57 protein-coding genes and 2 pseudogenes (1 of these 59 cut by a window edge) are annotated in these 55600 nt (G+C 61.0%); 34 read left to right on the top strand and 25 right to left on the bottom strand.

Features of this window, described 5'->3' with window-relative positions:
- Positions 1 to 374: the 3' portion of an HAD family hydrolase gene (locus AC1DE4_RS23100; protein ID WP_025661116.1), read on the top strand. It extends 316 nt beyond the left edge of the window; only the last 374 of its 690 coding nucleotides appear in the window; the start codon falls outside the window, past its left edge; its stop codon occupies positions 372 to 374.
- A 190-nt stretch (positions 375 to 564) separates the two neighbouring features.
- Complete coding sequence (locus AC1DE4_RS23095) at positions 565 to 1446, top strand: MBL fold metallo-hydrolase (RefSeq protein ID WP_025661115.1); 882 nt, start codon at positions 565 to 567, stop codon at positions 1444 to 1446.
- Positions 1447 to 1489: 43 nt separating this feature from the next.
- Here the strand turns inward: AC1DE4_RS23095 and AC1DE4_RS23090 are convergent, their stop codons facing one another.
- Positions 1490 to 2410, bottom strand: coding sequence for a diacylglycerol/lipid kinase family protein (locus AC1DE4_RS23090; protein ID WP_113263123.1), 921 nt, complete (start codon positions 2408 to 2410; stop codon positions 1490 to 1492).
- A 49-nt stretch (positions 2411 to 2459) separates the two neighbouring features.
- Positions 2460 to 3104, bottom strand: a complete 645-nt coding sequence (locus AC1DE4_RS23085) for a hypothetical protein (RefSeq protein ID WP_025661113.1) — start codon at positions 3102 to 3104, stop codon at positions 2460 to 2462.
- A 228-nt stretch (positions 3105 to 3332) separates the two neighbouring features.
- On the opposite strand from AC1DE4_RS23085, the pseudogene thrC reads away from it, so the two are divergent.
- The 4 genes and pseudogenes from thrC to AC1DE4_RS23065 all read left to right on the top strand — a co-directional run bounded on the left by thrC (position 3333) and on the right by AC1DE4_RS23065 (position 9611).
- Positions 3333 to 4756, top strand: a pseudogene (gene thrC, locus AC1DE4_RS23080) (threonine synthase).
- Positions 4757 to 4759: 3 nt separating this feature from the next.
- Positions 4760 to 6058, top strand: coding sequence for a M16 family metallopeptidase (locus AC1DE4_RS23075; protein WP_025661111.1), 1299 nt, complete (start codon positions 4760 to 4762; stop codon positions 6056 to 6058).
- 29 nt (positions 6059 to 6087) lie between these two features.
- Positions 6088 to 6702 carry a GNAT family N-acetyltransferase gene (locus AC1DE4_RS23070; RefSeq protein ID WP_062370482.1) on the top strand — a complete coding sequence of 205 codons (615 nt, stop codon included), beginning with the start codon at positions 6088 to 6090 and terminating at the stop codon, positions 6700 to 6702.
- Complete coding sequence (locus tag AC1DE4_RS23065; RefSeq protein WP_477883287.1) at positions 6699 to 9611, top strand: EAL domain-containing protein; 2913 nt, start codon at positions 6699 to 6701, stop codon at positions 9609 to 9611. Before AC1DE4_RS23070 ends, AC1DE4_RS23065 begins: the two co-directional genes overlap by 4 nt.
- A 29-nt stretch (positions 9612 to 9640) precedes the next feature.
- Here the strand turns inward: AC1DE4_RS23065 and AC1DE4_RS23060 are convergent, their stop codons facing one another.
- Positions 9641 to 10708, bottom strand: coding sequence for a zinc-binding metallopeptidase family protein (locus AC1DE4_RS23060; protein ID WP_025661108.1), 1068 nt, complete (start codon positions 10706 to 10708; stop codon positions 9641 to 9643).
- 155 nt (positions 10709 to 10863) lie between these two features.
- Positions 10864 to 11463: a YqgE/AlgH family protein gene (locus AC1DE4_RS23055; protein WP_018859013.1), complete on the bottom strand. Its 600-nt coding sequence runs from the start codon at positions 11461 to 11463 to the stop codon at positions 10864 to 10866.
- 140 nt (positions 11464 to 11603) lie between these two features.
- On the opposite strand from AC1DE4_RS23055, the gene AC1DE4_RS23050 reads away from it, so the two are divergent.
- The 6 genes from AC1DE4_RS23050 to AC1DE4_RS23025 all read left to right on the top strand — a co-directional run bounded on the left by AC1DE4_RS23050 (position 11604) and on the right by AC1DE4_RS23025 (position 15773).
- Positions 11604 to 12440, top strand: a complete 837-nt coding sequence (locus tag AC1DE4_RS23050) for a protein-disulfide reductase DsbD domain-containing protein (protein WP_025661107.1) — start codon at positions 11604 to 11606, stop codon at positions 12438 to 12440.
- Between the two features lie 62 nt (positions 12441 to 12502).
- Entirely contained in the window at positions 12503 to 12988 is a 486-nt protein-coding gene (locus AC1DE4_RS23045; protein ID WP_018859011.1) for a peroxiredoxin, read from the top strand.
- A 135-nt stretch (positions 12989 to 13123) separates the two neighbouring features.
- Entirely contained in the window at positions 13124 to 13252 is a 129-nt protein-coding gene (locus AC1DE4_RS23040; RefSeq protein ID WP_272481253.1) for a hypothetical protein, read from the top strand.
- Positions 13249 to 13989, top strand: coding sequence for a metal ABC transporter ATP-binding protein (locus tag AC1DE4_RS23035; protein ID WP_477883284.1), 741 nt, complete (start codon positions 13249 to 13251; stop codon positions 13987 to 13989). The genes AC1DE4_RS23040 and AC1DE4_RS23035 overlap by 4 nt, the downstream gene beginning before the upstream one ends.
- Positions 13986 to 14858, top strand: coding sequence for a metal ABC transporter permease (locus AC1DE4_RS23030; protein WP_025661105.1), 873 nt, complete (start codon positions 13986 to 13988; stop codon positions 14856 to 14858). Before AC1DE4_RS23035 ends, AC1DE4_RS23030 begins: the two co-directional genes overlap by 4 nt.
- A gap of 15 nt (positions 14859 to 14873) precedes the next feature.
- Positions 14874 to 15773: a metal ABC transporter solute-binding protein, Zn/Mn family gene (locus AC1DE4_RS23025; RefSeq protein WP_025661104.1), complete on the top strand. Its 900-nt coding sequence runs from the start codon at positions 14874 to 14876 to the stop codon at positions 15771 to 15773.
- Positions 15774 to 15810: 37 nt separating this feature from the next.
- On the opposite strand, the gene AC1DE4_RS23020 is transcribed toward AC1DE4_RS23025, so the two are convergent.
- Complete coding sequence (locus tag AC1DE4_RS23020; RefSeq protein WP_062370487.1) at positions 15811 to 16119, bottom strand: Dabb family protein; 309 nt, start codon at positions 16117 to 16119, stop codon at positions 15811 to 15813.
- A gap of 257 nt (positions 16120 to 16376) precedes the next feature.
- On the opposite strand from AC1DE4_RS23020, the gene fdhA reads away from it, so the two are divergent.
- Positions 16377 to 17567, top strand: a complete 1191-nt coding sequence (gene fdhA, locus AC1DE4_RS23015; RefSeq protein WP_162745685.1) for a formaldehyde dehydrogenase, glutathione-independent — start codon at positions 16377 to 16379, stop codon at positions 17565 to 17567.
- A gap of 66 nt (positions 17568 to 17633) precedes the next feature.
- Here the strand turns inward: fdhA and AC1DE4_RS23010 are convergent, their stop codons facing one another.
- The 6 genes from AC1DE4_RS23010 to AC1DE4_RS22985 form a co-directional block, all read right to left on the bottom strand.
- Positions 17634 to 18437 (bottom strand): endonuclease/exonuclease/phosphatase family protein, encoded by an 804-nt coding sequence (locus AC1DE4_RS23010; RefSeq protein ID WP_477883281.1) that lies wholly within the window; start codon positions 18435 to 18437, stop codon positions 17634 to 17636.
- Positions 18438 to 18526: 89 nt separating this feature from the next.
- On the bottom strand, positions 18527 to 18967 hold the full coding sequence (gene rnhA, locus AC1DE4_RS23005) for a ribonuclease HI (protein WP_018859003.1): 441 nt from the start codon (positions 18965 to 18967) through the stop codon (positions 18527 to 18529).
- A complete protein-coding gene (locus AC1DE4_RS23000) occupies positions 18964 to 19929 on the bottom strand; it encodes a homoserine kinase (RefSeq protein WP_477883279.1) in 966 nt (321 codons plus the stop codon). The genes rnhA and AC1DE4_RS23000 overlap by 4 nt, the downstream gene beginning before the upstream one ends.
- Positions 19930 to 20036: 107 nt before the next feature.
- Entirely contained in the window at positions 20037 to 21038 is a 1002-nt protein-coding gene (ispH, locus tag AC1DE4_RS22995; RefSeq protein WP_477883277.1) for a 4-hydroxy-3-methylbut-2-enyl diphosphate reductase, read from the bottom strand.
- Positions 21039 to 21100: 62 nt separating this feature from the next.
- Positions 21101 to 21850: an SURF1 family protein gene (locus AC1DE4_RS22990; RefSeq protein WP_477883275.1), complete on the bottom strand. Its 750-nt coding sequence runs from the start codon at positions 21848 to 21850 to the stop codon at positions 21101 to 21103.
- Positions 21843 to 22226, bottom strand: a complete 384-nt coding sequence (locus AC1DE4_RS22985; RefSeq protein ID WP_477883273.1) for a DUF983 domain-containing protein — start codon at positions 22224 to 22226, stop codon at positions 21843 to 21845. The genes AC1DE4_RS22990 and AC1DE4_RS22985 overlap by 8 nt, the downstream gene beginning before the upstream one ends.
- A gap of 131 nt (positions 22227 to 22357) precedes the next feature.
- Between AC1DE4_RS22985 and AC1DE4_RS22980 the strand changes: the two genes are divergently transcribed.
- Positions 22358 to 22999, top strand: a complete 642-nt coding sequence (locus AC1DE4_RS22980; protein ID WP_025661098.1) for a chloramphenicol phosphotransferase CPT family protein — start codon at positions 22358 to 22360, stop codon at positions 22997 to 22999.
- 62 nt (positions 23000 to 23061) lie between these two features.
- Here the strand turns inward: AC1DE4_RS22980 and AC1DE4_RS22975 are convergent, their stop codons facing one another.
- The 6 genes from AC1DE4_RS22975 to coxB form a co-directional block, all read right to left on the bottom strand.
- Positions 23062 to 23940 (bottom strand): cytochrome c oxidase subunit 3, encoded by an 879-nt coding sequence (locus tag AC1DE4_RS22975; RefSeq protein WP_018858997.1) that lies wholly within the window; start codon positions 23938 to 23940, stop codon positions 23062 to 23064.
- A gap of 58 nt (positions 23941 to 23998) precedes the next feature.
- Positions 23999 to 24604 carry a cytochrome c oxidase assembly protein gene (locus tag AC1DE4_RS22970; protein ID WP_477883271.1) on the bottom strand — a complete coding sequence of 202 codons (606 nt, stop codon included), beginning with the start codon at positions 24602 to 24604 and terminating at the stop codon, positions 23999 to 24001.
- A gap of 1 nt (position 24605) precedes the next feature.
- A complete protein-coding gene (locus AC1DE4_RS22965; RefSeq protein ID WP_018858995.1) occupies positions 24606 to 24743 on the bottom strand; it encodes a hypothetical protein in 138 nt (45 codons plus the stop codon).
- Positions 24743 to 25699, bottom strand: a complete 957-nt coding sequence (locus AC1DE4_RS22960; RefSeq protein ID WP_477883269.1) for a heme o synthase — start codon at positions 25697 to 25699, stop codon at positions 24743 to 24745. The genes AC1DE4_RS22965 and AC1DE4_RS22960 overlap by 1 nt, the downstream gene beginning before the upstream one ends.
- Before the next feature lie 69 nt (positions 25700 to 25768).
- Positions 25769 to 27466, bottom strand: coding sequence for a cytochrome c oxidase subunit I (gene ctaD / locus AC1DE4_RS22955; protein WP_018858993.1), 1698 nt, complete (start codon positions 27464 to 27466; stop codon positions 25769 to 25771).
- Between the two features lie 18 nt (positions 27467 to 27484).
- Positions 27485 to 28378: a cytochrome c oxidase subunit II gene (coxB, locus tag AC1DE4_RS22950; protein WP_025661096.1), complete on the bottom strand. Its 894-nt coding sequence runs from the start codon at positions 28376 to 28378 to the stop codon at positions 27485 to 27487.
- Between the two features lie 337 nt (positions 28379 to 28715).
- Between coxB and AC1DE4_RS22945 the strand changes: the two genes are divergently transcribed.
- From AC1DE4_RS22945 to AC1DE4_RS22935, 3 genes are all read left to right on the top strand, one after another.
- On the top strand, positions 28716 to 29303 hold the full coding sequence (locus AC1DE4_RS22945; protein WP_007793136.1) for an invasion associated locus B family protein: 588 nt from the start codon (positions 28716 to 28718) through the stop codon (positions 29301 to 29303).
- Positions 29304 to 29387: 84 nt separating this feature from the next.
- Positions 29388 to 30803, top strand: a complete 1416-nt coding sequence (gene tldD, locus AC1DE4_RS22940) for a metalloprotease TldD (RefSeq protein WP_062370502.1) — start codon at positions 29388 to 29390, stop codon at positions 30801 to 30803.
- A 19-nt stretch (positions 30804 to 30822) separates the two neighbouring features.
- Complete coding sequence (locus AC1DE4_RS22935) at positions 30823 to 31320, top strand: GNAT family N-acetyltransferase (protein ID WP_018858990.1); 498 nt, start codon at positions 30823 to 30825, stop codon at positions 31318 to 31320.
- Here the strand turns inward: AC1DE4_RS22935 and AC1DE4_RS22930 are convergent.
- Together AC1DE4_RS22930 and AC1DE4_RS22925 are read right to left on the bottom strand one after the other, a co-directional pair.
- Positions 31317 to 31625, bottom strand: a complete 309-nt coding sequence (locus AC1DE4_RS22930; RefSeq protein ID WP_477883301.1) for a pyrophosphatase — start codon at positions 31623 to 31625, stop codon at positions 31317 to 31319. The two genes, AC1DE4_RS22935 and AC1DE4_RS22930, sit on opposite strands and share 4 nt — an antisense overlap.
- A gap of 22 nt (positions 31626 to 31647) precedes the next feature.
- The gene (locus AC1DE4_RS22925) at positions 31648 to 32925 is read right to left on the bottom strand and encodes a D-alanyl-D-alanine carboxypeptidase family protein (protein ID WP_025661095.1); all 1278 of its coding nucleotides are present in this window, start codon (positions 32923 to 32925) and stop codon (positions 31648 to 31650) included.
- Between the two features lie 226 nt (positions 32926 to 33151).
- Here AC1DE4_RS22925 and AC1DE4_RS22920 point away from each other — a divergent pair, with 226 nt between their 5' ends.
- Positions 33152 to 34204, top strand: coding sequence for a polysaccharide deacetylase family protein (locus AC1DE4_RS22920; protein WP_477883266.1), 1053 nt, complete (start codon positions 33152 to 33154; stop codon positions 34202 to 34204).
- Positions 34205 to 34209: 5 nt separating this feature from the next.
- On the opposite strand, the gene pdxH is transcribed toward AC1DE4_RS22920, so the two are convergent.
- Positions 34210 to 34830 carry a pyridoxamine 5'-phosphate oxidase gene (gene pdxH / locus AC1DE4_RS22915; RefSeq protein WP_062370510.1) on the bottom strand — a complete coding sequence of 207 codons (621 nt, stop codon included), beginning with the start codon at positions 34828 to 34830 and terminating at the stop codon, positions 34210 to 34212.
- A gap of 66 nt (positions 34831 to 34896) precedes the next feature.
- On the opposite strand from pdxH, the gene AC1DE4_RS22910 reads away from it, so the two are divergent.
- The 4 genes from AC1DE4_RS22910 (at position 34897) to AC1DE4_RS22895 (ending at position 38393) form a co-directional block, all read left to right on the top strand.
- Positions 34897 to 35355 (top strand): RT0821/Lpp0805 family surface protein, encoded by a 459-nt coding sequence (locus AC1DE4_RS22910; protein WP_018858985.1) that lies wholly within the window; start codon positions 34897 to 34899, stop codon positions 35353 to 35355.
- A gap of 251 nt (positions 35356 to 35606) precedes the next feature.
- On the top strand, positions 35607 to 36776 hold the full coding sequence (locus AC1DE4_RS22905) for a DnaJ C-terminal domain-containing protein (protein WP_477883264.1): 1170 nt from the start codon (positions 35607 to 35609) through the stop codon (positions 36774 to 36776).
- A gap of 123 nt (positions 36777 to 36899) precedes the next feature.
- A complete protein-coding gene (fabI, locus tag AC1DE4_RS22900) occupies positions 36900 to 37718 on the top strand; it encodes an enoyl-ACP reductase FabI (protein ID WP_025661091.1) in 819 nt (272 codons plus the stop codon).
- An 84-nt stretch (positions 37719 to 37802) separates the two neighbouring features.
- Positions 37803 to 38393, top strand: a complete 591-nt coding sequence (locus AC1DE4_RS22895) for a histidine phosphatase family protein (protein ID WP_018858982.1) — start codon at positions 37803 to 37805, stop codon at positions 38391 to 38393.
- Positions 38394 to 38399: 6 nt separating this feature from the next.
- Here AC1DE4_RS22895 and AC1DE4_RS22890 read toward each other — a convergent pair whose 3' ends face one another.
- On the bottom strand, positions 38400 to 38660 hold the full coding sequence (locus tag AC1DE4_RS22890) for a DUF1344 domain-containing protein (protein ID WP_477883262.1): 261 nt from the start codon (positions 38658 to 38660) through the stop codon (positions 38400 to 38402).
- 246 nt (positions 38661 to 38906) lie between these two features.
- Here AC1DE4_RS22890 and AC1DE4_RS22885 point away from each other — a divergent pair, with 246 nt between their 5' ends.
- From AC1DE4_RS22885 to ribB, 3 genes are all read left to right on the top strand, one after another.
- Positions 38907 to 42074: a bifunctional diguanylate cyclase/phosphodiesterase gene (locus tag AC1DE4_RS22885; protein ID WP_477883260.1), complete on the top strand. Its 3168-nt coding sequence runs from the start codon at positions 38907 to 38909 to the stop codon at positions 42072 to 42074.
- Positions 42075 to 42235: 161 nt separating this feature from the next.
- Positions 42236 to 43333, top strand: coding sequence for a chorismate synthase (gene aroC, locus AC1DE4_RS22880; RefSeq protein ID WP_477883258.1), 1098 nt, complete (start codon positions 42236 to 42238; stop codon positions 43331 to 43333).
- A gap of 11 nt (positions 43334 to 43344) precedes the next feature.
- On the top strand, positions 43345 to 44448 hold the full coding sequence (gene ribB, locus AC1DE4_RS22875) for a 3,4-dihydroxy-2-butanone-4-phosphate synthase (protein ID WP_477883256.1): 1104 nt from the start codon (positions 43345 to 43347) through the stop codon (positions 44446 to 44448).
- On the opposite strand, the pseudogene AC1DE4_RS22870 reads toward ribB, so the two are convergent.
- The 3 genes and pseudogenes from AC1DE4_RS22870 to AC1DE4_RS22860 all read right to left on the bottom strand — a co-directional run.
- Positions 44445 to 44716: pseudogene (locus AC1DE4_RS22870) on the bottom strand (DNA glycosylase AlkZ-like family protein); the annotation flags it as partial. The gene ribB and the pseudogene AC1DE4_RS22870 sit on opposite strands and share 4 nt — an antisense overlap.
- Before the next feature lie 13 nt (positions 44717 to 44729).
- Positions 44730 to 45074: a KTSC domain-containing protein gene (locus tag AC1DE4_RS22865; RefSeq protein ID WP_477883254.1), complete on the bottom strand. Its 345-nt coding sequence runs from the start codon at positions 45072 to 45074 to the stop codon at positions 44730 to 44732.
- A 123-nt stretch (positions 45075 to 45197) separates the two neighbouring features.
- Entirely contained in the window at positions 45198 to 46388 is a 1191-nt protein-coding gene (locus AC1DE4_RS22860; RefSeq protein WP_018858975.1) for a winged helix-turn-helix domain-containing protein, read from the bottom strand.
- A gap of 148 nt (positions 46389 to 46536) precedes the next feature.
- Here AC1DE4_RS22860 and AC1DE4_RS22855 point away from each other — a divergent pair, with 148 nt between their 5' ends.
- From AC1DE4_RS22855 to AC1DE4_RS22845, 3 genes are read left to right on the top strand one after another with little or no spacing between them, the layout of a single operon-like run.
- A complete protein-coding gene (locus tag AC1DE4_RS22855; RefSeq protein WP_477883252.1) occupies positions 46537 to 47214 on the top strand; it encodes an energy-coupling factor ABC transporter ATP-binding protein in 678 nt (225 codons plus the stop codon).
- On the top strand, positions 47211 to 47819 hold the full coding sequence (locus AC1DE4_RS22850) for a CbiQ family ECF transporter T component (RefSeq protein WP_477883250.1): 609 nt from the start codon (positions 47211 to 47213) through the stop codon (positions 47817 to 47819). Before AC1DE4_RS22855 ends, AC1DE4_RS22850 begins: the two co-directional genes overlap by 4 nt.
- Positions 47820 to 47842: 23 nt before the next feature.
- Complete coding sequence (locus AC1DE4_RS22845) at positions 47843 to 48406, top strand: biotin transporter BioY (protein WP_018858972.1); 564 nt, start codon at positions 47843 to 47845, stop codon at positions 48404 to 48406.
- On the opposite strand, the gene AC1DE4_RS22840 is transcribed toward AC1DE4_RS22845, so the two are convergent.
- Positions 48403 to 48798: an acyl-CoA thioesterase gene (locus AC1DE4_RS22840; RefSeq protein WP_018858971.1), complete on the bottom strand. Its 396-nt coding sequence runs from the start codon at positions 48796 to 48798 to the stop codon at positions 48403 to 48405. The genes AC1DE4_RS22845 and AC1DE4_RS22840 overlap by 4 nt on opposite strands.
- Before the next feature lie 160 nt (positions 48799 to 48958).
- On the opposite strand from AC1DE4_RS22840, the gene AC1DE4_RS22835 reads away from it, so the two are divergent.
- The 6 genes from AC1DE4_RS22835 to AC1DE4_RS22810 all read left to right on the top strand — a co-directional run bounded on the left by AC1DE4_RS22835 (position 48959) and on the right by AC1DE4_RS22810 (position 55382).
- On the top strand, positions 48959 to 49894 hold the full coding sequence (locus AC1DE4_RS22835) for a histone deacetylase family protein (RefSeq protein ID WP_018858970.1): 936 nt from the start codon (positions 48959 to 48961) through the stop codon (positions 49892 to 49894).
- Between the two features lie 2 nt (positions 49895 to 49896).
- Positions 49897 to 50148 carry an exodeoxyribonuclease VII small subunit gene (locus AC1DE4_RS22830; RefSeq protein WP_025582353.1) on the top strand — a complete coding sequence of 84 codons (252 nt, stop codon included), beginning with the start codon at positions 49897 to 49899 and terminating at the stop codon, positions 50146 to 50148.
- Positions 50149 to 50270: 122 nt separating this feature from the next.
- A complete protein-coding gene (locus AC1DE4_RS22825) occupies positions 50271 to 51194 on the top strand; it encodes a pirin family protein (protein ID WP_192305348.1) in 924 nt (307 codons plus the stop codon).
- Between the two features lie 106 nt (positions 51195 to 51300).
- Positions 51301 to 53223: a 1-deoxy-D-xylulose-5-phosphate synthase gene (gene dxs / locus AC1DE4_RS22820; RefSeq protein ID WP_477883247.1), complete on the top strand. Its 1923-nt coding sequence runs from the start codon at positions 51301 to 51303 to the stop codon at positions 53221 to 53223.
- A 165-nt stretch (positions 53224 to 53388) separates the two neighbouring features.
- Positions 53389 to 54135, top strand: a complete 747-nt coding sequence (locus tag AC1DE4_RS22815; protein ID WP_018858965.1) for a TlyA family RNA methyltransferase — start codon at positions 53389 to 53391, stop codon at positions 54133 to 54135.
- Positions 54132 to 55382: a class I SAM-dependent RNA methyltransferase gene (locus tag AC1DE4_RS22810; protein ID WP_477883245.1), complete on the top strand. Its 1251-nt coding sequence runs from the start codon at positions 54132 to 54134 to the stop codon at positions 55380 to 55382. Before AC1DE4_RS22815 ends, AC1DE4_RS22810 begins: the two co-directional genes overlap by 4 nt.
- The last annotated feature ends 218 nt before the right edge of the window (positions 55383 to 55600 follow it).

Raw genomic sequence — 55600 nt, 5'->3', positions numbered from 1 at the left:
GCTCCAACTCCAGCACCGCGCGCCTCGACATGATGCTTGGCAAAGTTGGCCTGAAGCGCCTCTTCGCGCCCCACATCTTCTCGGCAAAGGATCTCGGGGCCGATCGCGTGAAGCCGAAGCCGGATATCTTCCTGCACGGCGCCGAGCAGATGGGCGTTTCGACCGAGCGTGTTGTCGTGGTCGAAGACTCCGTTCACGGCATCCACGCCGCACGCGCAGCAGGCATGCGAGTCATCGGCTTTACCGGTGCCTCGCACACCTATCCGTCACATGCCGACAAGCTGACCGATGCCGGCGCTGAAACCGTCATCTCCCGCATGAACGATCTGCCCGGCGTCGTCGCCGCGCTCGCCGAGTGGGAAGGCGCAGTGTAACTCCGGTTACTCTCGAGCAGCAGCCGCCGGAACAGTCCCCATTTGAAGTTCAGCTACAAGATCGGTCGCAGAGTCGAAACTCTGCGACCGATCTTGCTATGGGGACCGGGGTCCCCGCATAGCATCGCGACAGAACGAACTCATTCAGCTATCAAAGTAACTGTCTGTGTCTGAATGCTGGTTGTCTCGCATGACTATTTCCGTGGAATTGTGCACCCATCCCGAACTCGACGATCGGATTTCCATCCTCAGGGCGGGAGAAGAGGTTGACGCCGTCTTCGTCCGCACAGAGAGATTCAACGTCCTCGTCGACACTCTCGGAACGCCTGAGTTATGCCGGATGGCATTGGAGTTGCTTGACGAGGACATGCGCGCTCGTCCTCTCATCGTTGTCAATTCCCACATGGACTGGGATCACTTCTGGGGCAACGCCGCGATTGCCGGCAAGGCCCCGATCATTGCCCACACGGCTGCGCGTGCACGTCTGAGCGACACTTCCTGCCGTCAAGTTCTGGACGAGAAGATGCGTGAGGAGCCGCGGTTCCGAAACGTCGAACTCATCGCGCCCGATATCACCTTTTCAGATTCGATGGCCCTTCATGGCGGCGACCTCACTCTGGAGCTCATCCACACACCGGGGCACACGCCTGACCATGTTGCCATCTGGTTTCCGGAGATCCGTGTCTGCCTGGCTGCCGACGCCGTCGAGACGCCCATTCCGGAGGTCTGGAGTAAAAGCTCCAACGACCTTCGGCTGATCTGTTCATCGCTCGAACGGATCCGCGACTTGCACCCCAAGTTCGTCATCCCCGCACATGGACGGACGATCTCGCCGTCCACTGTTGACGACAACCTGTCTTATTTCCGAGCACTGGCGGCCCGGGTCGAAAACCTAAGCGCGACTGAACTCGCAAACCCGGAATTGGGAAAATTGGTGAGCCTTCGACTTCAGGATTTCGTGGCCATCCCGGCCGACATGTCGCCGGAAGCGGTGGCATTCTACGAGACGTTTCACGAAACCAATCTCGGGGCGACGATTCAAGCACGCCTGGAAGGGTTGAACGTCGCATGAGAGCCACGGCCTTGCCGATCGTCCCTTTGTTATCCTGCAATTGCTAGATTTTCAGGCTTAGCGCACCGACCATAATCTCGAAGCGCGCCGGAAGCTGCCCAGGGGCTTCGCCGTCGCTGTCGATCGGCACCGGCTCCCTGCCGATCGGCCAAGCCTCGACGAGCCTTGCGCGATGGATGCTGACGAGCGGGCTTTTCAGATGGCCGCCGCTGTAGATGCTGTTCATCAGCGTCAGGACCTTCAGCCTGCCGGCGCCGCGGATGATGACTACGTCGAACAGGCCATCGGCAACATCGGCATCCGGAGCGACCTTCATGCCGCCGCCGAACCATGCGCCGTTGGCAACGGCAACCGCGGTGATCGGCCCTTCATAGATATCCTCGCCGTCCAGCCTGAGACGGATGTCGCGTGACGTGTAACGCAGGATTTGAAGCAGGCTGTGGAAGAAGAAGACCATCGGTCCCGGCAGACGCCTGCCCTTGGGCGCCTCGTTGACGGCCTGCACGATGTGACCGGAAACGCCGAAGCTCGCGATGTTGGCGAAGTGGCGGCTGACGGTGTCCCCATCCTCGTCGTCGCAGGTGAGCAATCCGGCATCGATCTGCCGTACCGTTGGAGAGGTCAGGCGGTTGGCGATCGTAGCAGGATCGCGTGACACCGGAAAATTGCGTGCGAAGTCGCATCCGGTGCCGGTCGCAATAAAGGAGAAGGCCGTGCCCGGCCGATGCGACTTCAAAATGCCGCCGGCCACTTCGCCGATCGTCCCGTCGCCACCGACGGCGATCACCAGATCGGCGCCGTCATCCGCCAGTTCGCGCCCGAACCGTTCGGCATCGCCGTGCCCCTTGGTTTCACGCAGGCTGAGATTGGTAAATCTCGCCTCTATCGCGCGCCGCAGCGCCGACCAGAACAGCTTCTTTCCGCGTCGACCCGACGCCGGATTCAATACGATGCCGATTTTCAAGCGATCTGCTCTCCCCGCGCCGATCAGCTTAGCGATACGGAAACGTTCCTCAGGCCTTCTTCTTTTTCGTCGAAACCGGCCCCTGGTCGAAACCGATGTTCACGCGCACCATTGAGCCGGAACCGACCGGAAGCTTGATACCGTCCTTGCGGAACAGCGCCTGGGTGGCTCCGGAGCCGACCTCGACCGGGAAATTCGTTACTTCGGAATAAAGCGCATCCTCGCCGTCAAAGACCGTGATGCGAACCGGGAGCGTGACCTTACCGGGCGAACCGTTCGGGCCGGCGAGAACCCGAAGCTGGGCGACAACAGTCATCGTCAGGTTTGCATCGTTCAGGCTGCACTGGCGCGTATAGTCACCGATCGATGCCTGGAAGGCGAGTTTGTCCGCATCGCCGGTCTTGGCGCCGCCGGCATAGGTGCGGAAGATCGCGTCCTTGTCCTTCATGAAGATCTGCGGGCATGCTCCCTGGACGACAGGGGCAGTGTTGCCCGACGCGGTCTTGGCGGTGCCGATCGATGCGTTATTGGACGAGGGATTGGCCGGCGCCATCGGCATGATCTGCGCATTGCCATTCGGCTGGGCCGGTGCTGTTGCGCTGTCTCCCCCGCCCACACCGAGCGAGTTGCAGCCGGCAAGAATTGCCGCAAAAGAAGCCGAAACGATGAGACGCGAGACCTTGCCAAGCACGATTATTCCACCCTCTTCACAAAGTTTTTTGGCAGGCCCAATCACTTGATGGCAGGCCTTTCGTGACAGTTTGCGATGGTCTATATCAGCGGCGCAAACAAAAATCGATTGGGTAAGAACCGTTTTGATGCACATTTCGGGATCGCGGGCCACGGCCGGCAGGGCAAGCGAGATGCGGCAACAGGCAGACTTCCCCTCCAACCCGGATTTCCTCCGGCCGGCACATCAAGGATGACGACAGTGGATTATATCTCGACCCGCGGCGAAGCCCCTGCCCTCGGTTTTTGTGATGCTTTGCTGGCCGGCCTGGCGCGCGACGGCGGTCTCTACGTGCCGCGTAAGTGGCCGCATTTCACGAAAAAGGAAATCCGCGCGCTTCGGGGCAAGAGCTACCAGGAGGTCGCCTTTACGATCCTTTCGCCTTTCACCAACGGCGAGATTCCCGACGAGACGTTCCGCTCCATGATCGACGAGGCTTATGGTACCTTCCGTCACCCTGCGATCGCCCCGCTCGTCCAGACCGGCCCGAACAGCTTCGTCATGGAGCTGTTCCACGGCACGACGCTGGCGTTCAAGGATGTCGCGATGCAGCTGCTCGCCCGGCTGATGGACTATGCCCTGGAGAAGCGTGGCGAGCGCGCGACCATTGTCGGCGCCACCTCCGGCGACACTGGCGGCGCGGCGATCGACGCATTTGCCGGTCGCGAACGCACCGACATCTTCATCCTCTTCCCGAACGGCAAGGTCTCGCCGGTGCAGCAGCGCCAGATGACGACCTCCACGGCCTCCAACGTTCACGCGCTTGCCGTCGAAGGCAATTTCGACGACTGCCAGAACCTCGTCAAAGCAATGTTCAACGATGCACCTTTCCGCGACCGCGTTAAACTCTCCGGCGTCAACTCGATCAACTGGGCCCGCATCATGGCCCAGATCGTCTACTACTTCACGACGTCGATCGCGCTTGGCGGACCGGACCGTAAGATTTCGTTTACCGTGCCGACGGGCAATTTCGGCGACATCTTTGCCGGTTACTGCGCCAAGCGCATGGGCCTGCCGATCGGCAAGCTGGTGGTCGCCACCAACGAGAATGATATCCTCGACCGCACGCTCAAGACCGGCCGCTACGAGATGAAAACCGTGAAAGCGACGACTTCGCCGTCGATGGACATCCAGATCTCCTCGAACTTCGAGCGGCTTCTGTTCGAGGCCTATGATCGCGACGCATCGAAGGTTCGCGCGGCGATGAACAGCCTCAAGCAGTCCAACGGCTTCGAGATTGCAAAGGACGCCCTCGCCTTCATCAAAAAGGACTTCCGCGCCGGGCGCGCCAGCGAAAAGCAGGTCGCCCTGACGATCAAGAAAACCCATGCCGACACCGGCTATCTTCTCGATCCGCATTCGGCAATCGGCGTCTTCGTTGCTGGTAAACACGAGAAGCCGAACGCGCCGATGGTGACGCTTGCCACCGCACACCCGGCAAAATTCCCCGCCGCCGTAAAATCGGCCTCCGGTATTGACCCCGCGCTTCCGACGTGGCTTGCTGATCTGATGCACAAGGAGGAGCGCTTTCAGATTGTGAAGCCTGAGCTCAAAGCCATTGAGACCTTCATCGGCGAGCATACTCGGGCCTAAGTAACGCAGGCGCAGAAAGATAGCCAATGACAGTTGAGTGCACCCGGCTCAAATCCGGGCTGACAGTAGTCACACAGACCATGCCGCATCTGGAAAGCGTTGCGCTGGGAGTTTGGATCAAATCAGGATCGCGCAACGAGACGACAGACGAGCATGGCATCGCTCACCTGCTCGAGCACATGGCCTTCAAGGGCACGGCACGCCGCAGCGCGCGCGAAATCGCTGAAGAAATCGAGGATGTCGGCGGCGAGGTCAATGCCGCAACATCCACCGAAACGACCTCCTACTATGCCCGCGTGCTTAAGGATCATGTCCCGCTCGCTGTCGACATCCTGGCCGATATCCTGACGGAGTCCGCCTTCGAGGAGGAAGAACTCGAGCGTGAGAAGCAGGTCATCCTGCAGGAAATCAACGCGGCAAACGACACGCCTGACGACGTCGTTTTCGACAAGTTTTCCGAGACCGCCTATCGCGACCAGACCCTCGGCCGGGCGATCCTCGGCACGCCGCAGACCGTGGTGTCGTTCACGCCGCAGCAGATCCGCGGCTATCTCAGCCGCAATTACACGACCGACCGGATGTTCGTCGTTGCGACCGGCGCCGTCCGGCACGACGAGTTCGCTCGCATGGTCGAGGAGCGCTTCGCGAGCCTTCCCACCTCGCCATCGGCGACGCCCGTCATGGAGCCTGCAAAATACATCGGCGGCAATATCCGCGAGACGCGCGACCTGATGGATGCGCAGATCCTGCTCGGCTTCGAAGGCAAGGCCTATCACGCCCGCGACTTCTACTGTTCGCAGATCCTCGCCAACATCCTCGGCGGCGGCATGTCATCCCGGCTGTTCCAGGAGGTGCGCGAGATCCGCGGCCTCTGCTATTCCATCTACGCCTTCCACTGGGGTTTCTCCGATACCGGGATCTTCGGCATCCATGCCGCCACCGGTGGCGAGAACCTGCCGGAGCTGGTGCCTGTTATCATTAACGAACTGCACAAGTCGGCGGCGACGATCGAACAGAAGGAAATCGAACGCGCCCGCGCCCAGATCCGCGCCCAGCTGCTGATGGGCCAGGAAAGCCCCGCCGCCCGCGCCGGCCAGATCGCAAGGCAGATGATGCTCTACGGCCGCCCCATCTCCAACCAGGAGATGATGGAACGCCTCGAGGGGATCACGGTCGAGCGCCTTACGGATCTTGCGGGACGCCTGTTCTTCGATACCGTGCCGACGCTCTCGGCCATTGGACCGCTCGAACATCTGGCCCCGATGGAGGATATTACCGCGTCTCTTTCCTCGCCCGATCACCAGGGCAAGCAAGCCCTCGTCTGATCCCAGATCCATCCTGCCGGGAGTGATCGATGCCAAAATCGGTTTTTCGGTTTCTGTCGCGACAGCCGGATTCGGTCGAGCTCGAGAACGAGCACTATGTGCTGCGCCTGCCGCGCTACCAGGATTTCAACCAGTGGCACAAGCTGCGGGCGGCGAGCCGGCAGTTCTTGGAACCGTGGGAGCCGACATGGCGCCGCGACGAGCTGACGGAGGGCTCCTATCGCGCCCGTGTCATCCGCGGCAAGCAGGAGTACGCTTCCGGCCAGGCCATTCCGCTCCTTCTGTTTCACAAACAGGGCATGACGCTGCTCGGCGGCATCACGATCGGCTACATCAGGCGCGGGGCGGCACAAAGCTGCATGATCGGCTACTGGATGGGCGAGGCTTATGCCGGTCAGGGTCATATGTTCGCCGCACTTCAATTGGTTATACCCTACATCTTCGCAGGGCTTGAGTTGCACCGTATCGAAGCAGCCTGTATTCCAGACAATGCTCGGAGCATCCGCCTGCTTGAAAAAGCCGGGTTTCAGCGGGAAGGCTATCTGCGCGGATACTTGAAAATCAACGGTCATTGGCACGACCATGTAATGTTCTCATTGCTCGCCACCGACACGGATAAAGGCAGGATAACCGACAGCCGATGACCAACAACCGCATGCTGCTCTCATCACCGGCCAGGCGATCGATCGCGGTGATCGCAGCTCTCTTGCTGTCAGCCATCCTGCTAGTGGCTGGCCACGTTCAGGCCGCCGAACCGGTCAAGATTTCCCGCGACGACACGGCACTCGACCTGACTGCCACGACGGAGATCTACGCCAACCAGGGCGAAGCCTTTCAGGTTTCGACCGCTGCCGGTGCCGACGGCATCCGTCGCCGTATTGAGGTACGTGCCAGCTCCGACAATCACCAGGGCGACTGGGCCGTCTTCGCGCTTGCCAACGTCTCCGACGAGCAGCTTGAGCGCGTGATCGTGGCCCCCCACTTCCGCCTCGTGAATTCCAAGCTTTTCTGGCCGGACCTCGGTTCGCAGCGCGTTATCGCCATTACGCCGAGCGAAGGCTTTGCGCTCGACCGGCAGCCGAGCGACGAGGCGGACGTGTTTCGCATCACGCTCAACCCCGGCGCCGTCATCACCTTCGTTGCTGAGCTGACGACGCCGGAGCTGCCGCAGATCTACCTCTGGGAACCCGACGCCTACAAGGACACGATCAACGCGTTCACGCTCTATCGCGGCATCGTGCTCGGCATTGCCGGCCTGCTGGCGGTGTTCCTGACTATCCTTTTCGTCGTCAAGGGCACGTCGATGCTGCCGGCAACGGCGGCACTCGCCTGGGCCGTCCTCGGCTACATTTGCGTCGACTTCGGCTTTCTCGGTAAACTGATCAGCATTGCGTCAACCGACCAGCGAATATGGCGCGCCTGTGCGGAAGTCGCCCTTGCCTCCAGCTTCGTCATCTTTCTGTTCACCTATCTCAACCTCAACCGGTGGCACACGCACCTCGGCTACGTGACGCTCGCCTGGGTGCTCGGCCTGGCGTTGCTTTTCGGCGTCGCGATCTACGACCCGGCAATTGCCGCAGGCATCGCGCGCCTCTCCTTCGCGCTGACCGCGACGTTGGGCCTTCTGCTGATCGTCTACCTCGGGCTCAACCGCTATGACCGCGCGATCCTGCTGGTCCCGGCCTGGGCCTTGATCCTTGTCTGGATCTTCGGTGCATGGCTGACGATTACCGGCCGGCTCGATAACGACATCATCCAGCCCGCACTCGGCGGCGGCCTTGTTCTCATCGTCCTGCTGATCGGCTTTACCGTGATGCAGCACGCCTTTGCTGGCGGCGCGTTCCAGCAAGGGCTGTTTTCCGATCTCGAGCGTCAATCGCTGGCTCTAACGGGCTCGGGTGATACGGTTTGGGACTGGGATGTGGCGCGCGATCGTATCGTCACGATACCCGATGTCTCCGTCAAGCTCGGCCTCCCGCTCGGCGCTATGCATGGCGCCGCGCGCAATTGGCTGCCGCGGCTGCATCCCGACGATCGCGACCGCTTCCGCGCGACGCTTGATGTGCTCCTTGAACATCGCCGCGGGCGACTAAACCACGAGTTCCGCATCCGCGCGGAAGACGGTCATTTCCACTGGCTTCTCATCCGCGCGCGGCCTGTGCTTGGCTCGAACGGTGAGATCATCCGCTGCGTCGGCACCATCATCGACGTCACCGAACAGAAGAACTCCGTCGAGCGGCTGCTCCACGACGCACTGCACGACAACCTGACCGGCTTGCCGAACCGCCAGCTGTTCCTCGATCGCCTGCAGGCCGTGCTGGCATTGGCGCCCGGTGGCGAGACGCTGCGCCCGACGGTGATGGTGATCGATATCGACCGCTATAAGCTGGTGAACGATACGCTCGGGATCGCCGCCGGCGACAATATCCTGATCGCGCTCACGCGCCGCCTGCGCCGCCTCCTCAAGCCGCAGGATACGCTCGCGCGCCTCTCCGGCGATCAGTTCGGTCTCATCCTGACGTCCGAACGCGATCCGACGAAGGTGGCCGATTTTGCCGATGCGATCAGCAAGGCGATCATGGTGCCGATCAACTTCTCCAATCGCGAGATCATCCTGACGGCGTCGATCGGGCTGGCCTCCTTCGTCGATCAGCAGGAAAGTGCTGCGGGCATGCTCAGCGACGCGGAGCTCGCGATGTACCGGGCAAAGCGCGCCGGCGGCAATCGCGTCGAGCCGTTCCAGCCCGCCTTCCGCGATTTCGGCGCCGACCGGCTGCAGCTCGAATCCGACCTGCGCCGCGCCATCGAGCGCAAGGAACTGTCGATGGTCTACCAGCCGATCGCAGGGCTTGAAGACGTGGAGATCGCCGGCTTCGAAGCTTTGATGCGATGGGAGCATCCGAAACGCGGCAGCATTCCGCCTTCGGAGTTCATACCGATCGCGGAGGCATCCGACATTATCGACATGCTCGGCCGCTATGCGCTGGAACAGGCGACGAACGACCTGATGGGCTGGGAGAACCAGACGGGCGAACTGCCGATCTTCGTCTCGATCAACCTCTCCAGTGCGCAGTTGCTTAACAACGAGCTTTTCGACGACGTCCGCTCGGTGCTGGCGAAGACCCATTGCGATCCGTCACGCCTGAAACTCGAGCTGACGGAATCCATGGTCATGGAGAACCCGGAACAGGCGCGCCTCGTTCTCGAGAAGCTGCGCGAAATGGGCCTTGGCCTTGCTCTGGATGATTTCGGATCCGGCTATTCGTCGCTTGCCTATCTGACGCGCTTCCCGTTCGACACGATCAAGCTCGACAAGACGATGGTGTGCGACACTAGCGACAAGAAGGCGACCGTGATTCGCTCCGTGATCGCCATGGCGCGCGAACTGGATATGAAGGTCGTTGCCGAGGGGATCGAGTCCAACGAGGATGCGATGGAACTCGCCAAGATGGGCTGCACCTTCGGGCAAAGCTATCTGTTCGGACCGCCGATGGCATCGGAGTCCGTCTTGCGGCTGCTGAAGGAGCGGTTCCCGCTGACGAAGCGCGCCTAGCCGACCCGCGACCCAAGCTATGCCGCTCCCTATTGCGGCGCAGCGGCTCCCGCTATCAGCTGATGCATGTATTCAAGCTTGGTGACCACCGGCGCTGAGAGCACGAACGGATAGGAATCGGGCTGTCCCATGCTGCGCTGTATCGAGTTGATCGCAACGCTGAGCGGCACCCACTCATCGACAAGCTGATCGGCACTTGCTGCCCTGTAGGGGTCGAAATCCACCTCGGCCGCCATCTCTTCGTGACCGCGGGGATCAATTGCAACGCCGAAGGCTCGAGCGGTCTCCAAGGTATCGACAATGTGAAGGTAATGAGCAAAACACTCAGCGAAGTCCTCCCAGGGATGAACGCTGGCATAAGCACTGACGAAACTCTCTTGCCAGCCGGGCGGAGCGCCATTCGCGTAGTGCCGTGCAAGGGCTTCGCTGTAGTCTTTGCGCTCATCGCCGAACACCGCTCGGAATCCATCGAAGGCGGTCCTATCGCGCACGAGGCGGTTCCAGATGAAATGACCCGTCTCGTGGCGGAAATGACCGAGCAGCGTCCGGTAAGGTTCGTTCATCGAGGTGCGAGCCTGTTCGCGCGTGACGTCGTCGGCCTCGGCGGCCCGAATTGCGATAAGGCCCTCCTCGTGTCCCGTCATCGCTGGCACGACGCTGCCGTCTTCCTTGACGGTGTCTTCGAGGAAGTCGAAAACCAGGCCGCCTACGGGATCCTGCGTGCGGTCCGGGTGCGGCAGCCGCCAACGCAAGAGGGAGTAGAAGAGGTGCCGCTGTGCCTGGCTGATGCGGCGCCACCGATCGACGCCATCTTGCGTCGCTGAATTCGGCACAAGCCTGTTATGCCGGCAGGCGACGCAGTAATCCCCCGCGTCTCCGTCCTCCACCAGCCAGTTGCAGACGTCGAGGCCGGCATTGGCACAGAAGCGCACCAGATCCGGCTGAGCCACGTATTGCCAGACATCGCCGTCCTGCTGCTGAACTGCATGCATGCGCAGACTATTCGACAGGAAGCCAAGGCGATGACCGCACCGAACACACTGGCGATTGTCGAAATGAACAACCTGGTCGCAGTTGTCACATACAAAGAGCCTCAACGCGCGCCTCCCTCGGGATGGGGATCAAAAACCCATCGTGCAACATGGACGGCGGGCAATTTCCGGTCGTGGTTTCCATCAACCTGCTTCTCCTGACTGGGCCTTATTGCCCGCGCCAGCAGAGAACGCGCTTTTTTTGCAGATCGTTCCGCCGATCAGGCGTGGCCGGCTTCGGCTGAGAGCATGGCGGCATTGATACCCATTGCGGCCAGTGCTCGCTCGTACTTGTCGTCGAGGCTGCGATCGAAGATCAGCTCCTCATTCGCCGCGCATGTGAGCCAGCCATTGTTGCCGACTTCGGCTTCCAGCTGTCCCGCACCCCAGCCGGCATAGCCGAGCAGCATGGTCGCCCGCTTCGGTCCCTTGCCATTGGAAATGGCGCGGATGATGTCGAGCGTTGCCGTCATRCAGATATCGTCACTGACGGGAATGCTGGATTCGCAGAGATAGTCATCGGAGTGCAGCACGAAGCCGCGGCCGCTTTCCACGGGCCCACCCGTCTGGATCGGGCAATCATGCTGAGGAAGGAGGATAGCTTCTTCGTCCTTGATCATTTCGAGATGCAGGAGAACGTCAGTAAAGGTCAGCTCTTGCGGGCGGTTGATCACGAACCCCATCGCGCCCGCATCCGAATGGGCGCAGATGTAGATCACCGTGCGGGCGAAATTGCGATCCTCCATGCCCGGCATGGCAATGAGAAACTGGCCATCGAAGAAGCCGCGTTCTCTTTTGTTTTTCACGGTCGCCAAGGACATCACTCCTCCTTCTGCCAGACCGCGCTAGGCCCCGACACCATGAGCATGAGCCAATGTCACGGATCAATCAACTGAAAATGAAAACTTAAATGTACGCGAGTTCTAGCCGAGCATAGGGATTGTCAATACATCATTGATCCATGCAGACTATTTCACTCACCATCCGCCAATTCGGTTCCGCCCTGTGCCTGTTCGTCGCCGTGCTGCAGTTTTCTCAGCCCGCCAGGGCGGAGATGAGCGCCTGGGCCGACAACGAGGGCGGTCGGATGCGCCTGATCGCGCTTCCGCCCGATGCAAACGGAAATATTCGCGCCGGATTGCAGATCGAGCCGAAGCCAGGCTGGATCACCTATTGGCGCGAACCGGGCAACAGCGGCATCCCGCCTCAAGTCACTCTCTCCTCCGAAGGCGTGTCGCTCGACAAGATGAGCTACCCCGTCCCAAAGCACATTGTCGCCGACAAGATCGATGAGGTTGCCTACGACGCGCCTGTCACCTTCCCGCTGCAACTGACGGCGAAAGACCCTGCTCTTCATGAGCTCAAGGCAAACGCCTTTATCGGCATCTGCGAGGAAATCTGCATCCCCTTCCAGGCAGAGCTATCGCTGACCTTTAAACAATTGGCCCAGTCGCGGCCGGCCGAAGAGGCCATTCTCAGGGATGCCGAGGCAGCCTTGCCACAAGCCGCCTCCTCCGCATTCAAAGTCGACGACCACGCGCTGTCGGCCGACATGAAGCAACTTTCCCTCAGCATTACCCTGCCGGAGAGTGGCGAGAGCGCGCCTGAGGTGATCGTCACAGGCCCGAGCGGGCGCGTCTTTACCAAACAGACGGCAACCCATCGCGACGGTCGCAACTTCACGACGACGCTGTCCGTGGACAAGCTTCCCAAGGCATATGACCTCAGCGGAAAGACATGGAGCGCTCTTGTCATCGACGGCTCGCGCGCCATCGAGACACCGCTTGCCTTTGAGTGATCTCGTTCTATAGTCGCGCCAAAATCGCGGCACTAGTGCCGCCATATGACAAGGAGACGTCCATGACCATCGCAATCGGCGACAAGCTTCCTGCGGCCACTTTCAAGGAAAAGACGTCGGATGGCCCGGTCGAAATTTCGACGGAGCAGCTTTTCAACGGCAAGCGCGTTGTTCTCTTTGCGGTCCCCGGCGCGTTCACGCCCACCTGCTCGCTGAACCACCTGCCGGGTTATCTCGAGAACCGCGACACCATCCTTTCCAAAGGCGTCGATGACATCGCCGTCGTCGCCGTCAACGATTGGCACGTGATGGGTGCCTGGGCCCAGTCTTCGGGCGGCATGGGCAAGATCCACTTCCTCGCCGACTGGGACGCGGGCTTTACCAAGGCGCTTGGCCTCGACACCGATCTCTCGGCAGGCGGTCTCGGCGTTCGCTCGAAGCGTTACTCGATGCTCGTCGAAGACGGCGTCGTGAAATCACTGAATGTCGAAGAAAGCCCAGGTCAGGCTACGGTTTCCGGCGCCGCCAGGATGCTGGAACAGCTGTAAGGCTTCGAGCCTCAACCAAACTGAAAGCGGCCCATGCGGCCGCTTTTTTGTTTCGTCGTCAAAGTTCACAGCACGCCATTTTTTTGCCTCATTTGTTATAACATAACTGTAATGTTATTACATTTTGGTGTTGCTATGACTTTTTGGGAGCTTCGACATTCTTCAGGCCTGATGGCGCTCTCTGCCGGCCGTCGCGTCTTCTATGTTGCCTTGATCGGCATCCCGCTCTGGGCGGCAATCCATTGGGCGACGCTGCTGCCATGAGCGCCATTGCGATCGAGCTTGAAGATCTGACGGTCGCCTATCAGCGGCATCCAGCCGTGCATCATGTGACCGGAACCATCGCGGCCGGAAGCCTGACGGCGATCGCCGGCCCAAACGGAGCCGGCAAATCGAGCCTGCTGAAGGCGATTATCGGAGAACTCCGTCCCTCCTCCGGCATGATAAGGCACCGGCTGAAGAGCACGGATTTCGGCTATCTGCCACAGGCAGCCAACATCAACCGCCGCTTTCCTATCTCGGTACTCGACACGGTTCTGCTGGGAGCCTGGCGACAGTCTGGGGCCTTAGGGCACATTGCATCAGCGGAGTGGCAGAAAGCGCACGACGCACTGGAGGCAGTTGGGCTGGGAGGCTTCGAACGGCGCGGCATCGGATCGCTGTCGGCTGGCCAGTTTCAGCGCGTGCTCTTTGCAAGGCTGCTGCTGCAGGATGCGAATGTCATCCTTCTCGACGAGCCGTTCACGGCTATCGATGGCCGCACCACGCGGGATCTTCTGGATATCGTTGCCAACTGGCATGGCGAAGGCCGAACGGTGCTTGCTGTCCTTCACGATTTCACGCAGGTCCACGCCCACTTTCCGCAGACACTCCTGCTTGCGCGCGACGTCATCGGCTGGGGCGCAACGGCGGATGTCATGTCCGAGGCGAACCTTCGCAAAGCGCGGGCGATGGCCGAGCGATGGGACGAGAGCGCCGGCATTTGCGAGCCCGCCAGATGACCGCCTACGATCTCCTCCTCGCGCCCTTCGCGGATTATGGCTTCATGCGCCGCGCGCTCGTCGCCTGCCTGTGCCTGGGGCTTGGCTCCGGGCCGATCGGTGTGTTCCTGATGCTGCGGCGAATGAGCCTCGTCGGCGATGCCATGAGCCATGCCGTTCTGCCCGGCGCCGCCATCGGCTATCTTATTGCCGGTTCGCTCTCGCTTACGGCAATGGGATTGGGCGGGCTCGTTGCCGGGCTTTCAGTTGCACTTTTGTCCGGCATGGTCAGCCGCGCGACCTCCTTACAGGAGGATGCGAGCTTCGCCAGCTTCTACCTCTCCTCGCTGGCGCTCGGCGTGCTCATCGTTTCGCTGCGCGGTTCGAATATCGACCTGTTGCACGTTCTCTTCGGCACCATCCTCGCGATCGATGCATCCGCCCTTTACGAGATCGGCGCGATCAGCACGGCGACGCTGGCAACGCTTGCGATCATCTACCGGCCGCTGGTCGCGGAATGCTTCGATCCCGGCTTTCTCCGAGCCATCGGCGGACGCGGACCGATCTATCACTTTATCTTCCTGCTGCTGGTCGTACTCAATCTGGTCGCGAGCTTCCAGGCCCTGGGGACGTTGATGGCGGTCGGCCTTATGATGCTGCCGGCCGCTATCGCGCAGCTCTGGTCGCCTAGCCTCCCGTCGATGATGGCAATCGCGGCGGCGAGTGCCACAGCCTCCGGCTATCTCGGGCTCATCGCCTCCTACCATCTCGAACTCGCCTCCGGACCGACGATCATCATGACGGCGGCGCTGCTTTACGCCATTTCGATCTTCCTTGCCCCGTCGGGCCTTGCCCGGCGGTATCTTCCTCGCCCGCATCTGAAGGGCTGACAACCGGAGACCCCAATGATTTCCCGCAGACTGCTTTTCTCAATGATGCTTCCCGCACTCGTCGCGCTTTCGACGACGTCGGCTTCTGCCGCAACCCTCAAGGTGGTCGCATCGTTCACCGTGCTTGCCGACGTCGTCCGCCAGGTCGGCGGCGACCGCGTCACGGTCACAAGCCTCGTCGGCCCGAACGGCGACCCCCATGAGTTTGAACCATCACCAAGCGACGCGAAGAACCTCAACGCTGCACAGGTTGCCTTCGTCAGCGGTGAGGGTCTGGAGGGTTGGATGGACCGCCTGATCAGCGCCTCGGGCTACAAGGGCAAACCGGTCGTCGTCTCGGAAGGGATCAAGTTCCGCAGCATGGAAGAGGATGGGCAGACGGTCACCGACCCGCATGTCTGGAACAGCCCGGTCAACGTCAAGGTCTGGGTCGCCAACATCGAAGGGGCGCTTGCGAAGGCCGCGCCGGCCGATGCTGCGGCGTTCAAGACCAACGCCGAAGTCTATTTGAAGAAGCTTGATGCGCTCGATGCCTACGCGCACTCGGAGCTTGCCAATATCCCTGAGGACCATCGCAAGGTCCTGACCAGCCACGACGCCTTCGGTTATTTCGGCCGTGAATATGGCGTGCAGTTCCTCGCGCCGGTCGGCGTCTCGACGGAGAGCGAAGCTTCCGGCGCCGATGTCGCCAAGCTGATCGAGCAGATCAGGGCCGAGCACGTGAAAACGTATTTCATCGAGAATTCCAACGATCCGCGCCTGGTCAGGCAGATCGCGAAGGCGACGGGGGCAGAACCCGGCGGCGAGCTCTACGTCGAGTCTCTTTCCGACGCCAAGGGGCCGGCTTCGACCTACGAGAAGATGTTCCGCTACAACGTCGATCTGCTCGTGGCGGCGATGGCGAAAGCCAGCTGACGGCGACGGCCGGATCGCGCCAAGGCGCGGCACGGCCTCAATAGTTGAGATCGAAGACGATCAGGCCGCCCAAGCCGCCGTCGGTCGAGGACACGATGCGCTCGCCGACGCCGACGTGCTCGGGATGCACGAGGTAGACGTCGCGCGCTTCCGCGCTTTCAAAGGTGACCGCAAAACCATCGACGTAGCCCGCATGTAGCCCCTCTGGCGAGACATTCGGGCCACACTTGATGTCGATGATGCCGGGGATCACCTGCTTCAATGCGACGATCGCGTCAAACAAGGACTGCTTCTCTTCCCCTGTCATGGCAGCCTTAAGCCGCATCAGCACGCAGTGCAGGATCATGTGGTGACCTCCCGGATCCGTTTTCAGGCGAGCATAAGGAGAAACGTCGCGGGGGCAAGTGACAAGGATGTGCCGTTTTGCAGAGATCCCCATCTGAATGGCCACGGCAAGACCGGCGTGCGAGACGTGACCAATTCGACGCCCCAACCGTCGTAAACGGAACGGCGCGTCCTACATTCTCGTCTAATCTGTCGGTATCCAGTGCGCGGGGAAGAGGAGCCCCGCACGAGGCAGCATTTTCAACGGAGGAGATGGAAATGAGCAAGAACCGAGGCGTCGTCTACATGCGGCCCGGCAAGGTCGAAATCCACGACATCGACGATCCGAAACTTGAGGCACCCGATGGCCGCAAGATCGAGCACGGTGTCATCCTGAAAGTGATCTCCACCAACATCTGCGGATCGGACCAGCATATGGTTCGCGGCCGCACCACCGCGATGCCCGGCCTTGTTCTCGGCCACGAAATCACCGGCGAGGTGATCGAGAAGGGTGTCGATGTCGAGATGCTGCAGATCGGTGATCTCGTCTCCGTTCCGTTCAACGTCGCCTGCGGCCGCTGCCGCTGCTGCAAATCGCAGGACACGGGCGTCTGCCTGACGGTCAACCCGGCGCGCGCCGGCGGCGCCTACGGCTACGTCGACATGGGCGGCTGGATCGGCGGGCAGGCCCGCTACGTGACCATTCCGTATGCCGATTTCAACCTCTTGAAATTCCCGGACCGCGACCGCGCGATGGAAAAGATCCGCGATCTGACCATGCTCTCCGACATCCTGCCGACCGGTTTCCACGGTGCGGTGCGCGCCGGTGTCGGCGTCGGATCCACCGTCTATGTCGCCGGCGCCGGTCCGGTCGGGCTTGCGGCGGCTGCATCCGCCCGCATCCTCGGGGCTGCCGTCGTGATGATCGGCGACTTCAACAAGGATCGCCTTGCCCATGCCGCCAAGGTCGGCTTCGAGCCGATCGACCTGTCGAAGAGCGACCGGCTCGGCGACATGATCGCGCAGGTGACCGGCACTAACGAAGTGGACAGCGCCATCGACGCCGTCGGCTTCGAGGCACGCGGGCATTCGGGCGGCGAGCAACCGGCGATCGTTCTGAACCAGATGATGGAAATCACCCGCGCGGCCGGCTCGATCGGCATTCCCGGCCTCTACGTGACCGAAGATCCGGGCGCCGTCGACAACGCCGCCAAGCACGGCAACCTGTCGCTCCGCTTCGGCCTCGGCTGGGCAAAGGCGCAGTCCTTCCATACGGGCCAGACGCCGGTGCTGAAGTATAACCGCCAGCTCATGCAGGCGATCCTGCATGACCGGTTGCCGATCGCCGATATCGTCAACGCCAAGGTCATCCCGCTTGAAGATGCGGTACAGGGCTACGAAAGCTTCGACCATGGTGCTGCGATGAAGTTCGTGCTCGACCCGCACGGCGAAGTCGCCAAGGCGGCGTAATCAACAAGCCTCCCGAGGCTCGGCGCAGCGGGTGCATTCCGCATCCGTTGCGCCACCCCAAAATTCCTACGCGATATCCAGCAAGAGAACCCGATGGTCGGACAACTCGGGCTGTTCAACGACGTCGAACCCCACGACGTCAACATTTGCCGTGACCAACATGTAGTCGGCGTAGCGGCCTTCCTTGGTGTAGTGCGAGGTTCGAGTATCCTTATGGCCGCGCGAGGTCACGAGGTCGGTGAGACCGAGTTCGGCAAGCGCGTCGAACATGAGGCTGTCAGGAAGCACATTGAAGTCGCCGCAGACGACGAGCGGCTCGCCCTCGCGCCATATGCGGCGGATGAGAGCGACCAAGACATCCGCCTGGCCGCGACGCGCTGGCGTGTCGCCCTTGCCGGCAAGGTCGCGTAGGCCATGCAGTTGGGCGATGGTAATCGGACGATTGGCGCGATAATCGAACAGGCGAAGGCACTGCGCGTTGCGCGCGCGGGGGTGTGCGCCATAGCCATCGCTCGAGAAGTCGCCGTGTACGAAGTCCATCGCCTGGCCAATGACCGGATGCGATTGGCGCACGAAGGTTGCAAGCCCGAATTCCGACACGACAGAGGTCTCGCCTTCGAAAAGTTCGCCCCTTGCGGTCGGCGCGTAGAGGGCATCATGGGCGGGAAGGATCGCCTTGATCTCGGCAAACAGATTGGCGCGTTGCGGCAGGATATGACTGCCGTCGCGGTAGACCAGCCAGTCACTGGAAACGGTTACCGAGCGCGTGATTTCCTGCAGGCAGAGAACATCGGCGTCGATCTCGGCGAGGTAGGGAATGAGCGGCGCATGCAGCTTTCCGCCCCATGCATTCAGCGAGACAATCCGCATCACATCCCCCCGATCTACGCCGAACGATTCCTTGCAGATTCAGGGAAACGCGCGATGTCCTTGTTTCCGCACCATTCCGAGCACCAAGTCTAGCGCTTCTTGAACGGCTCCATGCCCTTGCGGGCGAGCTCGTCGGCGCGCTCGTTTTCCGGATGGCCGGCGTGGCCCTTGACCCAGTGCCACTTGACCTTGTGGCGCTGGTTGGCGGCGTCTAGCGCCTGCCAAAGTTCGCCGTTCTTTACCGGCTTCTTGTCGGCGGTCTTCCAGCCGTTTTTCTTCCAGCCGAAGATCCACTTGGAGATGCCGTCCATTACGTATTTGCTGTCGGTGTGGAGGTCGACCTCACACGCGCTCTTCAGCGCCGTCAGCGCCGAGATGGCGGCCAGCAGCTCCATGCGGTTGTTGGTCGTCTCCGCCTCACCGCCCGACAGTTCCTTTTCGACTTCGCCATAGCGCAGCACCGCGCCCCAGCCGCCGGGGCCGGGATTTCCGGAGCAGGCGCCGTCGGTGTAGATATCGACGTGCTTCATGCCGAGAGTCCGTATTCCGCGGCGTTGGCGATCTGCCGGTGGAAGCGCAACTTGCGCAGATATTCGAGCGGGTCCTTCTTGGTGACCAGCGCCCCCTCCGGCGTCGTCAGCCAGTCGTAGAGGCGCGTCAGGAAGAAGCGCAATGCCGAACCGCGCGAAAGGATCGGTAGTGCTGCCAGTTCGGCATCGCTGAGCGGTCGGACGCTCTGGTAGCCTTCCAGCATCGCCATGCCCTTGGTGATGTTGTAGGCGCCATCCTTCTCGAAGCACCAGGCGTTCAGGATAATCGAGACGTCGTAGGCCAAGAGGTCGTTGCAGGCGAAATAGAAATCGATCAGGCCCGATAGCTCGTCGCCGAGGAAGAAGACGTTGTCGGGGAAGAGATCCGCATGGATGACACCGTCAGGCAGGTCCTTCGGCCAGTGGGCCGCGAGAAAATCGAGCTCCGTGCGGATCTCGTTCTGCAGCCCCTTCTCCACCTCGTCGGCCCGAGCCTCGGACTTCTCCCAGAGTACCTTCCAGCCATCGACCGACAGCGCATTGGGCCGCTTCAACTCGAAGCCGTCGCCGGCGACGTGCATCTTTGCCAGCGCCTTGCCGACCTCGCGGCAATGCTTGGCTTCCGGCTTGCGCAGCCACATGCCTTCCAGGAACGAGATCAGCGCTGCCGGGCGATCGGACAGCGTACCAAGCAAGGCCCCGTCCTTTCGCGGCAACGGCAGCGGGCAGGACAGACCGCGAGCGGCCAGATGCTGCATCAGCCCCAGAAAGAACGGCAGATCGTTCCTCTCGACGCGCTTCTCGTAAAGGGTGAGGATCAACGGATCCTTGGTGGTGTGCAGCAGGAAGTTCGAGTTCTCGACGCCTTCCGCGATCCCCTTGTAGGAGAGCAGCGTTCCGGTGTCGTACTCCGTCAGGAACCACTTCAAATCGTCTTCGGAAATATCGGTATAGACTGCCAATTTACGTCCCACGAAAGCTTGATCAATCGAACGCCAGCGCCCCGCAGAGCGTTGGCAGCCACCGCAATCGTCCCCTCGACGACTGCTCCCCTAACCGGGATTGCGGCTCACCCGTTCACCCACGCCATATCCTCATGCGTCAGCTCTATGCGGCGCAGTTCGCGGTTGACGAGGAAATGCTCGTTTTCCTGAACCGTCTCGGCAAGCTCGACCTTGGCGTCGAAGCGCGCGCGGAAGGCCTCGATGATCTCGTTGACGATCACCTCGGGCGCCGATGCACCGGCTGACAGACCAAGCGTGGAGATCGGGCCGATCTCGTCCCAATCCAGTTCCGAGGCGCGTTGCACGAGGAGCGATTTCTTGGCCCCTGCCCGCAAAGCCACCTCGACGAGCCGCTTGGAGTTCGAGGAATTCGGCGCTCCAACGATGATGAAGAGATCGCAGCCGGGGGCTGCCTGCTTCACCACTTCCTGCCGGTTGGTCGTGGCGTAACAGATCGAGTCGGCCGCCGGTGCGGTCAGATTGGGGAAACGTTCCTGCAGGCGCGCGATCACGCCGGCCGTATCGTCCACAGACAGGGTCGTCTGCGTCACGTAGCCGAGATTGTCGGGATCGGCGGGCTGATAGACCTCGGCGTCCTCGACCGTCTCGATGAGAGAGACCGTGCCCTCCGGCAGTTGGCCCATCGTGCCGATCACTTCCGGGTGGCCCGCGTGGCCGATCAGAACGACATGGCGACCGAGCTTGTTGTGGCGCATCGCCTGCTTGTGCACCTTGGAGACCAGCGGGCATGTGGCGTCGAGATAGAAGAGGTTGCGGGCGCTTGCATCCTCCGGCACGGATTTTGGCACGCCATGCGCGGAGAAGACGACCGGCTGAGCGCGGTGCTCTTCCGGGATCTCGTCGAGCTCCTCGACGAAGACGGCGCCCTTGGCTTCCAGGCCTTCGACCACATAGCGATTGTGGACGATCTCGTGGCGGACATAAACAGGCGCACCGTAGGATTTCAGCGCCAGCACGACAATCTGGATGGCACGGTCGACGCCTGCGCAAAAGCCGCGCGGTCCGCAGAGCCTGATCGTCAAGGGAGGTTTCGCCGCAATATTCATGTCTGTTCCGGTTCGTAGGGATAGGGCTCTCTAGCCCAATATAGGCAAGAATTGAAGCGATACTATTGCGCGGGACCCCGCTTACGGAAACGCGCGGCTACAACGATGATGACAAGCGTTGCCGCAAGCCCAAACCATGTGAAGGCATATTGCAGATGGTTGTTGGGCAGATCGACATCGGTGACCCCCCCGATCGGCAGCCCCTTCGGATTGGGGGTATCGTCCGCATCCACGAAGAACGGAACCACCTCCGCCTTGTCGAGCCCGACGCTCGACGCCATCACGTCGAGGTCCTTCCAGTAGAAGATATTCTTGGCGACATCATTATCAGGCACCACCCAGGACGGCTTGCCCGGAAGTTTTGCACGAGCAAGGCCGGTCACCGTTTGCTGATCGGTGAGCTGGCCCTGCATCCGCATTTCCGGCTCCTTGTTGTCGTAAGGAACGAAACCTCTGTTGACGAAGAGATAGCGGCGATCGGCAACCTGCAGCGGGGTGTAGACATAGAAACCCGTCTGGCCATGCCAGGTCGCAAAGAAGTGCCGCTCCTTGCTGTTGACGTATTCGCCGCTGACCGTGATGTGGCGATAGTCGATATCCTCGCCCGTCGCGGCCATTCCTTCGATATCGGCAAGCGATGCCGGCGACGCCTGCCGGCGCTCGGTGATATTGGCCAACAGCTTTTCCTTCCAGTGCAGCCGTTCGACCTGCCAGGTGCCGAGCGAGAGGAGGATGGTAAGCGCAATGACCACCGCGATGCCGGTGAGGACCGGTCGCTTTCGGCGTGACGCCGAAACATGAAATTCAGTCACGGGAAATGCGCCCCTCGCTGGCGTTGTGGCGATACTGCATCGCGATCAAGATCCCCTTGCACCAGCGAAGGGCAAGCAGGGAGAGAATGACGGTCAGGGGACCGAACAGCATAATGTGCAGCCAGATGGGCGGCGCGTAGTTGACTTCCAGCCACAACACCGAGCCGATGATAATGAAGCCGACGATCAAAATGACGGACACGGCGGGGCCATCGCCAGCATCGGCAAAGGCGTAGTCCAGACCACAGGCCGAGCAGCGGGGCTTCAGCGCGAGCAGGCCATCAAAGAGCTTCCCCTGGCCGCAGCGCGGGCAGCATCCCCTGATGCCTGTCTTCACCGGATCGACCGGTGGAAAATGCGCGCTGTCCTCGTTCATGCCATCCTTCCAATTGCCTATGGCCAACCTGTGCGTCTGCCTTAACTCACCCATAAAGTATTCGCAGAGGGAAAGGAAATACCTGCGCTCTTTCGCCTCAGCGATTCGCGCCAAACAGAAGAAGAAAACTGATGACATACGACAGCTCGGCCGGACAGATCGTCATTCTGAACGGCGCCCCGCGCAGTGGAAAATCGTCGATCGCCAACGCGATCCAGGAGCACTTCGACGGTCCCTGGATGAACCTCGGCGTCGACACCTACAACGACATGACCCCGGAACGCTATCTGCCGGGCATCGGGCTCCGCCCGGGTGGGGAACGTCCCGACCTCGAGGAGATGGTGCCGTTCTTCTATGCTGCGCTTTACGAGTCGATTGCAATCCATGCCGGCCTCGGGCTCAATGTGGTGGCTGACCTCGGTCATCACGACAGCTACTCTCGGCCGCTCGGTATTCTTTCCGATTGCGCGCGTCGGCTTGAGGGATTGCCGGTGCTTTTCGTCGGCGTCAAATGTCCGATCAAGGTCATCATGAAAAGGCGGAACATTCCTGCGCCCGGACGGCATACGCTGTATGTGCGCGCCGACGAACACGACGCCGTCCCCCATCCGGTCCAGCTCTGGCAGGAGCAGGTGCATATCCCCGGCATCTACGACCTGGAGGTCGATACCTCTGTATTGACGCCTTTCGAATGCGCCGAGGCGATCCGGCAACGCCTGGACCTCGGCATTCCGGAACCCTCCGCGTTCGAGCGCATCGCCGCCATGCGCTAATCCCCAAAACGAATAGGGCGGGTGCCGTGGCACCCGCCCTATTCAAGTTCCAGACAGCCCGCTCAGCCTGCCGCCAACGGAGCGCCCCAGCCGCCCCAGACGTAGATGCAGAAGAACAGGAAGAGCCAGACGACGTCAACGAAGTGCCAGTACCAGGCCGCCGCTTCGAAGCCGAAATGCTGCTTCGGCGTGAAGTCGCCGCGGATCGCGCGCAGCAGGCAGACCAGCAGGAAGATCGTACCGACCAGAACGTGGAAACCGTGGAAACCGGTCGCCATGAAGAAGGTCGCGCCGTAGATCGAGTTCTTGAAGGCGAACGGAGCGTGCGCGTATTCGTAGGCCTGCACGCTCGAGAATAGGACACCGAGCAGAACGGTCAGCGTCAGGCCCTGGATCAGGCCCCTGCGGTCGTTATGCAGCAGCGCGTGATGCGCCCAGGTGACGGTCGTGCCCGACAGCAGCAGGATGACGGTGTTGTAGATCGGCAGGTGCCAGGGGTCGAGGACTTCGATGCCCTTCGGCGGCCACTGGCCACCGGTGAAGGCAACGCGCGAGGCCTGGATCGCTTCATTCGGGAACAGGCTGGCGTCGAAGTAGGCCCAGAACCAGGCGACGAAGAACATCACTTCGGAAGCGATGAACATGATCATGCCGTAGCGAAGGTGCAGCGAGACGACGCGCGTATGAGCGCCCTCATTCGCTTCCTTCACCGTGTCCGACCACCAGCCGAACATGACGTAGAGGATGAGCGCGAGGCCGATGAAGAACAGCCACGGATGCGCCCATTCGACGCCGAAGAGATGCAGCGAGCCACCGTTGAGGTAGCGCATGAAGCCAACGCCGCCGAAGGTGATGATCAACGCGCCGATCGAAGCCAGCAGCGGCCACGGGCTCGGATCGATGATGTGGTAGTCGTGATGTTTCTGATGCGCATCAGCCATGTAAGCTATCCCCGGATCTCTTCCTCTCCGCTCCGGCATCGCCGGACACGAACCTCAATCAAAGTTTCTTTTCAAGCTTTACCGTTCCACCCTCATTCGAAGCCACCGGCTTCGGACCCTCTTTAGGGTAGAACGTATAGGACAAGGTAACAGTGTGGATATCTTTCGATTCCACGGCCTTGGTAATGTCAGGATCAATGTAAAATACGACCGGCATTGCAAGCTTTTCGCCCGGCATCAACACAGTCTCGTTGAAGCAGAAGCACTGCACCTTGTTGAAATAGACGCCAGCTTCGCCGGGGGTGACGTTGAACACCGCCTGGCCGCGCTGTGGCTCGTTCGACTTGTTCACCGCGGTGAAATTCACCTGAACGGTTTCGCCGATGCGCGGGTTGACCTCGCGCTGGACCGGCTTGAACTCCCAGTCGAGACCCGGCGCAATGTTGGCGTCGAAGGTGACGCGCATCTTGCGGTCGAGAATCACGCTGGAGGCCTGCTCGACGCGCTGTGTCGTGCCGTTATAACCAGTAAGTTGACAGAACATCCGATAGAGCGGAACAGCCGCATAGCTCGCAGCGCCCATGCCGACGACGAAGGCAAGGCACATGAAAACGACGGCGCCATTGTTGCGCTGTTTCCTCGGCGTGCTCTGCATCTCGCTCATCTTACATGTGCCCCGATGTGAACTTCACGATCGTGACCGCATAGAAGAGTACGACAAGGCCGGCCAGAACCAGGCCAAGAGCGACGTTGCGATTGCGGCGCGACTTGCGTTGCGCTTCCGTAAGCTTGACGACGTCCATCAGAAAATGCCTCCCGCATGCGAAACGAGCACGGCCGCCAGCCGGTCGAACATCAGGGCGGAGAAAATTGCGAAAAGATACAGGATTGAGTAGCCGAAGAGCTTCTTGGCCGGGATCATCTTCTCATCGCCGTCCGGCATCCGCCAGACGGCGATGGAACAGTAGATGAAGATTGCGCCGAGGACTGCGGCAACCAGGCCGTAGCCGAGGCTCGCAAAGCCTAGGACAGTCGGCAGCACGCCGCACACCGCCGTCAGCACGGCATAGGCAACAATCTGATGCTTGGTGGTGCGCTCACCCGAGACATTGGGCAGCATCGGAACACCGACGGCCTCATAATCCTTCATCTTGAACAGAGCCAGCGCCCAGAAATGGGCTGGCGTCCAGAGGAAGATGACCATGAAGAGCACGAAGCTTTCGATCGTGACGGTACCCGTCACGCAGGCCCAGCCGATCATCGGCGGAAAGGCGCCGGCGGCACCGCCGATAACGATGTTCTGCGGCGTCGAGCGCTTCAGCCACATCGTATAGATCACGGCGTAGAAGAAAATCGTGAAGGCGAGGATCGAGGCTGCGAGCCAATTGACGGCGAGCCCCAGGATAACCACCGAAAAACAGGAAAGCACCAAGCCGAATGCCAGCGCCTCGCGCGGAGCGACACGACCGGCCGGTATCGGACGCTTTGCTGTGCGGGTCATGATCGCATCGATATCGGCGTCGTACCACATGTTGAGCGCGCCTGAAGCGCCTGCGCCAATGGCGATGCACAGGATGGCAATGAGACCGAGAACCGGATTGATGTGCCCCGGTGCCAGAACGAGACCGGCAAATGCCGTGAAGACCACGAGCGACATGACGCGCGGCTTCAGAAGCTCAAAATAATCGCGCGCGGTCGCCTCCGACAGGCGGAACTCGCCGTCGTGTGCAAGAGCTTTGCGATTGCCGATAACTGTCATTCTATTGTCCTGCAAACTTGTAAGCCGACCGCCGCACTGTAACACGCGGCGGTCGCGATTTCTCGCATCTTACTTGATGCGCGGGAGCTGTTCCCACTGGTGATACGGTGGCGGCGAAGACAGCTGCCATTCGAGCGTCGTTGCGCCTTCACCCCACGGATTGTCACCGGCAACGCGCTTCCTGGCGAAGGCTTCGAAGACACCGACGAGGAAGATCAGCACGCCGACGGCCGAGATGTAGGAACCGATCGAGGAAACATAGTTCCAGCCGGCAAACGCATCCGGGTAGTCGATGTAGCGGCGCGGCATGCCCGCGAGGCCAAGGAAGTGCTGCGGGAAGAACACCAGGTTGACGCCGATGAACATGACCCAGAAGTGCAGCGTGCCAATGAACTCGTTGTACATGTAGCCGGTCATCTTCGGGAACCAGTAGTACCAGGCAGCGAAGATGGCGAAGACGGCGCCAAGCGACAGAACGTAGTGGAAGTGAGCCACGACGTAATAGGTGTCATGCAGGGAGCGGTCGAGACCGGCATTGGCGAGCTGGACGCCCGTCACGCCACCGACGGTGAACAGGAAGATGAAGCCGATCGCCCAGACCATCGGCGTGCGGAAGCTGATCGAGCCACCCCACATCGTCGCGATCCAGGAGAAGATCTTCACGCCCGTCGGAACGGCGATGACCATCGTTGCGAACACGAAGTAGCGCTGCGCGTCGAGCGACAGGCCGACCGTGTACATGTGGTGCGCCCAGACGACGAAGCCGACGGCACCGATCGCGACCATGGCGTAGGCCATGCCGAGGTAGCCGAAGATCGGCTTGCGCGAGAAGGTCGAGATGATGTGGCTGACGATGCCGAAGCCGGGCAGGATCAGGATGTATACTTCGGGGTGACCGAAGAACCAGAACAGGTGCTGGTAGAGGATAGGGTCGCCACCGCCTTCCGGCACGAAGAAGGACGTACCGAAATTGCGGTCGGTCAGCATCATGGTGATGGCGCCGGCAAGAACCGGGAGCGACAGCAGAAGCAGGAAGGCGGTGATCAGAACCGACCAGGCAAAGAGCGGCATCTTGTGCAGCGTCATGCCCGGAGCGCGCATGTTCAGGATCGTGGTGATGAAGTTAATCGCACCGAGGATCGAGGACGCACCGGCAATGTGGAGCGCGAAGATCGCAAGGTCGACAGCCGGACCCGGCGTGCCGGAGCTCGACAGCGGCGGATACATCGTCCAGCCGCCGCCTGCGCCGTAAGCGCCCGCCGGACCTTCGACGAACATCGACATGACCAGCAGAAGGAAGGCCGGAACGATCAGCCAGAAGGAGATGTTGTTCAAACGCGGGAACGCCATGTCAGGCGCACCGATCATGATCGGCACCATCCAGTTGGCGAAGCCACCGATCATCGCCGGCATGACCATGAAGAAGATCATGATCAGCGCGTGCGCTGTGGTGAACATGTTGAACATCTGCTTGGCGCCGTCGATGGCGGCGTCGCCTTCATAGCCGTAAACCATCGATGCCAGACCGTGGAAGATCTGGATGCCCGGCTCCTGCAGCTCCATGCGCATGGCAACGGAGAGCGCGCCGCCGACGATGCCGGCCATGATCGCGAAGATCAGGTAAAGCGTGCCGATATCCTTGTGGTTCGTCGAAAAGAACCAGCGATTGATGAAGCTCGGCTTGTGCGAGTGATCGTGATGGTCGTCATGGGCGTGTGCGCCATGACCGTGATCATGCGAATGATCGTGTGCGGAAGGTCCAGCCATGTCCCGTTCCCTCTTCCCTTACTGTGCGACGTTTTCGGCAACGTCGACGGTCTTTGCGGGACCATCGGTTGCGGCCATGAGTGTCTTGTACGCCCCAGGCAGATCAGTAGCAGCACCGGCGAGCCACTGCTTGTACTTGTCCTCGGAAACGACGTGGATAGCGATCGGCATGAACGCATGGTCCTTGCCGCAGAGTTCCGAGCACTGGCCGTAGAACAGGCCTTCCCGCTCGGCACGGAACCAGGTTTCGTTCAGGCGACCCGGTACGGCGTCGATCTTGACGCCGAAAGACGGCATTGCAAAAGCGTGAATGACGTCGGTGGGAGCAGCCGTCACGAGAACACGGACGGTCTTGTTGACAGGCAGGACCAGCTCATTGTCCACGGCCAGGAGGCGCGGATAACGCGACTTGTCTTCCTTGCCGGCAGCGGCGCGGTCCTGATCCTTCAGAAGATAGGAGTCGAAAGCGACCGGGGTTTCGCCCGAGCCTTCATATTCATAGTTCCACTGCCACTGGGTGGCCGTCGCCTTGATGGTGACATCCGGATTTTCCGGCAAAGTCAGCTGGGCGGTCAAAAGGTTAAACGAAGGCACCGCGAGGAAAAGAAGCACGAGAACCGGTCCCACGGTCCATGCGACTTCGATCAGCGTATTGTGGCTCGTTTTGGAAGGCACCGGATTGGCACCGGAGCGGAACTTCAGACAGACGACAATAAGAAGGACCAACACGAAAAGCGTGATCGGAACGATAAACCACAGGGTATATTGCTCAAACCAATGAATGTCTCGCATGATCGGCGTGGCTGCCGGCTGCAATGTTGCCTGCCACGGCTGCGGCTGGTCGGCATAACTGCCGGAAGCAAAAAGCAGACAGACCAGCGCGGTCAGAGCTGCAGAAGCCTTCTTAATCACCTTAATATCTCCCTCGAGCGCTGGTCCGTGCAAAATCGCGCACAGAATCCTTGCCATCTCAGCGCTTCAAACCACAGTTTGTCATTGATCGCAACCGCCCAAAGCGTTTGTTCGTGCGGCATTTTCGCATTCAAACAGCTTGATCCAAGCATAAAGAAACATTCCATCTTTTCGCTATCACCGACGAAATAAAGCTTGTGCAGCGCGCGACTACGCCAACATTCTCCGATAAACGTCCCATTTCCGCCGTAGTCCCCGGCTTTTCAGCGAGTGGGGCTTTTCATTTTTGGTGGCGCGCCCCAATTTAGCGGCACTGATTCGAATTGCAGAGGTTTTCATGGGTTTCCGTTCCCTCGCACGGCCGTTCGTGCTGACAGCGTGCATTGCGGCCGCAGCGACTGCTCCCGCTTTCGCCCAGCAGCAGCCCGCGCCGGCACAGCCCGCGCCCCAAGCTCCCGCCACACAGGCAACGCCCGGCCAGACGCAGCCGCAGGCACCCGGCACCGTAAAGTCGAACCACGGCGCATGGTCGGTCGTCTGCGACAAGCCGGCCGGCGCCTCGACCGAGCAGTGCGCCTTGATGCAGAACGTCATAGCCGAGGATCGGCCTGAGGTCGGTCTCTCCGTCGTGGTGCTGAAGACCGCCGACCGCAAGTCAAAAATCCTGCGCGTCCTCGCCCCGCTCGGCGTCCTGCTGCCGAACGGCCTCGGCCTTAACGTCGACGGCAAGGATATCGGCCGCGCCTATTTCGTACGTTGCTTCGCCGATGGCTGCTACGCTGAGGTCGTTCTCGAGGACGAGCTGCTGAAGACCTTCCGCAGCGGCGCGAGCGCCACCTTCATCGTCTTCCAGACGCCGGAAGAGGGGATCGGCATTCCTGTCGACCTCAAGGGTTTCGCTGAAGGCTACGACGCCCTCCCCTGATCGTCTCGCCTTCGGGGCTTGCTCGAACCGTCCACCGAACCTACATCGGCTGATAGCATTCCTGCTTCAGCGGAGCATAAAGATATGAATACGGATCTCCTGACGCTTTTCGATGCCGACGAAGCGAAGATGCGCTCGCTTGTTGCCGAGGCGCTTTCCGGCGCTGATGATGGGGAGCTCTACATCGAACATTCCCAGGCGGAATCGCTGATGTTCGATAACGGACGCCTCAAGGGCGGCAGCTTCAACACCGAGCAAGGCTTCGGCCTGCGCGCAGTTGCCGGCGAAGCGGTCGGCTATGCGCATGCGGGCGACCTCTCCGTCGCGGCCCTGAAGCGCGCCGCCGATGCGGTTGGCGCCGTCACCCGCGGTCATGCGGGCAGCTATGCGGCGGCTCCCCAACGGACCAACAAGAAGCTCTATTCCGACGAGAACCCGATCGGCACGCCGACCTTCGAAGAGAAGGTCAAGGTGTTACAGGACATCGACGCCTATCTGCGCGGCAAGGACGCCAAGGTGCGCCAGGTGACCGCATCGATCGCCGCCAGCTGGCAGGTTGTCGATATTCTGCGCGCCGATGGTCACCGCGTTCGCGATATCCGGCCGATGACGCGTATCAACATCTCGGTCATTGCAGGCGAAGGCGACCGCCAGGAGAGCGGTTCCTACGGCAGCGGCGGCCGCATCGGCTTTGGCGATTTCATCGCCGAGGACAACTGGCAATACGGCGCCGACGAAGCCTTGCGGCAAGCGCTGGTGAACCTGGAGGCGATCGAGGCGCCCGCCGGCACCATGGACGTCGTGCTTGGTTCCGGCTGGCCGGGTGTCATGTTGCACGAAGCGGTAGGCCACGGTCTCGAAGGCGATTTCAACCGGAAAAAGACCTCGGCCTTTGCCGGTCTCCTCGGCCAGATGGTTGCGGCGCCCGGCGTCACAGTCGTTGACGACGGTACGATCGACAACCGCCGCGGCTCGATCACCATCGATGATGAGGGCACGCCGTCCGGCTACAACGTGCTGATCGAAAACGGCAAGCTGGTCGGGTACATGCAGGACCGACAGAACGCCCGCCTGATGGGCATGACACCGACGGGCAACGGCCGTCGGCAGGGCTATGCCCACGTTCCAATGCCCCGCATGACCAACACCTACATGCTGGGTGGCGACAAGACGCCGGAGGAAATCATTTCCTCCGTCAAGAAGGGCATTTACGCGGTTTCGTTCGGCGGCGGCCAGGTGGATATCACATCGGGCAAGTTCGTGTTCGGCTGCACGGAGGCCTACCTGATCGACAACGGCAAGATTGGCGCCCCGATCAAGGGCGCAATGCTGATCGGCAACGGGCCGGACGCCATGAAGCGTGTTTCAATGGTCGGCAATGACATGAAGCTCGACACCGGGATCGGCAATTGCGGCAAGGCTGGGCAATGGGTTCCGGTTGGTGTCGGCCAGCCGCACCTCAGGATGGATCAGATCACCGTCGGCGGCACGAAAGCCTAGTCTAGAACGAGCAGCGGCGATGAGCGAAATCGAAATCAGACCTTTCGTTGCCTCCGATATCGATGATGTTTTCGCGGTGATCCTGCCGATCCAGCGCGAGGAATTCGGCATCGCGATCACGGCCGACGACCAGCCTGATCTCGCCGCCATTCCTGATTTCTATCAATCCGGAAAAGGTCAGTTCTGGGTGGCGGTGCGCAATGGCCAGATCGTCGGCACGATCGGGCTGAAGGACATCGGCAACAGCCAGACGGCGCTGCGCAAGATGTTTGTTGCTGCCGATGTGCGCGGTCGCGAACATGGAGTCGCAGCCCGTCTTCTTGCCGGGTTGGTTGACCATGCGGAGGCTCAGGGGATCAAAGACATTTTCCTTGGGACCACGGATAAATTCCTCGCCGCCCACCGGTTCTACGAGAAGAATGGATTCGCCGAAGTTTCGAAAAGTGAGCTTCCGCCATCGTTCCCACTGATGGCCGTGGACAGCAAATTCTATCGGCGCAGGATCACTGCAGCCTAGCGCTGCTCTGGCCGGAAGAGCCATTTGCGCTTGATTGCCGCTGAGAGATCCAGATCGTTCCTGTGCTCTAAAAGAAGGATGTGGCCGAGGACATCGGCCGCCTCGTCGGCAAGGTCCAGCCGTAGCTCCTCATCCGACCTGCCCTTTTTGCGCCCTCTCCCGCTGACACGGTTCCAAGCCTGGGTAAGCTCGCCGATTTCCTCCTGAAGCTTCAGCAGAAACCAGTCGGCGTCGCGCTCGATGCCGTTGGCATCGGCGTAGTTCCGCGACGCACGCTCCTTTTGTTTACAAAGGAGAACCCTGATTCTGTCGGAAAGTCGAGATGGATCAGCCGTGATCGGGCAACAGCATGCAGTCGTAGGAACGCTGCTTCAGCGCGTCGCAGGCAGATGTAGCGGCCTCGCGGCTCTGAAAGCCGATAAAGCGAGCGCGATAGACCTTGTTCGCGCCATTGCCGACAGCCTCGGTATAAGGCGATGCGGCCTTCAGTGCCGCACCACCTTCGGCCTTGGCCTGGGCCAGAAGGGCACGGGCGGCATCGTCGCTCGATGCAGCCGAGATCTGGATCTGCCAGTCGCCGGATGCCGACGGCGCGCCTGCGGACTTGGCGGCGATCTTGCCGGCATTGGCGGGTTCGGCGGCGGCGAACGGGCGCTCCAACGGTACAGTCGTATCGCTCAGAAAGCCGAGCGCCTTCGGCGCGAGATCATTGGTGCGCGGCGCAGTTCCCGGGATCGGGAGATCGGCATCAGCGGCAGCCGAAGCAACTTCGACTGTCTGGCGCGAGTTGGTGCTCGCGACGAGGTTGCCGCCCGCCGAGCGGCCAAGATACTTGTCGAGCAGACCGGCCATTTTGGCGTCGCGGCTGCGGGCAGTGCGGCCACCGAGCACGACGCCGACGACCCGGCGGTCGCCATCCTTGACAGCGCTGACCAGATTGAAGCCAGACGCGTTGGTATAACCCGTCTTGATGCCGTCCATGCCCTGGTAGCGGTACATCAGATTGTTGTGGCCGCGGATCGTGCGCCCACGGAACGTGAAGCTCGCCGTCGAGAACAGGCGGTATTCGCTCGGGAAATTCCGCATCAGCGCCACGGCAAGCGTGGACATGTCCCGCGCCGTAGTGACCTGCCGACCATCCGGAAGGCCGGAGGCATTGTAGAAGGCCGTACGGCGCATGCCGAGCTGCCGCGCCTTCTGCGTCATCATGGCTGCAAAGTTGGCTTCGGAACCGCCGAGCTTCTCGGCCATGGCTGCGGCAGCATCGTTGGCCGACTTGGTGATCATGCCGAGGATTGCTTCTTGAACGGTGATGGAATCGCCCGCGCGAACGCCGAGCTTTGTCGGCGGCCGCGAGGCGGCGTATCTCGACATGACAAGCGGAGTGTTCCAGCTGATCTTGCCGCGCTTGATCGCCTCGAAGGCCATATAAATGGTCATCATCTTCGTCAGCGACGCGGGATGATTCAGCACATCGGCGTTCTCGGCACTGAGCACCTTGCCGGTTCGGGCATCCAGGATCAGGGAGGCGCTGCCTGCCATCGCGGTCAACGGCGCCGCAACGACGAGCGTCGCTGTCATAATCGCGGCCAACAGCTTCTTCATGAAATTTCCCCTCAATGAACGAATAGCCGGCGCCATTCGGATCTGTCCCGTTCCACTACAGCAGTCGCCGATATGGCGCGACTTTGCGGCAACCGGTACCATTTTTGTCAAGTTTTACCTTTCATAGTGAAAATCCCGTAAAGAGGACACTCAAAAATCTTCATTCAGCAACACTTAACCGCAGGCTTGCTAGTTTCGCGGCTCCAGAAACCAGCGAGCAGTTGAGATGGCGGCGAGTATCAAAGGGCTTGCAAAGCAGATTGCGATTGCAGGCGGTCTTGAGACGGCCAACCTCCTGCGCGCAGCAGGCGTGATGCGCGGCGCGCGCGGACTTGGGGCCATCTGCACGCTCCATCATGTCCGTCCACGCGAGGAAACCGCTTTCGCGCCGAACGCGCACCTGGAAATCACGCCGGTATTCCTCGATCTCGTTCTCGATCGCCTGAAGAGCGACGGCTATCGTTTCGTGGCGCTCCACGAGATTCCAGCGCTGCTTTCGCAAACCGGGTCCAGCCAGCCCTTTGTCGCCTTCACGCTCGATGACGGCTACCGCAACAATCTCGTCTACGCCCTGCCCATCTTCGAAAAGTACGATGCGCCTTTCACGGTATTCGTCGCCAAGGGCCTCGCCGAACGCACGCATACGATCTGGTGGGAGACGCTGGCAGCGCTTCTGCGGAGAGAGGAGAGGCTCGGCTTCGATTTCGGTACTGGCCACGAGATGCTTGACATCACGACGACCGAAGCAAAGGGCCGCGCTTTCGCGCGCATCGCCAGCCATCTTCATCGACATGACGAACGCGCCGCCGTCGCGGCCATCGACCTGATGGCGCGAAAGCACGAGATCGATCCGGACGAAATCGTCGACGATCTCGTCATGACACCGGCGGAATTCAATCTGCTTGAGGCGAGCCCCCTCGCCTCACTCGGCGCCCATACAATCAGCCACCGGGCGATCTCACGCCTCTCCGATCAGGAGGTTCGCGACGAGATGGAGGTGTCCCGCGACTACGTTGCAGCGATCACCGGACACCGGCCGGGCTCCTTCGCCTACCCTTATGGCACGCGCGAGGCCGTAACCCAGAGACAGGCACAGATCGCGCGCGAAGTCGGTTTCGACCTCGCGGTGACGACACAGGCGGGTGTCGTCACGAAGCGCTCGCTCAACAACATGACCTATCTGCCGAGGCTTTCGATCAACGGTCTCTATCAAAAGGTGCGGTACGTGTCCGGCCTTGCCTCCGGTATTCCGTTTCGGTTTGCGCCAAACAGGAGCTGAACGCTTCACGGATACATGCGAACCTTCGTCCAATCGCCTTCCGGCGAAGCCCGGCGAAACTCGATACGATCATGCAGGCGGAACTTCTGGTCCTTCCAGAACTCGATCGACACCGGCCGGATCCGAAAGCCCGACCAATGCGCAGGACGCGGGATCTCGCCGATCGCGTAGCGGGCGGTGTATTCGGCAACAGCTTTCTCAAGCGCGAACCGGCTCTCCAGCGGCCGCGACTGCTTCGACGCCCAGGCGCCAATCCGGCTGCCGCGGGCGCGCGTCTTGAAGTAAGCGTCTGCTTCTTCGTCCGTCACAACTTCGACAGGCCCGCGCAACCGAACCTGGCGGCGCAGCGTTTTCCAGTGGAAACACATGGCCGCCTTCTTCTGTCCGAGAATTTCCTGGCCTTTCTGGCTCTCGAAATTCGTGTAGAAGACAAAGCCGTCGTGATCGAATCCCTTAAGGAGTACCATGCGGACGTTGGGAAGGCCGTCCTCGTCGACCGTCGCAAGCGCTACCGCATTCGGGTCATTGATCTCGGAAGCTTCTGCCTCTTTCAGCCACTCCGAGAAAAGATCGAAGGGTTCGTTTCGCTCGGTGAAGTCACCGCTTGTTAACTCATTTGCCGACATATTAGCTCAAATGCCCCGGGTTTATTCGAAGTTTGCCCAGCTTTTAGCTACTGGACAGGACGCAGGGTGGAAGTCATAGCAAAGTCAGATCGCCATACAAAGGGTCTGCTGCGTCGCAGCGCGGACCTCTGCGTTGTCGGTACGGCGGTGCTCTCCCTCTCCGCCTGCGTCTCCAGCGGATTGGACCTCTTCAGCAGCTCGAAGGTCGATCGGTCGGTTGCGACTGGCACCGTGCCACAGCCAGCGCCGACGAGCGACTCGATTTCCGACGAAATGACCGTCGGCAACGCCGTGACCTCGGCCGATATCCAAAGGTTGGAGGGACGCCCCCTCCCCTGGGCGAATGCCTCGACCGGCAGCGCCGGCGTCATCGACACGATCGTCGAGAACACGGATTCCGGCCAGGTTTGCCGCCAGTTCCGCACGACGCGGCACTCCTATGTCGGCATCGCGAAATTTTACGGCAAGACCTGCCTGGTCGGCGGCGGCAACTGGCAACTGATGAGTTTCCAGCCGGAAAGCTGAGTGCCGCGCGTTGCGTGCTTAACACGCGCGGTTCCGTCCTCTCATGATGTTTAGCAAAAGGCTAACCATTCGGCGCAAAAGCGAGTTGTCCGCCACGCGGGCTAAGAACTGATTAGCAACTTCTACTCACAATCCGCCTGACGTGCGCACGGCTGCTTCCCTGGGGATGAGGCCGAGCGCCAAGTCAGAGGCTTCGGGGTGCCAGGGCAAGGGACAGGCACACCGCATCGGAACACCGGCGGTTTGGGGACATGCGCGATCCTTATAAGATTTTGGGCGTCAAGCGGGACGCGGGGCAGGACGAGATCAAGGCAGCCTGGCGCCACATGGCCAAGGCGGTTCACCCGGACCACAATCAGGGTGATCCGACGGCGAGCGCCCGCTTTGCCGAGATTGGCCGCGCCTATGAGACGTTGAAGGATCCGAAGAAGCGGAGCCTCTTCGACAATGCCGCGCGCATGGCGGAAGCCAAAGCCAATGAGAACACGATCATGCAACAGCGCCAGGCGGCTCGCGAAGCTGCCATGCGTGCCAAGGCAGCGCAAGCCAATGCCGAGCGCGTGATGGAAGAACTCGCGCGCGCAGCCGCCCAGAAGGCCGCGGCCGATGCCGCCAACCAGCAGAAGACGGGTGCTGCCGAACCGGCAGAAGAAATGATCGAACGTATCTTCGGCACGCAGGCACGCGCCGCAGCCGGTGGTGGTCGCGACCAGGGTTTTAGCGCTGGCGCCGCGAGGCGGCCGGAACCGGAGGCCGCGATCGCAGACAAACAGCCGGAGGCCGGCAAGGCCGAGGCTGAGCAGCAGGCTGCCGAGGAGGCGGCCGCTCAGGCCTCTGCGATCATGCAGCCACTCAGCTTGCTGACTTCCCTGGTGCGTCGCTTCACCGGCAGCGGGACGCAGCAGGCACCTGAAAAGGTGCCCGACCAGTTCGCAACGAAGACCGTGAGCATCGACGATCTCATCAAGGGCAGCTGGCTGACAGTCGATCTCGGCGAAGGCCGGGAGGCCGGATTTGCGCTGGCCGCCGGTACGACGGAAGGCCACCAGGTACGTCTCAAGGGCCAAGGCCACAAGCTGACCGGCATGCAGCGGGGCGATGCGGTCATCAATATCCACATTGCGCCCGATGAGCGATTTACCGTCAGTGGCTTCGACCTGTACACCGTGCTGCCGGTGACGATCGAAAATGCCGTGCTCGGAACCGATGCGCGCATCGAGGGCCCTCGCGGGCCGATCAACGTCACGGTTCCCGCCTGGTCTGGCTCCGACAAGACGATCCGAATTTCCGGTCAGGGACTTGCGAACGCAGATGGCGGCAAGGGAGATCTCGTCGTCGAACTGCGCATTATGTTGTGGGAAAAACCTGACGACAAAGTCACCGATCTGATGCGAAGCATGAAGAACGGGCTGTTTCTGTGAAATTTAGGTGACAAGCGCACCCTTTGTTACGATCCCTAACAGTTGATGATTGCTACTAATCTTGAACCGATTAGCAGCCTATGCCATAGGCAGGACCTATCAGAATTTCTTAGGGGGCAAAATATGGCTCAGGCAACAGGCCTCATGTCAGGCAAGCGCGGCGTCATCATGGGCGTTGCCAACAATCGTTCGATTGCGTGGGGTATTGCCAAGGCTATTCATGCACAGGGCGGCGAAATCGCATTTACCTACCAGGGTGATGCACTGAAGAAGCGCGTCGAGCCCCTGGTTGCAGAGGTAAACGGCGTTCTTGCCGGACATTGCGATGTCAGCGACGAGTCGACCATCGATGCCGTCTTCGACCACGTCGAAAAGCTGTGGGGCAAGATCGACTTCATCGTTCACGCGATCGGCTTTTCGGACAAGGACGAGTTGACCGGCCGCTATGTCGATACCTCGGCCGACAACTTCGCCAAGACCATGCAGATCTCCGTCTATTCCTTCACCTCGGTGGCGCGTCGCGCCGAGAGGCTGATGACGGATGGCGGCTCCATGCTGACTCTGACCTATTACGGCGCCGAGAAGGTCATGCCGAACTACAACGTCATGGGCGTTGCCAAGGCGGCGCTGGAAGCCAGCGTGAAGTACTTGGCGGTCGACCTCGGACCGAAGAACATTCGCGTCAACGCCGTCTCCGCCGGCCCGATCAAGACGCTTGCAGCTTCCGGCATCGGCGACTTCCGCTACATTCTGAAGTGGAACGAATACAATGCGCCGCTGCGTCGGACGGTGACGATCGAAGAGGTCGGCGATGTCGGCCTTTATCTGCTTTCGGATCTTTCTCGCTCGGTCACCGGCGAAGTCCACCATGCCGACAGCGGCTATCACGTCGTCGGCATGAAGGCGGTAGACGCACCGGACATTTCCGTCATAAAGGACTGATCGCACTCCTTTGCTGCGTCGTGCTCGCGACCCCTTCTTCGCGACAGCGATTGAGGGGTTGCGTGCCGTAAACGGAGCCGATCATTGCTTATCTACGTCGTCAGACACGGCCAGACAGACTGGAACGCCGAACGCCGCCTGCAAGGGCAGAAGGACATCCCGCTCAATGCCATCGGCAGAGCGCAGGCGTGGCAGAATGGTATCGACCTCGCAGAAATCCTGAAAGTCGAGGCAATCCCCTTTGACTTCGTCGCGAGCCCGCTCGCGCGAACCCGCGCCACGATGGAGATTATGCGCGAGGCGATGGGTCTTCCGTCGAAAGATTATCGAACCGACGAGCGCCTAGTGGAGGTTTCCTTCGGCGCTTGGGAAGGTTTCACGATCAAGGAATTGAAGGCAACGGCCCGGGACCGCATCACCGAGCGTAATCTCAACAAATGGGATTTCATTCCGCCAGGAGACGACGCGGAGAGCTACGAAATCATGTCCTGGCGCGTGGCGTCCTGGTTGAATTCCGTCGACAAGCCTACGGTTTGCGTGACTCATGGCGGCGTCATACGCAGTCTTTTCAGGACCATTGCGGCCTTACCGAAGGACGAAGCGGCAGAGGGCGAGATTCCACAGGACCGGATCCTTAAGATTGATCGGGACAACGGGTCGATCGGCTGGATCTAGTTCCGATTACTGAACGACATCGAGATCGTTGATGACGCGCTTGCCGTCGACCTCGGTATAAAAGACGATAACCTTGACGCCCGCCTTCAGCCCCTCGAAATTGAACTCTTCCGGCGCTTGGTAGGTTTTTCCGTCATCCAGAGTGAGGCTGAGATTGGTCATATCGACCTTCTTGATCGTCGCCTCGACGTCCGCGCTTTCAGCAAATCCGCAGATCGGCGACAAGAAACTCGCGGTGGCCAAAAGCGTAGCTACTACGAAGCGCATGGCGGACTTCCCTCGAAAACGCGACTCGATAACCCAACTGCGCACAGATAACCCCCCGAATATGGCGAAATTTGCCCGGAAGAATGATCTTCCGCGTCCAATTGATGAATAGTACTTTAACAATAACCGCATGCATTCGTTAATTATTTTCCCCGTATGTCCGCCTTTCTGGCAAAGAGGATTTCCGGGAAATCGTAAATTAACCGCCCCTATCTAAAGTCTCCCTCGAACATGGGAGACTGGGTTTTGCTATTCCGCCACAAAGACAGCAACACGTTGCGGCGCGTCTTCAGGAATACACGCCTTGCCCTCCTAGTCTCCGGCCTCGTTGCTATTGTCGTCGTCATCGTCGGCTTTGGGCTCGACCGCGCCAATACTGCCGCTCATCTGCGCGAACTGACGATACGGACGGAAAACGAGGTGAGTCTGATTCGTGCGCGCATCAGCGCGCAGACCAACATGGACATTACCGTCGTACGCGACTTGGCCAACATGGTTGCGGTCAATTCCAGCGTAAATGCCGAGGAGATGGAGCGGCAGATCAACTGGCTGCTCATCCAGAATCCCCACTTCCTGGATGTCGCCATCGCACCGAACTTTATCGTCGGCAATGTCTTTCCCTCGCAAGCGGGTAAAGGTCGCATCGGCAAGGATGTCCGCGAGGTCCTCCTCGCCCGTCAAGCGGTGACGCGCGCCAGCGCCGAGCAGGCGCGTTTCTATGGACCGATCGCCGCCAGCGACGGCAAGGAAGCTTTCGGAATCTTCTTTCCCGTCTTCGTGAAGGAAAATGGGCAACGCCGTATCTGGGGCGCAGTCGAGGTTATGATCGACGCGATCATGTTCTATCAGAACACCGGATTGAAGCCCGCGCACAACAGTGAGAATCAGGAGAAATATCCGCACCTCGACCATCTCTCGATTGCGGTTCGCGACCTCGCTCTTGCGGACTCGGCCCTACCCTTTTTCGGCTCACCGGATTTGCGTGACAAGCGGCCGATGACGCGAAAGATCGCCTTTGCCGGCGGGCGCTGGGAAATTGCCGCGGCTCCGAAGACCGGTTGGAACGCGATTCCGGAAAACCAGTCGACGCTTCGGGTGATTATCGCTGCCGCAGGCTGCATCACCATCGTCCCAGTCTTCTTCGCGACCTTGCTGCTCGGCGAGCGAAACCGCAACATCGTCCAACTCAAGGTGCGCGAAGCTACGCTGCTCAAGCTGTCGCAGCGCCTCAATCTGGCATTGGAGTCGTCGAACATCGGCATATGGGAGCTGCATGACCACGGCGAAACGCTCTTCTGGGATGCCCGGGCCGCAGCGCTCCACGGGAAGCCGGCAGAAGATGGCAGTCACTCGCTGGAAGACTGGCTTGCCGCGATCGTTGCCGAAGACCGGCACCTCGCGGAGGTCCATTTCTTCAACTACCACGTCGCCGGTTCAGCCTACGAGACACAATACCGCGTCATCGCCGAGGACGGCAGCGTCCGTCACCTGCGGTCGATCGGCTCCTTCTACACGGACGCGGCCGGCGACGACAAAACCGTCGGGATCGTCTGGGACGTCACCACCGACGCGGAAGCGGCCGAAACCCTGCGTAAGGCAAAAGATGTCAGCGACGTCAAGAATGCCGAACTGGAGATGGCGCTGGACGAACTGTCGCGGCGCGAGGCTGAACTCGCCGAACTCTCAGGTAAGCTGGACCTGGCCCTCGACACCTATCAGTGCGGGATATGGGAGGCGACGCTCGGTGATGAAGGCTCGATCTGGGACGACCGGATGCACGAGCTCTATGGACTGAAGCCAAGGATCGGCTTCATGACCGAACCGGTCTGGCTTTCCTGCATTCTGCCGGAGGACCAGGCACTGGCTCGGGAAAGCGCGCGTCATTTCAAGCACCTTGGTGACACTCATACCCTGATCTGTCGGGTTCCCGTCGAGGACGGCGTGATACGTTACGTCCGCTCCACTGGCAAGGTGCATAAGACCTCAGGCGGCAAACTGAAGATTATCGGCGTTGCCTTCGACATCACCGAGGATGCGCTGATGACGGTGCAGCTCAAGGCCGCCAAGGACGAGGCGATCGCCAAGAACATCGAACTCGAGATCGCCAAGAACCGCATCGAGCACAATTCGCTGCACGACCCGCTGACGGCGCTTGCCAACCGCCGCAAGCTTGATATCGCGCTTGAAAGGCTGACCCTCGACGGGCGGAGCGAGCGGCAGAAATTCGCCATCCTCCACATCGACCTCGACAGGTTCAAGGAGATCAACGACACGCTTGGCCATGCCGCAGGCGACGCAATGCTGATCCATGCATCGCGGGTACTGTCGAGGAACCTGCGCCAAGACGACCTCGTGGCGCGCATCGGCGGCGATGAGTTCGTGATCCTGGCGCACAACGCCAGCGATACGGATATGTCTGCCCTTGCAGGCCGGATCATCGAGCAGATGCGCCAGCCGATCGACTTCGAGGGCTTTGCCTGCCGCTGCGGCGTTTCCATCGGCATCGCGCTCGCCAATGGCGTGCACGTCGATGCGCGCAAGGTGCTGATCAACGCCGACATCGCCCTTTACCGCGCCAAGAGCCAGGGCCGGAACCGCTACGAGTTCTTCAATCACAATCTCCAGGCCGACATCATCAACAACAAGCGCCTGGCCGACGAGATCCTTGCCGGCATCGAGAACGGCGAGTTCACAGCCTGGTACCAGCCGCAGTTTTCCGCGCGTACCATGCAGCTCACCGGCGTCGAAGCCCTGGTTCGCTGGCAGCATCCGTCTCGCGGGCTGTTGACGCCGGACAAGTTCCTGAAGATCGCCGACGAGATCAACGTTGTCCAGACGCTCGACCGTATCGTGCTCGACACCGCGCTGAAGGACAAGATGCGGTGGGCGGCACGGGGTGTGACCATTCCGAAGATTTCGGTCAACGTTTCGGCGCGACGGCTGCATGACGAAATGCTCGCAGAATCGCTGAGCGGCCTGCAGATCCGCCCCGGCGAACTCTCCTTTGAACTGGTCGAGTCGATCTTCCTCGACGAAAGCGAGGATGTGGCCGCCCATAACCTCGAGCGGATCAAGGCGCTCGGGATCGATATCGAGATCGACGATTTCGGAACGGGTCATACGTCGATCGTCAGCCTCCTCAAGCTGAAGCCGAAGCGGCTGAAGATCGACCGGCAGCTGGTCCAGCCGATCATGAATTCGCCGCAGGAGCGCGCGCTGGTCAGCTCGATCATCGACATCGCCCGCTCGCTCGGCGTCGAAACGGTAGCGGAAGGTGTCGAAACGGCAGCGCACGCCACCCTCCTCGATGAACTCGGTTGCGACCTCCTGCAGGGCTACGCCTTCTCCCGCCCGCTGTCCTTCGAGGATTTCATGGAGATGGCGATCGAAAGCTCCTGGCGCGTCGCCTCCTGAGGCCATCGTTTACAATCCACAGAAACACCATTTCCTTTCGCTGGCCGTTTCGAGCAAAGAAAGGCTTTTGCCGCCGCGTTTTTTTGGCCTATGAGTGTCGCGCATTTTCAGATGAAGGACGCCGCCGGTGACGACTGGTTGGCGTGATCCGGTCGGTACACATGTCGCACAATACATTCGGTCATCTCTTCCGCGTAACCACCTGGGGTGAGAGCCACGGGCCGGCGCTTGGCTGCGTCGTCGACGGCTGCCCTCCGGGCTTGCGCTTCAAGCTCGAGGATATTCAGGTTTGGCTCGACAAGCGAAAGCCCGGCCAGTCGCGCTTTGTGACGCAGCGTCGCGAGGCCGATCTGGTCAAGGTCCTGTCGGGCGTGATGCTGGACGCCGATGGCGAGACGATGATCTCGACCGGCACGCCGATCTCGATGCTGATCGAGAACACCGACCAGCGCTCGAAGGATTACGGCGAGATCGCACGGCAATATCGGCCCGGCCATGCCGACTACACCTACGATGTGAAATACGGCATCCGCGACTACCGCGGCGGTGGCCGTTCCTCGGCCCGCGAAACAGCGGCACGCGTCGCGGCTGGCGGGATCGCCCGTCTTGTTGTGCCTGAGGTCAAGGTGCGCGGGGCCTTGGTGCAGATCGGCAAGCACAAGATCAACCGCAAGAACTGGGATTGGGATCAAGTCGACCAGAATCCGTTCTTTGCACCTGATGCCGCGATCGTTCCGGTCTGGGAGGAATACCTCGACGGCATCCGCAAGAATGGCTCCTCGATCGGCGCGGTTGTTGAGGTCGTCGCCGAAGGCGTGCCGGCAGGGCTTGGCGCACCGATCTACGGCAAGCTCGACCAGGACATCGCCTCGCTGCTGATGTCGATCAATGCCGTCAAGGGCGTCGAGATCGGCAACGGCTTCGAAGCAGCCGAGATCACCGGCGAGGAAAACGCCGACGAAATGCGCATGGGCAATGACGGCAAGCCATTGTTCCTGTCGAACAAGGCCGGCGGCATCTTAGGCGGCATCTCGACCGGCCAGCCGGTTATCGCGCGCTTCGCCATCAAACCAACCTCGTCGATCCTGACCGAGCGCCAGTCGATCGATGCCGACGGCAACAATGTTAATATCCGCACCAAGGGACGGCATGATCCGTGCGTCGGCATCCGCGCCGTGCCGATCGGCGAGGCGATGGTCGCCTGCGCCATCGCCGACCATTACCTCCGTGACCGCGGCCAGACCGGCCGACTGAAATAGGAAATACAGACATGCCTTACGATCAGAAGCGCGTCGTCGATGCGATCCGGGCCTTCGAGGCCGGCGAAATCGTCGTGGTGATGGATGACAACGACCGCGAGAACGAAGGCGACCTGATCGTCGCGGCCGTTCACTGTACGGCGGAGAAGATGGCGTTCATCGTCCGTCACACGTCCGGCATCGTCTGCACACCGATGCCGAAGGAGGAAGCCCGCCGGCTCAACCTGAATGCGATGGTTGCCGAAAACGACTCTGCCCACACGACGGCTTTCACCGTCTCGGTCGATTTCAAGCACGGCACGACGACAGGCATTTCCGCAGATGACCGGACGCTGACCGTTCGCAACCTCGCCAATCCCAATGTCGGCGCCGCTGATTTCGTGCGTCCTGGCCACATCTTCCCGCTCGTCGCCCGCGAAGGCGGCGTGCTCATGCGCTCCGGCCATACGGAAGCCGCCGTCGATCTCTGCAAGCTCGCCGGTCTTCCCCCGATCGGCGTGATCTGCGAACTCGTCAACGATGACGGGACCGTCACGCGTGGGCAGCAGGTCGTCGAATTTGCTGAAACGCACGGCCTCAAGCTGGTGTCGGTTGCCGACCTCATTGCTTACCGCCAGCGCAAGGAAACGCTGATCGAACTCGGCCAGAGCTTCGACATCGAAACACCCTTCGGCAAGGCCAAGGCGCATACCTATTCGCTGCCTTGGGATACGATGCAGCACCTCGCCGTCGTTTTCGGCGACATCCGCGACGGCATCGACATTCCGGTGCGCCTGCACCCTGAGAATGTCGCCGAGGACCTTTTCGGCAAGCGCCGTCCCGTCGACCACTACATGAAGAAGATTGCGGAGGAAGGTCGCGGGATCATCGTCTACCTGCGGGAAGGCTCCGTCGGCGTCGGTCATTCGGACAGTGGTCGCAAGGCCCGCAGTCAGGGGCGGGAAGCCCATGTCGAGGCGCAGGTCCGTGACAGCGAATGGCTGGAAATCGGTCTCGGCGCACAGATCCTCAAGGACCTCGGCGTATCGTCGATCCGGCTCCTGACGAGCCGCGAGCGGCACTATGTCGGTCTAGAAGGCTTCGGCATCAAGATTTCGAAGACCGAGATCTACTAAGCCCGCCATCTGTCGAGATAGGCGACTTTCTCGACGCCGGAGAAGCGCGCAAGGCGTTGCAACTCGGCGTCGAGCCGGTCCAGGCGACCAGTCGTGGGGCGCACGCCCGGCTCCAGTCATAGACGCTTGACGTCGAGGCTTCCTCCTTTGTGATCGGCCTTCATGTCGATGCGGCCGATTCGCTTGTCGCCTTCAAGCAGCGGGAAGACATAATAGCCGCATGCCCGCTTCGGCTCGGCACGAAAACCTCGATGCGATAGAGGCGGCCGCCTGCTTCACGCTCAGGCGGCGATGCGCTTGAAGCGGCCGCTGACGTTCTCGATATAATATTTTCCCGGCGATTGGGCGGTGACCATGGCGATCACCTCGGTTTCCGCCACGCCCTCGAACTGCCGCTCTTCGCCGTTGCTCAGGCAGACGCGAAGCCGGCCATCCTCCTGGCTGAAATAGACCGCATCGATCAGCGTTGACTTCACTGCCAACGGCTCCATCTTCGCCTGCCGTCCGGCCCGTGTGACGATCGTGGCGGCGCGCGCATCGCGCCGCTTGCGCAGCAAGGCCCTCACTTCACGGCGAAGGCTGTTCAGTGCCGCCAGTGCGGCGAATTTGATGGCTCGTGTTTTCATGCAGCCATCCTACGCAGGCGGCTCTTAAAGAGTTCAAGACAAGCATGGTAAAGCGCGCATCAACATTAATTCTTTGTAATTACAACGCAATTTCCTAAAATATCGACTATCGACGAGCGCCGCTCAGCCTTGCCAACCATCCATTAGGACGACCTGTTCAACGCCGGTGAATTTGGCCAGTCGGTCAAGTTCGGCGAGAAGCTTTTCGATCCGCCCGGCCGACGGGCGTACGCCCGGTTCCAGCCACAGACGCTTGACGTCGAGGCTCCCGCCTTTGCGATCGGCCTTCATGTCGATGCGGCCGATCAGCTTGTCGCCTTCAAGCAGCGGGAAGACATAGTATCCGTATTCCCGCTTCGGCTCGGGCACGAAAACCTCGATGCGATAGAAGAAACCGAAGAGCCGTTCGGTGCGATTGCGGTCGCGGATCATCGGATCGAAGGGGCTGAGCACGCGCACGCGCGGCGGTGCGCCGGGATAGTCCTGCATGCTCGTAAGCAGGTCGGGGACGGCCCAGGAGGGGCGCGGCTTTCCGCCAAGCGCCGGCTCGATCAGGACTTCGATCAACTCGTCGCGATGCGCGTTGACCCAGGCTTTCGCTTCATCGGGCGACAACAGATCCCAGAAGGCGGCGATTTCGCCATGCGTGGCAAAGCCCAGTCGGGTCAGCGCGCTGCGGCAGGCCCAGTCGACAAACTCCTCGTAGGTGACTTCCGGCTCGTGAAACTCAGGCGGAATGACGCGTTCGACGAGATCATAGATTTTCTGGAAGTTCGAGCGTCCGGCGATGGCGAACTTGCCGGTGCGCCAGAAATATTCCAGCGCCGTCTTGTTGGGATGCCAATTCCACCAGCCGCCGGAAACATGCCCGTCCGCCTTGATCTCGCGCGCCATGATGGCGCCGTCACGAGTGACGCGCTCAAATGTCTCGTCGAAGGCGTGTTCGAACCCCTCCCCCTGCCATTTTCGCCAGCGCTCGCCGATTACCTCTTCCTCGTGGCGGAACTTGTGTTTCCAGTACCGGAAGAAGGCGCTCGGCAGGATCGAGGCGTCGTGCGTCCAGTGCTCGAAGAGCGAGCCGTCCTTCTCCAGTAGCGCCGTCAGATGCTCGCGTTTGTAAGTCTGGTTGCGGGAAAACAGGATCTGGTGGTGGGCTCGCTCCACCGTCTGGATGCTATCCACCTGCACGAAGCCGAGCTCGTGGATGAGCTCCAGCAGGCCGGCCTTCGTCAGCGCCTTGTTCGGTGGCGCGCTCAGCCCCTGTTTGGCGAGGAATATGCGGCGGGCATCGGAATTAGAAATGAGATTCGTCATGTGCGCATCATAGAACGGAAAATGTTCCTAGCCACCCGATAAGTTAGGACGATCATCAGGTAGGAACAGCCGGTATTCATTGCGAGATTTTGCGCTTTCAAACTGCGAAATTCGTTATAGAACGGCCTCTCAATTCACGAGGGACCAGGTGGATATCCGTTTCGAAGGCGCAGGGGTCAGCTATGGTGCGCGCGTCGCGCTGGCGCCGGTGACGCTGCAGCTCACAGAAAAGCGCATCGGCATCATCGGCCTCAACGGCTCGGGCAAGACGACCTTTGCGCGCCTCATCAACGGCCTGACCAAACCGAGCGTCGGGCGGGTGATCGTCAACGGTCGCGACACGGCCGACGCCAAGGCCGTTCTCACCGATGTCGGTTTCATCTTCCAGTCGCCGCAAAACCAGATCATCCTGCCGGTCGTGCGCGACGACATCGCCTTCGGTCTGAAGAGCCGCGGCTACAAGCCGGCGGAAATTGCGGCGAAGGTGGAGGCGGTCCTGCAGCGTTTCAGCGCGGCCCATCTTGCCGACCGCCGGGCGCACGAGCTCTCGGGCGGAGAGCTGCAACTTGCCGCCCTTTGCTCCGTGCTCGCAACCGGGCCCGATATTCTCATCCTGGACGAGCCGACCAATCAGCTGGACCTCAGGAACCGCAGCCTCGTGCAAAGGCTGGTGGAAAGCCTTCCGGAGAGCGCGATCGTCATCAGCCACGATCTGGAATTGGTCGCGGATTACGAGCGCGTACTGGTTTTCCATGAGGGCGTTCTCGTCTCCGACGCGCCGGCCGGAGAGGCGATCCGCCGCTACAGGGAGATCGCAAGCCGATGAAGTCGCTTTTCGTCGAAGGCAACAGCGCCATGCATCGGGTTTCGGCCCGCGCCAAGCTGCTTGTTCTTGCGGCCCTCGGCGTCATGCTCTTCCTTACGGCGAACCTCCTGTTGCTTGCCCTTGGAGTGCTCGCGACGGCCGGGATCTACTTCAGCATCGGCCTTCCGGCGCGATCCGCGCTTGCGCGACTGAAGCCGGTCTTCCTGACGATCCTCATCGTGGCGTTGTTCAGCCTGGCCTTCAATCCCTGGCATATCGCCGTCGTCGCCCTGCTCCGTCTCACGGCATTGATGCTGTTTGCCGCTGCCGTGACTGCAACAACTGCTATTGCGCAATTCATCGACGAAATTACCCTGCTGGCCAGGCCACTGGAGTGGCTCGGACTTCTTCGGGCCGACGATGTCGGGCTGGCTGTCGGGCTCGTCGTCCGCTTCGTTCCCGAGATTCTCGATCGTTATCGTGCCATCCGCGAGGCGCACGCGGCGCGCGGTATCAAGGTGCGGCCGACAACCGTGCTCGTGCCATTGATCATTCTGACGCTGAGGGATGCGGATCACATTGCTGCGGCAATTGACGCGCGCGGCGTTCGGCGGCATGTCAATTGAGAACTCGCTAACAGGAGCCCTGCATGAGCACTCGCGACCTCGTTCTCTCCGCCCTCTTTGCGGCCATCATCGTCGCGCTCGGCATTCTGCCGCCGATCACGCTCGGCTTCATACCGGTGCCGATTACGGCGCAGTCGCTCGGCGTCATGATGGCGGGTGTCGTGCTCGGCGCGCGCCGCGGCACGATCGCGGTCCTGATCGTTCTCGTGCTTGTCGCGATCGGCCTTCCTGTGCTTTCCGGCGGTCGTGGCGGACTTGCTGCCTTTGCCGCACCGACCACCGGCTTTCTGATCGGCTGGGTGCTGGCAGCCTTCGTCACCGGTTATCTCAGCGAACGGCTGGTCAAATCCGAACAGTCGGCGTTGGTGCAGACGGTCGGCTTCTTCTTCGCCGCGATGATCGGCGGCATCGTGGTTCTCTACGCCTGCGGCATCGTCTATCTGGCGTTCGCCGCCCAGCTTGGCCTCTCCAAGGCGTTCCTCGGCTCAATGGCATTTATCCCCGGCGACGTCGTCAAGGCCTTCGTTGCGGCACTTGTCGGCCGCGCGGTCATGGTCGGCTATCCCCTCCTGCCGGTGCGCAGCTAATCGACGAAACCATAAAGCCAGTCACGCGTGTCTTCGGGAAGCGGGACTGGCGAACGATCGTCGCGCGAGCGCGCCTGCCAGATAATTTCGACCTCGGCGGAGCGCTCGTCGCCGATATCGGCCGAAATGATGAAGCCGACCGAACGCATGCCGATCTTGTCGACCGACGCCGTGAACACGACCCGCTCATCGTAATGCAACGGCCGATGGAGGATACAGGTCACCTTGCTGGCGATATAAAGCGGCTCATTCGCCAGTTGCGGCCTCGACGACCAGAAGGTCGCCAGCACCGACTCGGCATAGGAAATGTAGGAGCCCAAGAAAACCTGGCCGTTCATGTCGACGTCGCGGAACGGCACATTCATCTCAACGGTACGCGTGACCTCGTTCATTGATCTTTCTGCCAATTCTCCCCTCCCCAAAGACTAGCCGCGGGGCCGGACGAAGTAAACGCAGGACTGGCCCCATGACCAAGGCGCGCGCTTGTTGAAATTGCCACGCCGAGCCCCATCTGCTGTGGATCATGACGGGACGGAAAGATAGAGTGACACCATGAGCACCCGCCTTTACGAGCACCCGATCTTCCTGGAACACGTCACGCCCGCCGGCCATCCCGAACGGTCCGACCGTCTGCGGGCGATCAACGTGGCGCTGGAACATCCGAACTTCGCAGGTCTTGACCGCAAGCGCGCACCGCAGGCCGCCGAAGAAGCCGTTCTGCTCGCCCATCCCGAAGAGCACCTGCTGTCAGTGCTGCGCCAGGTGCCCGAAGAGGATGGCGAGATCAATCAGCTCGAGGCCGATACTTACGCCAGCCGAAAGAGCTTCGAAGCGGCACTGACGGGGATCGGCGGCGCGATGGCCGCGGTCGATGATGTGTTTACCGGCAAGGCCGATAACGTCTTCGTTGCGGCCCGCCCGCCGGGCCATCATGCCGAAAAATCAACGGCAATGGGCTTCTGCTTCTTCAACAATGCCGCGATCGCCGCCCGCCATGCCCAGAAAGCGCACGGTGCGGAGCGTGTGGCGATCGTCGACTGGGACGTGCATCACGGCAACGGCACGCAGGACATCTTCTGGGACGATCCCTCCGTGCTCTTCTGCTCGACGCACCAGATGCCGCTTTACCCCGGCACCGGCGCGAAGGAGGAAAGCGGCAAGCACGGTACCATCGTCAACGCGCCGCTGTCTCCGAATGTCGGTAGCGATCACTTCCGCGAAGCTTTCAAATCACGGGTGTTGCCTGCGCTCGTTGATTTTCGCCCGGACCTGATCATCATCTCCGCCGGCTTCGATGCGCATCACCGCGATCCCTTGGCGCAGATCAATCTCGTCGGCGAGGATTTCGACTGGGCAACCGGGCGGTTGCTTGAGGTCGCCGACAAAAGTGCCGCAAACCGGGTCGTCAGCCTGCTGGAAGGCGGCTATGATCTCGAAGGCCTCGCCGAGTCGGCTGGCCTGCATATTCTTAGAATGATGAAGGGTTGAGTATGACTGACAGCGCCAAGCCGGAAGTTTCCGGTCTTTCCTTCGAGAAGGCGGTTGCCGAGCTCGAAAGCATCGTGGCCCGGCTGGAACGCGGCGACGTGGCGCTGGACGAATCCATCGAGATCTACGAGCGCGGCGAAGCGCTGAAGAAGCACTGCGAAACGCTGCTTTCGGCCGCCGAAAACCGCATCGAAAAGATCCGCCTTGACCGATCTGGCAAGCCGCAGGGCGTCGAGCCGCTGGACGGGGCATAAGCAAGAGCTTTTCCGAAATCGTCGTCGTGATGAACAGAGCGTCGCCTCCTGGCGATCAAGTTTTCCTAGTCCGCCATCGGTAATCGGTCTAGTCTAGGCACAACCTCATCGGAGACGCTTTGATGTCCTTTTTCCCCGGTAAAGATCCCCTGCCCGGCGATGCTTTCGCCTGCGATGCGATCGAGAACCTCATAATCCCCCGCACCAGCGATATTGGCGGCTTCGAGGTGCGGCGAGCACTGCCGACGCGGCAGCGGCGACTGGTCGGGCCGTTCATCTTCTTCGACCGCATGGGGCCGGCGATCCTGAAGCCGAACGAGGCGCTGGACGTGCGGCCGCATCCGCATATCGGGCTTTCGACGGTGACCTATCTCTTCGACGGCGAGATCCGGCATCGGGACAGCCTCGGCACCGAGAAGGTCATTCGCCCCGGCGACATCAACCTGATGACGGCAGGGCGCGGCATCGTCCATTCGGAGCGCACGCCCGATAATTTGCGCGGCCATCCGCTGCTGATGTCGGGCCTGCAGACCTGGCTCGCACTGCCGGATGACAAGGAGGAGATCGATCCCTCCTTTGCGCATACCGAAAAGAGCGACATGCCTGTGATCGACGAACGCGGCGTGCGCGGGCGTGTCGTCATCGGATCGTTCGAGGGGATGTCTTCACCGGTGAAGGTGTTTTCCGACACGCTCTATGCCGATATCAGCCTTGAACCGGGTGTGAAGTTTCCCTTCGCGGCGGGACACGAGGAGCGGGCGGCATACGTACTGTCAGGCGAAGTCGTGATATCGGGCGATAGGTTTGCAGCCGATCAGCTGCTCGTCTTCCGCCCCGGCGATGCGATCACTCTCGAAGCTGGCAGAGAGGGCTGTCACCTGATGCTGTTCGGCGGAGCGGCGCTGAACTCGAAGCGGTACATCTGGTGGAACTTCGTTTCCTCCTCGAAAGAGCGCATCGAAAAGGCCAAGGAAGAGTGGCGGACCGGCAAGTTCGACATCGTACCGGGGGACGAAGAAGAATTCATACCTTTGCCGGAAGGCTGATCTCCTTTAGAAAGGAGTTTCGGCCATTCTTGAAATCGACTTTTTTCACCGCAATTTATGGCTTAAAGGCATCCTGCCCAAGAAAGACAAGAAAGAGCGCCCGCCCGTGACACAATCGCCGAAGACGCCGCTGCTGGATAAGGTTCCCTATCCAGCCGACCTCCGAAAGCTTGACGATCGCGACCTGCCGCAGCTTGCGCGCGAGGTTCGCGATGAAATGATCGATGCGGTGTCGCGCACCGGCGGTCATCTCGGTGCAGGACTCGGCGTGGTGGAACTGACGATTGCGATCCACAGCGTCTTCAACACGCCTGAAGATCGGCTGATCTTCGACGTCGGGCACCAGTGCTATCCGCACAAGATCCTCACCGGTCGCCGTGACCGTATCCGGACGTTGCGCCAAGAAGGCGGCCTCTCCGGTTTCACGCGCCGCGCGGAAAGCGAATACGATCCCTTCGGTGCTGCTCACTCCTCCACGTCCATCTCCGCCGGCCTCGGCATGGCGGTTGCCTCCGACCTCGACAAGACAGACCGCCGGGTGATTGCCGTGATCGGCGACGGCGCGTTGTCGGCCGGCATGGCCTACGAAGCATTGAACAATGCTGGCGCGCTCGACGCCCGCCTGATCGTCATCCTCAACGACAATGACATGTCTATTGCGCCGCCGACCGGCGCGATGAGCGCCTATCTCGCGCGCCTTGCTTCCGGCCGCACCTACATGGGCTTCCGCGATTTCGGCAAGAAGCTGACGGCCTATCTCGGCAAGGGTGTCGACCGCGCTATCACTCGCGCCGTGGAGCATGCCCGGGGCTATGTGACCGGGGGGACAATGTTCGAGGAGATGGGTTTCTATCATATCGGGCCGATCGACGGTCACTCGTTCGAGCACCTGCTGCCGGTGTTGCGCAATGTGCGCGACAATGCCAACGGCCCCGTGCTGATCCATGTGGTGACGCAGAAGGGCAAGGGCTACGCGCCCGCCGAGGCGGCAGCCGACAAGTATCACGGCGTCAACAAGTTCGACGTCATCACCGGCGCGCAGGCGAAGGTGAAGCCGAATGCGCCGAGCTACACGAGCGTATTCGCCGAAGCGCTGGTGCAGGAAGCGGAGCACGACGACAAGATCGTCGGCATTACCGCCGCCATGCCGAACGGGACTGGCCTCGACAAGCTCGCAAGCATCTTCCCGTCGCGGTGTTTCGATGTCGGGATTGCCGAGCAGCATGCGGTGACATTTGCCGCCGGTCTAGCCGCCGAGGGCTTCAAGCCGTTTGCCGCGCTTTACTCGACGTTCCTGCAGCGCGCCTATGACCAGGTGGTGCACGACGTCGCGATCCAGGGCCTTCCGGTTCGCTTCCCGATCGATCGCGCCGGTTTCGTCGGCGCCGACGGCCCGACGCATGCAGGCTCGTTCGATACGACGTTCCTCGCCACCCTTCCCGGCTTCGTGGTGATGGCGGCCGCCGATGAGGCTGAGCTGAAGCATATGGTGCGAACGGCGGCAGCCTATGATGCCGGTCCCATCTCCTTCCGATATCCGCGCGGCGAAGGCGTCGGCATAGAAATGCCCGTCCGTGGTGAAATCCTGCAGATCGGCAAGGGCCGCGTCGTCAAGGAAGGCGCGAAAGTGGCGCTGCTCTCGTTCGGTACCCGCCTCGCTGACTGTCTGCTTGCTGCCGAGGACCTTGACGCAGCCGGGCTTTCGACGACGGTTGCCGATGCGCGATTCGCCAAGCCGCTGGATCATGATCTGATCCGCCAGTTGGCACGCCACCACGAAATCCTGATCACCGTCGAAGAGGGAGCGGTCGGCGGCTTCGGCAGCCAAGTCATGCAGTTCCTGGCCATGGACGGCCTGCTCGACAATGGCCTGAAGATCCGCTCGCTTGTCATGCCCGATATCTGGGTGGAACAGGCAAAGCCGGAAGTGATGAACGCCCATGCCGGCCTCGATCGCGCGGGCATCGTTTCGACCGTGTTCAAGGCGCTTGGCCGGCCCGCCGCATTTGGCGTCGGCGCTGCCGGATAGTTCAATCTCATCGCGTTAGATGAAGACGGCCCTGGAGACGGGGCCGTCTTTTTTGTTTGGCGAAAGGCCGACGGAAGTGTCGATGAACCGCTGCCATCCGGCTGCCAGCGACGCCTCTCCAACAAAAGGCTTGCAACTAACGGCTTTGCCGGTCATGGACAGCCGATGTCCGATCAAAACACACAACGCCTCGACCAGTTGCTCGTCAGCCTTGGTCTTTTCGCCAGCCGTTCCCGAGCGCGGGATGCGGTGCAACGCGGCACCGTGAAGGTCGGAGGCAAGATCGTGACGAAAGCAGGTGCGCTGTTTGGCGAGGATGCCCCAATCGAAATCGACGATCCGGCGCAGGACTATGTGTCCCGTGCGGCGCTGAAGCTCGCCGCAGCGCTCGATCACTTCAAGCTCGACCCGTCAGGACATCACTGTCTCGATGTCGGCGCATCAACCGGTGGCTTCACCGAAGTGCTGCTGGCCCAAGGGGCAACCCATGTCACCGCGATCGACGTCGGCCATGGCCAGATGCATCCGCGCATCTCGAGTGATCCCCGCGTGACGAACATCGAAGGCCTCAACGCCCGCAACCTGACGGCGGAGAATATCGGCCATCCGCTCACCTTTATCGTGTCGGACGTCTCCTTCATCTCGCTGAAGCTGGCGCTTGCCCCTGCTCTTGAGATCGCGGAAGCTGGGGCTTGCGCGGCTCTCCTCGTCAAGCCGCAGTTCGAGGCCGGGCGCGAGGCGATCGGCAAGGGGGGGCTTCTCAAGGACCCGTCATCGGCGCCCGATGTCGCGGCCGAACTCGAGCGCTGGTTCGTCGAGGATATGGGCTGGAAGAGCCTTGGCCTCATCCCCTCACCCATTGCCGGCGGCGACGGTAATCAGGAATTTCTACTCGCAGGGACAAAACCGTGAGCACGCAAACTGTTACGATCGAAAAGCTGGGCGCCCAGGGCGATGGCATCGTGCACGCGGATGGCGGGCCGGTCTATGTACCCTTCACCCTGCCCGGCGAAACCGTCGCCATCGCGCGCGTCAAGAACCACGGCACGGTGATGTCGATCTCCGATCCATCGGCCGATCGCCAGGCTCCTCCTTGCCGGCATTTCGGACCGGACGGAGTGAACGGCACCTGCGGCGGCTGCAGCCTCCAGCACATGAACGATCCTGCCTATCGCAGCTTCAAGCGTCAGCTTGTCGTCGACGCGCTGAAATCGAAGGGACTGACGGCTGACGTTGCCGACCTCGTCGTCGCTCATCCCGGCGAACGGCGGCGTGTCGTCTTCGCCGCACGGCGGACCGAGAAGGACATGCTTATCGGCTTCAATCAGGCCGAAAGCCACCACATCGTCGCCATCGAGGGATGTCCCATCTCGTCAGCGGGCATCATGGCCAGGCTGCCGGCGATCAAGGCGATTGGTGCAGCACTTGCCAATAGCGCCGAAGCGTTACGCATCACCGTGTTGGAGACCCTGTCGGGTCTTGATCTCGCGGTCGACGGCATCAAGAAACTCTCGGATCAGCAGCGCCGCAAGGCGATCGAGACGGTGCTTTCCCTTCGCGGCATCGCCCGCGTCTCGCTCAACGACGAAATCCTCGTCGAACCATCGAAGCCGATCGTCGATTTCGGCGGCGTCAATGTCGTTCYGCCGCCCGGCAGCTTCACGCAGGCGACCAAGCAGGCGGAAGACGCAATGGCGGAATTGGTTCTGGCGCATGTCGGCAAGGCGAAACGCATCGCCGATCTTTTCGCAGGCGCCGGCACCTTCTCGCTTCGCCTTGCCCGCGTCGGCCGGGTTCATGCGGTCGAGAGCGAGGACAAGCCGCTGGCGGCGCTCGATCACGCTGCTCGCAACACGCAGGGTCTGAAGCCGGTCAGCGTCGAAAGGCGAGACCTCTTCCGCCGGCCGCTGATGACATCCGAGCTGAAGGTCTACGACGCCGTGGTCTTCGATCCGCCGCGCGCCGGCGCCGAGTTTCAGTGCAAGGAACTGGCGCGCTCGACGGTCAAGAAAATCGCCGCCGTCAGCTGCAATCCGGTGACGCTCGCCCGGGATCTCGCCCTGCTCGTCGAGGGTGGCTATCGCATCACCGGTGTGACCCCGATCGACCAGTTCCTGTGGACATCGCACGTCGAGGTCGTGGCGACGCTGGAGAAGTAGCGGGGCGAAAAACAAAACGCCCGCGACGAGCGCGGGCGTTCCAGTTTGTGTGTATCAATCAATCAGGCGGCGCGACGGCTGTAGGATGATGCGCCGTGGGATGCTGCCTGCAGGTTGAACTGGGCAAGGAGTTGCATCAGCTTTGCTGCTTCCTGCGCCAGCCCATGGCTCGCTGCCGTCTGCTCCTCGACCATGGCGGCGTTCTGCTGCGTGCCCTG

It is taken from the genome of Rhizobium sp. 10N414, assembly GCF_056394785.1.
Note: the sequence above shows the minus strand (reverse complement) of the source record. Positions and strands in the feature narration are given on the sequence as shown.

Bases quoted from the DNA above. Each gene is read 5' to 3' on its own strand.
- AC1DE4_RS23095 (WP_025661115.1), top strand. From the start codon at position 565: ATGACTATTTCCGTGGAATTGTGCACCCATCCCGAACTCGACGATCGG.
- AC1DE4_RS23075 (WP_025661111.1), top strand. From the start codon at position 4,760: ATGACAGTTGAGTGCACCCGGCTCAAATCCGGGCTGACAGTAGTCACA.
- AC1DE4_RS23070 (WP_062370482.1), top strand. From the start codon at position 6,088: ATGCCAAAATCGGTTTTTCGGTTTCTGTCGCGACAGCCGGATTCGGTC.
- AC1DE4_RS23065 (WP_477883287.1), top strand. From the start codon at position 6,699: ATGACCAACAACCGCATGCTGCTCTCATCACCGGCCAGGCGATCGATC.
- AC1DE4_RS23050 (WP_025661107.1), top strand. From the start codon at position 11,604: ATGCAGACTATTTCACTCACCATCCGCCAATTCGGTTCCGCCCTGTGC.
- AC1DE4_RS23045 (WP_018859011.1), top strand. From the start codon at position 12,503: ATGACCATCGCAATCGGCGACAAGCTTCCTGCGGCCACTTTCAAGGAA.
- AC1DE4_RS23040 (WP_272481253.1), top strand. From the start codon at position 13,124: ATGACTTTTTGGGAGCTTCGACATTCTTCAGGCCTGATGGCGCTCTCT.
- AC1DE4_RS23035 (WP_477883284.1), top strand. From the start codon at position 13,249: ATGAGCGCCATTGCGATCGAGCTTGAAGATCTGACGGTCGCCTATCAG.
- AC1DE4_RS23030 (WP_025661105.1), top strand. From the start codon at position 13,986: ATGACCGCCTACGATCTCCTCCTCGCGCCCTTCGCGGATTATGGCTTC.
- AC1DE4_RS23025 (WP_025661104.1), top strand. From the start codon at position 14,874: ATGATTTCCCGCAGACTGCTTTTCTCAATGATGCTTCCCGCACTCGTC.
- AC1DE4_RS23020 (WP_062370487.1), bottom strand. From the start codon at position 16,119: ATGATCCTGCACTGCGTGCTGATGCGGCTTAAGGCTGCCATGACAGGG.
- fdhA (WP_162745685.1), top strand. From the start codon at position 16,377: ATGAGCAAGAACCGAGGCGTCGTCTACATGCGGCCCGGCAAGGTCGAA.
- AC1DE4_RS23010 (WP_477883281.1), bottom strand. From the start codon at position 18,437: ATGCGGATTGTCTCGCTGAATGCATGGGGCGGAAAGCTGCATGCGCCG.
- rnhA (WP_018859003.1), bottom strand. From the start codon at position 18,967: ATGAAGCACGTCGATATCTACACCGACGGCGCCTGCTCCGGAAATCCC.
- ispH (WP_477883277.1), bottom strand. From the start codon at position 21,038: ATGAATATTGCGGCGAAACCTCCCTTGACGATCAGGCTCTGCGGACCG.
- AC1DE4_RS22985 (WP_477883273.1), bottom strand. From the start codon at position 22,226: ATGAACGAGGACAGCGCGCATTTTCCACCGGTCGATCCGGTGAAGACA.
- AC1DE4_RS22980 (WP_025661098.1), top strand. From the start codon at position 22,358: ATGACATACGACAGCTCGGCCGGACAGATCGTCATTCTGAACGGCGCC.
- AC1DE4_RS22975 (WP_018858997.1), bottom strand. From the start codon at position 23,940: ATGGCTGATGCGCATCAGAAACATCACGACTACCACATCATCGATCCG.
- AC1DE4_RS22970 (WP_477883271.1), bottom strand. From the start codon at position 24,604: ATGAGCGAGATGCAGAGCACGCCGAGGAAACAGCGCAACAATGGCGCC.
- AC1DE4_RS22965 (WP_018858995.1), bottom strand. From the start codon at position 24,743: ATGGACGTCGTCAAGCTTACGGAAGCGCAACGCAAGTCGCGCCGCAAT.
- AC1DE4_RS22960 (WP_477883269.1), bottom strand. From the start codon at position 25,699: ATGACAGTTATCGGCAATCGCAAAGCTCTTGCACACGACGGCGAGTTC.
- ctaD (WP_018858993.1), bottom strand. From the start codon at position 27,466: ATGGCTGGACCTTCCGCACACGATCATTCGCATGATCACGGTCATGGC.
- AC1DE4_RS22945 (WP_007793136.1), top strand. From the start codon at position 28,716: ATGGGTTTCCGTTCCCTCGCACGGCCGTTCGTGCTGACAGCGTGCATT.
- tldD (WP_062370502.1), top strand. From the start codon at position 29,388: ATGAATACGGATCTCCTGACGCTTTTCGATGCCGACGAAGCGAAGATG.
- AC1DE4_RS22935 (WP_018858990.1), top strand. From the start codon at position 30,823: ATGAGCGAAATCGAAATCAGACCTTTCGTTGCCTCCGATATCGATGAT.
- AC1DE4_RS22925 (WP_025661095.1), bottom strand. From the start codon at position 32,925: ATGAAGAAGCTGTTGGCCGCGATTATGACAGCGACGCTCGTCGTTGCG.
- AC1DE4_RS22920 (WP_477883266.1), top strand. From the start codon at position 33,152: ATGGCGGCGAGTATCAAAGGGCTTGCAAAGCAGATTGCGATTGCAGGC.
- pdxH (WP_062370510.1), bottom strand. From the start codon at position 34,830: ATGTCGGCAAATGAGTTAACAAGCGGTGACTTCACCGAGCGAAACGAA.
- AC1DE4_RS22905 (WP_477883264.1), top strand. From the start codon at position 35,607: ATGCGCGATCCTTATAAGATTTTGGGCGTCAAGCGGGACGCGGGGCAG.
- fabI (WP_025661091.1), top strand. From the start codon at position 36,900: ATGGCTCAGGCAACAGGCCTCATGTCAGGCAAGCGCGGCGTCATCATG.
- AC1DE4_RS22890 (WP_477883262.1), bottom strand. From the start codon at position 38,660: ATGCGCTTCGTAGTAGCTACGCTTTTGGCCACCGCGAGTTTCTTGTCG.
- aroC (WP_477883258.1), top strand. From the start codon at position 42,236: ATGTCGCACAATACATTCGGTCATCTCTTCCGCGTAACCACCTGGGGT.
- ribB (WP_477883256.1), top strand. From the start codon at position 43,345: ATGCCTTACGATCAGAAGCGCGTCGTCGATGCGATCCGGGCCTTCGAG.
- AC1DE4_RS22865 (WP_477883254.1), bottom strand. From the start codon at position 45,074: ATGAAAACACGAGCCATCAAATTCGCCGCACTGGCGGCACTGAACAGC.
- AC1DE4_RS22860 (WP_018858975.1), bottom strand. From the start codon at position 46,388: ATGACGAATCTCATTTCTAATTCCGATGCCCGCCGCATATTCCTCGCC.
- AC1DE4_RS22850 (WP_477883250.1), top strand. From the start codon at position 47,211: ATGAAGTCGCTTTTCGTCGAAGGCAACAGCGCCATGCATCGGGTTTCG.
- AC1DE4_RS22845 (WP_018858972.1), top strand. From the start codon at position 47,843: ATGAGCACTCGCGACCTCGTTCTCTCCGCCCTCTTTGCGGCCATCATC.
- AC1DE4_RS22840 (WP_018858971.1), bottom strand. From the start codon at position 48,798: ATGAACGAGGTCACGCGTACCGTTGAGATGAATGTGCCGTTCCGCGAC.
- AC1DE4_RS22835 (WP_018858970.1), top strand. From the start codon at position 48,959: ATGAGCACCCGCCTTTACGAGCACCCGATCTTCCTGGAACACGTCACG.
- AC1DE4_RS22830 (WP_025582353.1), top strand. From the start codon at position 49,897: ATGACTGACAGCGCCAAGCCGGAAGTTTCCGGTCTTTCCTTCGAGAAG.
- AC1DE4_RS22825 (WP_192305348.1), top strand. From the start codon at position 50,271: ATGTCCTTTTTCCCCGGTAAAGATCCCCTGCCCGGCGATGCTTTCGCC.
- AC1DE4_RS22815 (WP_018858965.1), top strand. From the start codon at position 53,389: ATGTCCGATCAAAACACACAACGCCTCGACCAGTTGCTCGTCAGCCTT.